The organism is Aeromonas sp. YN13HZO-058, assembly GCF_001921245.1.
Lineage (GTDB): Bacteria > Pseudomonadota > Gammaproteobacteria > Enterobacterales > Aeromonadaceae > Aeromonas > Aeromonas allosaccharophila.
Map to the genome: position 1 here is coordinate 1 of NZ_MQSY01000031.1, position 57,671 is coordinate 57,671.

Genomic DNA, 57,671 nt, shown 5'->3' on the forward strand with positions numbered 1-57,671 from the left:
CATCACCCGTTCAGCGACCGTGGATCTGATCAGTCGTAGCACAGATGAAGAAGAAGTGGTCAGCCAGAGTAGTGTGTTCAGCTTCGATGATGACGGCCCGGTAGCTCTGAATGACAACCCTGTCTGTATCATGCAATCACCATTGCCATTGGTAAATGTAACACTGGTTTTGGATACCTCGGGCAGCATGCAGGGGGAAAAACTGGCCGCACTTAAAGTTGCGGTTGCTAACTTGGTGCAAGCTTACGCAGGGCTTGATGCGCCAATACATGTCAATTTGGTAACCTTCGCAACGGGTTCCTCCAATGTTGGTGACTATAACTTCAACTCGGTTAGTGATAGTGGTTATATCAACCTGATAAATGCAGTTAATGCGCTCACCGCAGACGGATGGACTAATTACGCAGATGCGCTTAACACAGCCAAAGCGCAAATTCTGCTCGATGTTAATGCCGTCGGTGCGGACAAAGACCAACAAAACAAGCTGTATTTTATCTCTGACGGTAATCCTGAACCTGGTCCCGCAAACCAAGTTTCAGCGATAACTGCATGGCAAACATTTATTACAAATGGGAATGTTGATAGTGATAATAATTCCGCCACAAATCCTTTCCAGGCACATGCGATTGGTATCAATGTGGATACAGGTACCTACCTCAATCCGATTTCTAGTAATGGAGCTTATATTCTTGCCTCGCCGGAAAATCTGTCCGCTACCTTGGTTGACCTGGCAAGCGCTGGCGGTGGGGTAACCGGCAATGTATTGGCTAACGATAACCCAGGTGCTGATGGAGTAAGATGTATCGCATCAGTCTCTGTCGGTGCTCAAACCTATACCCTAAATGCTGATGGTTCTGGCATCGAAATTTTGGGCTCGGGGGCGGTAACTTATAGTTTCGACGCGGTGACCAAAGTATTGAGCCTCAATACTGAACTCGGAGTTCTCAGGATAGATCTGCAAGGTACCAATGTGGGGGAATATAGCTTTGTTGCCAAGGCCAATATATCACCAGCGATCTTTGGTGATGATGGTGCAGTGAAGCAGTTGTTTACATACACCTTGGTTGATGGGGATGGTGATAAGGCACCTGCAAACTTGGAGATTTGCATCCGTAGCAACCAGTCTGTTCTGGTGGTTGGACACAATGTCAGTGATGTCGACTCTTCACACGTTGCTCACCATATAGCCAGTCCGTTCGATTCGGTGGCTGGAGGCGTTATTCAGGGTGCTGCGGGTAATGATGTGTTGATTGGGGATGTTGGTGGCTCCACAAGGTTACCTGGTCAAAAAGCCAACATTGTCTATGTGCTGGATAATTCGGGAAGCATGGATAGCAATATTCCTTTTACCAATATTCAGGGCGGGACCACTAATATCAGCCGTCTTGATGCGTTGAAACAATCTGTTATTGCATCTCTCAATAACCTCTATGAATCGGGGGCTAGTGATATCAAAGTGCACTTGGTCAAATTTGGAACAAATGCACCCGTTGGTCGTACGTTCACGCTTACCGCTAATGGTATTGATAAACTTGATCAGTTGAACGATGCGATTGTGTTTGTCAATGCAATCGTTGCTAACGGGGATTATACGAATTATGAGGCCGGCTTGGTGCAGGCCAATAATTGGATTCAGTCGTCAGCCCCTGTTTTGGCTGCGGATGTGAACAAGGTGCTGTTCGTATCTGATGGTGCACCAAATCGAGCATTAAATGATTCCGGTGGTGTCATATCTGTTGATGCACAGACAGCCATAAAACACGTCCTTGGTACAGCGGGAAATAATGATAATGTCAGTGAGGTTGGGCTCATCGAAACGGCTGGTCCAGGTACAGCACAGGCTTTTACCATTGAGTCGGTTGGTATCAAGGTGTCCGATAGTGCTTTAGCACTGTTAACCGACATCGAAGGGGCAGGAGGGCTTGCAGATAACGTCACCACCGCCAATCAGCTGACAGACATTATTGGTAATATTACAGGGGGGTTAATCAATGTCGCAGTTGTCGGTAATGATGTTCTGCGGGGAGGCGATGGGAACGATATCTTCTTTGGCGACAGTATTTATGCTGACAGTATCGACGGAGGTTGGGTAGCCTTTGCCGCAGCGCATCCTGGAGCAACCAACAGTGAACTGAGAGCGTTGATTGCCGCAGGGCATGTCTCTTTTGGTCAGGACGGTTCGGTTGGTGGCAATGACATTCTGGATGGCGGCGCCGGTGATGACATTCTTTACGGACAAAAAGGGGAGGATCTACTGATTGGTGGTATCGGTAACGATACCCTGACAGGGGGAAGCGGCAAGGATACCTTCAAGTGGATGGCTGGCGATGCAGATGGTGGGGTGGATATCATCCAAGACTTTGATTTTACCCCGTTAGACGAGGACAATTCACAGGGAGATGTGCTTGATTTGAGTGAGTTGCTGGTCGGGGCCAGTCCGGATGCGGATTCACTGCAGTCATACCTTAATTTCAGCTATGACGAGGTCCATGGACAGACGGTCCTTACCATCGATACGAATGGTTCAACCAGTGGTGTTGAGGTGCATCAAACCATTCTCTTTGATGGTATTGACCTGACGACCTTGGGTGACAGTAATCTGGAGATCATCCAGAAACTGTTGGAGGATGGCAATTTGAAGGTTGATCCGTAACGCTGTCTCGGGGCCGGGCTTGCCTGGCCCCTGTTTTTTCCTCAAGGGGATGGATAAGATAGCGGCTGTAGAGGAGAGGGGTAATCATGCAGTCATTCAACTGGGTCGACATTGATGGCATCCGTTATAGCTGGGATGGGCAGGGGAACATTACCTGCGCCGGCCAGTTTGGCTATCAGGCCTCGATCGCGGGTGACCGGCTGGATGGGATGGAGATTGAGAATGAGGCCGGTGATGTAGCGGGCTCGCTCTATGTTGACTTTGCTGCGGCCTCTATCACTTATGTGCCTGTCATGGATACCGAGTCTGCCCATAACATGATTCTGGTTGGCCATGAGCAGGGGCAGCAGGAGTATCCGCTGGCCAGTTTTCACTCCCCGTTGTTGCACGATTTGCTGGGACCGTCTGATACCATCGCCTGGTCTGCGATGGAGGAGGCGAGTGGTGGCTCCGATATCGGACAGGCGGTGCAAGGACACGTTCTGTCGTGGGACTCGTTCCATTTCGATGATGAGGTATTGGTCTGTGGCGCGGCACCAGCGCTGGATATGGCAAGCCAGAGCCAGGATCCCGGCAGCATGGTCACCATCAGCCTCGATCTGACCAATCAGATACTGGATCAGATCCCTCCCTTGCACGATATATGAATCCCTTAGCTGCACGGGCATAATGACCTCAATCTTTCCGATTGAGGTTTTTTTCTATGTGGCGTCCCCTTCTTACTCTTTCCGCTCTGGTTGTCAGTGCTCCGCTGCTGGCGATTGAAGTGCCGCAAGCGCCCCATCTGGTGGTGAGCGGTTATGCCGAGCAAAAGACCGAACCCGATATGCTCACTCTCAATGTGGCGGTGACTGCACTGGATAAGCAGGGCCTCAAGGCCAAGCAGCAGGTCGATACCAAGGTCGCAGCCTTTTTCAGCCAACTGGAAGGGCTGGGGATCAAACGCAGCGATGTTGAGGCTGGCAACCTGATGGTCTCTCCGGAATATCAGTATGGTGAGAACAAGAAGCCGGTATTGCTGGGATACCGTGCCCAGCGGCAATTGGCGGTCAAACTCTATCAACTGGATAAATTGAGCCCCTTGATGGATACCGCTCTCAAAGCCGGGCTGGAGTCCGTATCCCAGATTGAATACGGGTTGAAATCGCCGCAAGTCATCAAGGAGCAAGCTCGTCTGAATGCCGTTGAGGACGCCAAAACCAAGGCTGAATCTTTGGCCAAGGCGTTCGGAATGAAGCTTGGCAAGGTGTACAGTGTGGAGTATCGCAACGCTTCGCCCATCACCGCCTACAGCCGCAACTTGAAGGCGGTGCAGGCCATGGGGATGGCTGCCCCCGCGCCGGATATGGCGGATAACAGCTATCAGCAACAGCAGATCACGGTAAGCGATAATATCGAGGCCGTTTTCTTGCTGGAGTGATCCCGTCGTTTAAGCCAGGTCATGAACAACCCCGCCATTTGCTGCGGGGTTTTTATGTCGCATCGATGCAGATGTAAAAAAGCCGACGCTCGTGTTTACTTCATCGGGCGTCGGCTTTTTGTTGCGCGGGGTTTATCAGGCGGTAATGGCGTCAGCCTTGATCGCTTCCGGCGCCGGGTTACGGATGAGGTAATCAAACGCACCCAGTGCGGCGGTGGCGCCGGCTCCCATGGAGATGATGATCTGCTTGAACGGTACCGTGGTGGCATCCCCTGCGGCGTAGACGCCGGGCAGGGAGGTCGCGCCCTTGGTATCGATCTCGATTTCGCCAAAGCGGGTCAGGGCAATCTCGCTCCCTTTGAGGAACTCGGTATTCGGTACCAGGCCGATCTGGACGAAGATGCCAGCTACCGCCAGGTGCTTGATCTCACCGGTGGTGCGATCTTCGTAATCCATGCCGACCACCTTGCTGCCATCACCGATCACTTCGGTAGTGCGGGCGCTCATGATGATGTCGATATTGCCCATGGAACGAGCCTTCTTCTGCAGCACCTCATCGGCACGTAGGGTATCGGCAAACTCCACCACGGTCACATGCTCGACGATGCCAGCCAGGTCGATGGCTGCCTCGATACCGGAGTTACCGCCACCAATCACCGCCACTCGCTTGCCCTTGAAGAAGGGGCCATCACAGTGCGGGCAGTAGGCCACGCCCTTGGTGCGGTACTCGAGTTCTCCCGGTACGTTCAGGTCGCGCCAGCGGGCACCGGTTGCCAAGATCACGGCTCGGCTCTTGAGGGTGGCGCCGGAGGCGAGATCCACATTCACATAGCCATCTTTGCTGATGGCGGCGGCACGCTGCTCGGTGATCACTTCCACACCGTACTGCTTGACGTGTTGCTCCAGGCTGGCGGCCAGCTTGGGGCCTTCGGTGTAGGGCACGGAGATGAAGTTCTCGATGCCGACGGTGTCCATCACCTGACCACCGAAACGCTCGGCAACGATGGCGGTGCGAATGCCTTTACGAGCTGCATAGATGGCGGCGGCGGCGCCAGCCGGGCCACCGCCCACCACCAGCACGTCGTAGGGAGCTTTCTCATTCAGCTCGGCGGCCTTGCGCTCGGCGGCACCGGTGTCGAGTTTGGCGACGATCTCTTCCAGCGAAATGCGGCCCTGGCTGAACGGTTGACCGTTCAGGTAAACATTCGGTACTGCCATGATTTGACGTTCAGCGACCTCTTCCTGGAACAGGGCGCCGTCAATCATGGTGTGAGTGATGCCGGGGTTCAGGGTGGCCATCAGGTTCAGCGCCTGCACCACGTCCGGGCAGTTGTGGCAGGAGAGGGAGATATAGGTCTCGAAGTTGAACTCGCCCTTGAGATTGCGGATCTGCTCCTGCACGGCCGCATCGGCCTTGGAGGGGTGGCCGCCGCTTTGCAGCAGGGCGAGCACCAGAGAGGTAAATTCATGACCCATGGGGATGCCGGCAAAGTGAACGCGCGGGGCTTGGCCCTGCGGCGCGACACTCATGGAAGGCTTGCGCGCGGCAGTGCCAGAGGTCTGGGTGATCTTGGGGGACATCTCGGCGATCTCGCTGGCCAGTGCCAGCAGCTCTGCAGATTTGTCGCTGTCGTTGCCGGACACGCTGATCTCGATGGGATTGACGATGTACTGCAGATAGGTGTTCAGCTGTTGTTTGAGGTTGGTATCCAACATCTTCGAATTCCTTCTTGTGATTGCGGGTCGGCGTGAAATTTGAGCCGGAAAGGTGACCGGCACATTTAACACAGGCCGGAGCGCTAACCGGCGCATTTAACCGGGCCGGAAAGCAGACCGGCCCTGAAGCGGGCCGGTCTTGGAAGCGGGAGGCTTAGATCTTGCCTACCAGATCCAGGGACGGGGCCAGAGTGGCATCGCCTTCTTTCCATTTAGCCGGGCACACTTCACCCGGGTGAGCGGCAACGTACTGAGCGGCTTTGACCTTGCGCAGCAGTTCCAGAGCGTCACGACCGATGCCGCCAGCGTTGATCTCGACGATCTGGATGATGCCCTGCGGGTCAATCACGAAGGTACCGCGGTCAGCCAGACCAGCTTCTTCGATCATCACACCGAAGTTGCGGGTGATGGTACCAGTCGGGTCACCAATCATCGGGTACTGGATCTTCTGGATGGTGTCAGAAGTATCGTGCCACGCTTTGTGGGTGAAGTGGGTGTCGGTAGAGACAGAGTAGATCTCGACGCCCAGCTTCTGGAATTCAGCGTAGTTGTCAGCCAGGTCGCCCAGCTCGGTCGGGCAGACGAAGGTGAAGTCAGCCGGGTAGAAGAACACCACAGACCACTTGCCTTTCAGGTCTGCGTCAGACACCTGAACGAATTTGCCATTGTGGTAGGCGGTAGCATTGAACGGCTTGATTTCAGTGTTGATGTAGGTAGACATGTAATTGCTCCTTGGTGATGTACATATGCCGGTCTGGTGTTGAAGAGTCTTGCCAGACGAGGCGCTTAACTTTCGATGGATTCATCATAGGGGCTTTGGTTAATCGATAAAAGCCGCAATTTTGAATCGCTTAAATCTACTTATTAGATATCTCACTATGGCTGTACCTAACATGAATATCTCTGGCGTACAGAGATAACTCCTTGTCGTGGTTCAATATCTGTGCAGTACATCGCCTTTTCAAGGCATGGCAAGCCGTGTGCAGCCGCGATGAGATAAACGGTGGCGCAAACAGGTGGCGCAGGAGGTTGAGGCCGCTGCTCGCAGCGATGGGGATGTGCTGACAAGGGGGAGCAGAAAACGCGGATAAAAAAATCCCGGCGCTATCGTAACGACAGGGCCGGGTCATCAAACAAGGAATGGCTATATAAACAAATGCTTTACAGCAAAGACTAACTACGGGGTGTGCAAACTTGCAGACATATGAGAGGAAGATAATGGGTGCACAATCCCTCGTCTCCCCCTCGGCAACTATTGCATGAGGGGGATAATAGTGTGACGCAGATCACAAGGCAAGTATTTGGTGTAATTTTTCAATCAAAATGAAAGTGTTTCATGATTTCAGCCTGTTTTGACGTCTGAAAACGCTTTTATTGTAATTTAATTACAATCCTTGCAATCAAAAGTCGGTGGGTGGCTCCTGCTCTTCCATCAGTTCCAGCAAGTTGATGGCCACGGCAATAAAGTCTGACTCGGTGACAATGCCGATCAGCTTGCGTCCTTTGAGTACCGGCAGGCAGCCATATTTGTGCCGCTGCAGGTAGAGTGCCGCCTCCTTGATACCGGCATGGGGATCCACACTCGCTACCTGGCGGGTCATGATCTCGTCGAGTTGCACGCTGTCGGTAAACTCGGCTTCCCGCTCCGGATTGATCAGCAACAGTTTGGATTCGCGGGTGGCCAGGATATCGGTAAGGGTCACCAGCCCCAACAAGTGGTGCTGCTCGTCGACGATGGGAATGTGGCGGATCCGCTCCTGCTGCATCAGGTCCATCGCCTGTTTGACACTGTTTTCCGGACCCAGAGTGAAGGGATGTTCGGTCATGATTTCGGATAGGGTCATCATGGTGGGCCTCCTTGTGTATCTGCTTTCACCCTAGCCCAGCCACCACTGGCAAAACATGATCAGGGTCAATACAGATCATTAAAGAATCATTAACCGGAGGCGTGTCTCAATATTGCTCGCTATCCCTTGTCTCTCTTGGGTTTTTGGTCTTTTGGGTTGCCTTGGAAGATGGGGATAACTAGACTAGCCGCCGATTCCCCCCGAGGTGAAAGATGCAAGTATCCGATTTTCATTTTGATCTGCCAGACGAGCTGATTGCCCGCTATCCGATGGCAGAGCGTACCGCCAGCCGCCTGTTGCAGCTCGATGGTCAAACTGGCGCCCTGCGCCACGGTCAATTTGTCGATGTGCTGGACCAGCTCAACCCCGGTGACCTGCTGGTATTCAACAACACCCGTGTCATTCCGGCGCGCATGTTTGGCCAGAAGGCCAGCGGCGGCAAGCTGGAGGTACTGGTGGAGCGCATTCTGGACCCGCACAGCGTGCTGGCCCATGTCCGTGCCTCCAAGGCGCCCAAACCGGGCACCCGGATGATCATGGATGGTGGCGTGGAGGCAGAGATGCGTGCCCGCCACGACGCGCTGTTCGAGATCCACTTCCTCGACCCGCGTCCGGTGCTGGAGATTTTGGAGGCCATCGGTCACATGCCGCTGCCCCCCTATATCGACCGTCCCGACGAGGATGCCGACAAGGAGCGCTACCAGACCGTTTACAATCAGAAGCCCGGCGCCGTTGCCGCGCCGACCGCCGGTCTGCACTTTGATGAGCCGCTGCTTGAGAAAATTCGGGCCAAAGGGGTTGAAACGGCCTTCGTCACCCTGCATGTAGGGGCGGGGACCTTCCAGCCGGTGCGGGTGGAGAAGATTGAAGATCACCACATGCACTCCGAGTATGCGGAAGTGCCGCAAGAGGTGGTGGATGCCATCGCGGCAACCCGTGCCCGTGGTGGCCGGGTGATTGCGGTGGGGACCACCTCGGTGCGTTCGCTGGAGAGTGCGGCCAAGGTCACCCTGGCGCAGGGCAAACCGCTGGCGCCATTCTTCAGTGACACCGACATCTTCATCTTCCCTGGCTACCAGTTCCAGATTGTCGATGCCATGGTCACCAACTTCCACCTGCCGGAGTCGACCCTGATCATGCTGGTCAGCGCCTTTGCCGGGTACGATCACGTGATGGCGGCCTATCAGGCTGCCGTGGCCGAAAATTACCGTTTCTTCAGCTACGGGGACGCCATGTTCGTCACCCGTCGCCAGGCTGAGGCATAAGCTTCAGCGTATTTACCGGGCCGTGAGCGGCCCTCCTATTGTCAGACTGTTTATCTGACGCAGCCGAGGTAGCAATGAAATTTGAACTGAAAACCACCGACGGCCGTGCCCGTCGCGGTCAACTGGTGTTCGAACGTGGTGTGGTACAGACGCCGGCCTTTATGCCGGTCGGGACGTACGGCACCGTCAAGGGGATGACCCCTGAAGAGGTGCGTGAGTCCGGTGCCCAGATCCTGCTGGGTAACACCTTCCACCTCTGGCTGCGCCCGGGTCAGGAAGTGATGCGCGCTCACGGCGATCTGCACGACTTCATGAACTGGCAGGGTCCGATCCTGACCGACTCCGGTGGTTTCCAGGTATTCAGCCTGGGCGACATTCGCAAGATCACCGAAGCGGGCGTCCACTTCCGTCACCCCATCAATGGCGAGAAGATCTTCCTCGACCCCGAGAAGTCCATGGAGATCCAGTACGATCTGGGCTCCGACATCGTGATGATCTTCGACGAGTGCACGCCTTATCCGGCGACTTACGAAGAAGCGCGCAAGTCGATGGAGATGTCCCTGCGCTGGGGCAAGCGCTCCCGCGACAAGTTTGATGCGCTGGGCAACAAAAACGCCCTGTTCGGCATCATTCAGGGCTCGGTCTACGAAGATCTGCGGGATGTCTCCCTCAACGGCCTGCTGGAGATCGGCTTCGACGGTTATGCGGTCGGCGGTCTGGCGGTGGGTGAGCCCAAAGAGGATATGCACCGCATCCTCGAGCACGTCTGCCCGAAAATTCCGGCCGACAAGCCGCGTTACCTGATGGGTGTTGGCAAGCCGGAAGATCTGGTGGAAGGGGTGCGCCGCGGTATCGACATGTTCGACTGCGTGATGCCGACCCGCAACGCCCGCAATGGTCACCTGTTCACCACCGATGGCGTAGTGAAGATCCGCAACGCCAAGTATCGCAACGACACCAGCACCCTGGATGCCGATTGCGATTGCTACACCTGCAAGAACTACACCCGCAGCTATCTGTATCATCTGGACAAGTGCAACGAGATCCTCGGTGCCCGTCTGAATACGATTCATAACCTGCGTTACTACCAGCGTGTAATGCAAGGTTTGCGGGACGCGATCGAGCAGGGTAAATTAGACGACTTTGTAACAGAGTTTTACCGTCGGCAAGGGAAGCCTGTGCCTCCGCTAGCTGAAAAAGACGTGAAATAACAACGATATATAAGTTTTTTATCAAATCTACATCAAAACAAGAGGTTGTTAAATGAGCATTATCTCCAAGGCGTATGCAGAAGGCGCAGTTCCGGGTGCACAGGGTGGTGGTATGGAAATGATCATCATGCTGGCCGTGTTTGGCCTGATCTTCTACTTCATGATCTATCGTCCCCAGGCCAAACGCGCCAAGGATCACCGCAATCTGATGACCTCCTTGTCCAAGGGTGACGAAGTGCTCACTTCCGGTGGCCTGGTTGGCAAGATTGCCAAAGTGGCTGCCGATAGCGATTACCTGGTGATCGCCCTGAACGACCAGACTCAAGTCACCATCAAGAAAGACTTCGTCTCCGCCGTTCTGCCCAAGGGTTCTATCCAGTCCCTTTAATCTCCCAAGGAGCACAGCGTGTTGAATCGCTATCCGCTGTGGAAATACCTGATGGTGGTCTTCGTGATCGCCATCGGTTTTCTATATGCAGCCCCCAATCTTTACGGCGAAGATCCGGCCTTGCAGGTCTCTGCCAGCCGTGGTGCCGAAGTCAAGCTAGATACCCTTGACCTGGTGAAAGAGACCCTTGAAACGGCCAAGATCCCGGTCAAACATGCTGCATTCGAGCACGGTTTTATCCTGATCCGTTTCAAGAACACCGAAGACCAGCTCAAGGCGCGCGATATTGTTGCCAGCAAGCTGGGCGACAACTTCATTACCGCACTCAACCTGGCACCTTCCACTCCCGCCTGGCTCGAAGCCATCGGTGCGGCGCCTCTGAAGCTGGGTCTTGATCTGCGCGGTGGTGTGCACTTCCTGATGGAAGTGGACATGGCCGAAGCACTGACCAAGCAGCAAGAGCAGATGGTGCAGGATTTCCGCACCGAGCTGCGCAACCAGAAGATCCGTTACTCCGGCGTGCGCCGGACCGGCGATCAGGTGCAGGTGATCTTCCGTGATGAAGCGGATCAGGAACGCGCTGTTTCTCATCTGCGTCGTCAGAACCCTGATTTGACCTTCACCACCGAGCAGAAGGGGGATGAGTTCATCCTGCTGGCCGGTCTGAGCGAAGCCAAAATCAAGGAAGTGAAGAAGTACGCTCTCGAGCAGAACATCACCATCATCCGTAACCGGGTCAACGAACTGGGTGTGGCCGAGCCGCTGGTACAACAGCAAGGTGCCGAGCGCATTGTCGTTGAACTGCCCGGTATTCAGGATACCGCCCGCGCCAAGGAGATCCTGGGTGCCACCGCGACCCTGGAATTCCACATGGTGGATGAGGCGGCTGATATTCAAGCCGCTGCCGATGGTCGTGTCCCGCCCAGCTCCAAGCTCTACAGCGATCGCAACGGTCGTCCTGTAGTGCTGCAAAAGCGGGTGATCCTGACCGGTGACCACATCGTGGGTGCCCAGTCCGGTTTCGACGAGTACAGCCGTCCCCAGGTCAACATCAAGCTTGATGGCCAGGGTGGCAACAAGATGGCCAACTTTACCAAGGACAACGTGGGTAAAGGGATGGCGACCGTCTTCATCGAGTACAAGCCGGTCGGTCAGCCTGGTCCGGATGGCAAGCGCAAGTTCCGCAAGCAGGAGGAGGTGATCAACGTCGCCACCATCCAGTCGCGCCTTGGCAGCCAGTTCCGTATCACCGGTATCGACAACGCCAACGAAGCCCACAACCTGGCGCTGCTGCTGCGTGCCGGTGCCCTGATCGCCCCGATCCAGATCGTGGAAGAGCGCACCATTGGCCCGAGCCTGGGTCAACAGAACATCGACAGCGGTATGGAAGCCATCGGCTGGGCCATGCTGGTGATCGTGCTGTTCATGGGGATCTACTACCGCGCGTTCGGCTGGGTCGCCAACCTGGCGCTCTGTATGAACCTGGTGTTGATTGTCGGCATCATGTCGATGATCCCGGGCGCCACCATGACCCTGCCGGGTATCGCCGGTATCGTGCTGACGCTGGGTATGGCGGTGGATGCCAACGTGCTGATCTACGAGCGTATTCGTGAAGAGATCCGCAACGGTCGCGGTGTTCAGCAAGCCATCCATCTGGGCTTTGATCGGGCATTCTCCACCATCGCCGACTCGAACGTTACCTCGCTGATCACGTGCGTGATCCTGTTCGGTATCGGTACTGGCGCCATCAAGGGCTTTGCCCTGACGCTGGGCATTGGTCTGACCGCCTCCATGTTTACTGCCATCACAGTTTCCCGTGCCATTATCAACCTGGCTTGGGGTGGACGGCGCATCGACAAGCTGCCCATCTGAGGATAGAGAGATGTTTCAGATTCTACATTTTGAAAAACCGATCCCGTTTATGCGCTATGCCAAGCCGGGTGTGGTTTTCTCTTCCGTGCTGATGGTGATTGCCCTGTTCTTCCTGTTTGATCGGGGTCTGAACTGGGGTCTGGACTTTACCGGTGGTACCACCATCGAGGTGGGGTTCCAGCAGTCGGTGAGCCTGGACAAGATCCACGACGCACTGGAAGAGCAGAAGATTGAAGGGGCAACCCTGCAACACTTTGGCTCCAGCCGTGACGTGCTGTTCCGCCTGACCCCGAAAGAGGGGGTCAAGGTAGAACAACAGGGTAACGAAGTGCTGGCGGCGGCCAAGCTGCTTGACGAGGGCGCTGTGCTCAAACGCGTCGAGTTTGTCGGCCCTTCCGTGGGTGATGAACTGGCGACAGACGGTGCGCTGGCCATGCTGGCCTCCATCCTCTGTATCCTGGCCTATGTGGCGGTGCGCTTCGAGTGGCGTCTGGCGCTGGGGGGTATTCTCTCTCTGGTGCACGACGTGGTGATCACCCTGGGCGTGTTCGCCTACTTCCAGTACGAGTTCGACCTGACCGTGCTGGCGGCGTTGATGACCCTGGTGGGTTACTCCCTGAACGATACCATAGTGGTGTTCGACCGCCTGCGGGAGAACTTCCGCAAGGTGCGTAAAGGGGATACCGACTACATTCTCGATCTCTCCATGACCGAGACCCTGAGCCGTACCATCATCACCTCCGGCCTCACCTTTATCGTGGTGCTGGCGCTGCTGCTCAAGGGCGGTGCGCTGATCCACGGCTTTGCCGTGGCCATGGTGATCGGTGTGGCGTTCGGTACCTACTCCTCCATCTATGTGGCGAGTTCGTTTGCCATGTTCCTCGGCGTCAAGCGCGAGCACATGCTGCCGACCCAGGTAGAGAAAGAGGGTGCGGACCAACAGGAAATCCTGCCGTAACAGTGAAGAGCGCCTGATGGCGCTCTTTTCTTATCTCTGCGTGTCGTTTGCTGACGCACATGATTCAAACAACAGGAGTTTGTCATGCATCACAATCCCCGTTTTTTGGCGCTGGTTGACGGGATCCGCTCCCGTGTCACCGAAACCGATGTTCACCAGATCAAGCGCTGGCAGGATGAAGGGCGCACGTTTCAGCTGATCGACGTGCGGGAAGAGAGCGAGTGGGCCAAGGGCCACCTGCCCGGCGCCCGTTATCTTGGCCGTGGGGTGATCGAGCGGGATATCGAGACCCTGTTCCCGGATCCCGAGACCGAGCTCTACCTCTATTGTGGCGGTGGTTTTCGCTCCATTCTGGCAGCGGACAACCTGCAACAGATGGGTTATCGCAAGGTGATCAGCGTAGACGGCGGTTTTCGCGGTTGGCTGGAGGCCGGATACCCTGTCGAATCCTGATTTATTTGAGGTAGAGGGGCACAGCTACATGACAAAGTGGCAGTTGACCTTTACCATATGCGGGGTCAAGCGTAAGCGTCGGAGTGTTCATTGAACGTCAGGAAAGGGATTGGATACCTCCTTGGTATCCTGTTGTTGCTTCCCATGTGGGGTTGCAGCAGTAGCAGTCAGGTTAACACCCCCAAGGTTCCCAAGCCGCAGCCTGCTTCACTGGTTTTGGCGACCCCCCTGCAGGTCTCCTACCAAAGCGAGCTGGCGTTGGCGCGACTCGGGCAGATGCTCAGTGAAATGGAACTGACCACCGAACAGCGGGCAGAGTTGTTCTATGAGCGTGCCGTGGTGTTTGATCGGGTTGGCCTGCGTTCCCTCGCGCGGCTCGATTTCAACCGTGCCCTGCGGGAGAAGCCGGATTTCGCCGAAGCCTACAACTTCATCGGCGTCTATCTGGTACAGCAGCAGAATTACGATGAAGCCTATGATGCGTTCGATTCCGCCCTCGAACTGGCGCCGGACTATGACTATGCCTACCTCAACCGTGGCATCGCCCTCTATTACGGCAACCGTCCCGAGCTGGCCGCGGCCGATATGAAGCGTTTCTACGAGGCGCAGCCGGAAGACCCCTATCGGGTGATCTGGCTCTATCTGGCCGAGCAGAAACTCGACCCGTCGGCGGCCATGAGCCGGATGCGCGAGCGTCTCAACAAGTACGATGACGATGCCTGGAACTGGGATCTGGTGCGCCTTTATATCGGCGAGATCAATGCTTCCCAGCTGATGGGCAACGTGGTGAAAGGGGTGAAGGATAACCGGGAGCTCGCCGAGCGCCTGTGCGAAACCTACTTCTATCTGGGCAAGTTCGAGCTGGGCAAAGGCAACCGCAAGGAAGCCATCAGTTACTTCAAGCTGGCCCTCTCCAACAACGTCTACGACTTTATCGAGCACCGCTATGCGCTGCTGGAACTGGAGTTGATGGCGCGCAAACCCTTGCCGCCAGGCGCCCAGAGCGCCCGCAGCAAGAGTGATCAACCCTCCTGAACCACTGCGTTATCGTTGTAAAAAAGGCCTCGCGATGAGGCCTTTTTGTTGGGCGAATGGCGGGCTTATTCCACCAGACTCATGCCGGGGATCTGGCGCCAGTAGCCGTTGCAGTCGCTCCCCTGCTGCAGAGGCAAAGGGGCCTGCCCTTGCTGATTGGCTTTGAAGCGGGCCAGCATCTCCAGCGTATCCATTCCTTGCGGTGATAGCCTGACTACATCCACCAGACCTGCCATGCCTGCCAGCTCGTTGCCCAGGTTGTAGCAGTAGCCGGACTGGGTCTGGATCCCGTTGAGATTGAACACCCGCAGCCCCTCGCGGCTGTTGGCCAGTCGTCCGGTGGGGTAGTTGATGCAGGCGAGCTCGCAGTTGTCCTTGGGCTTGTCGAGGGAGCGGGCGGTGAAGCAGCGCGCCGAGTAGGCGAGCGGCAGATGGCCGTAGGCAAACACCTCCACCTCGAACTGGTCGCGCAGGGACCCCAGATCCTGATTGAGCTGGATCAGCCAGTCACGGGAGAGTTCCACCGGCATAACCCAGCGCTTCATCCCCTGTTTGAGCAGCATGCGCAGCACATCGGCGTTATAGGCGTTGATGGCGGGGCCGCAGACAAACGGGATTCCTGCCTCCCAAGCGAGTTGCACCGTACCGAGATCGTTGGCTTCGACCAGCAGATCGCCGTTGTCGACCAGCCGCTTCACTTCCTTGAGTTCGGAGGGGGCGGAGATGAGAGCGAGGGTCGAGAGCACTACCTGCTTGCCGGAGCTGGCGACCTGACGGGCCAGCGCAATCCAGTCATCGACTTTGAGTTCGCGTCGCTTGCTGCAGACGGTCTCCCCCAGATAGATGATGTCGGCCTGGCTGTCGGCCGCAGCATGGTAAAAGGCTTCGGTATCGGCTTTGGGCCAGTAGAAAAGCAGAGGCCCGAGAGAAAATTGCATGGATGGACTCCTTATTGCCACTGACGATGATAGGCGCCGAGGGTAGTCTGGCTCCCTTCGGAGACGCGGGCGAGCTGGGCATCCCACTCAGGCTTGACCTGATAGGCCTCGGGATTGGCCTGATAGGCATCTATGGCCGCACGCCAGACCCTAGTCACCTGCTCCACATAGGCGGGGCTGCGTTGGCGCCCTTCAATTTTGACCGACTGGATCCCGGTCTGGAACAGCTCGGGCAACAGGCCAAGGGTATTGAGACTGGTCGGCTCTTCCAGTGCGTGGTAGGTCTGGCCATCCACGTCGAAACGCCCCTTGCAGAGGGTCGGGTAGCCAGCATTTTCACCCGGGCCGTAGCGGTCGATCAGCACCTCGTTGAGCCGTGACTCGAGGCCGCTTGGGGTCTCTTCCCAACGGACGAACTTGGCCGGTGAGCAGGCGCCGACCGTGTTGGGGCTCTCGCCCGTCATGTAGGAGGAGAGATAGCAGCGACCCTCGGCCATGATGCAGAGGCTGCCAAAGGCGAACACCTCGAGGCCAACGTCGGTCTCGCGGGCCAGCTGTTTGACCTGATGCATGGAGAGCACCCGGGGCAGCACCACCCGTTTGACATTGAATTGCTGCTGATAGAAGCGAATGGCGGCGGCATTGGTGGCGCTGGCCTGCACCGAGACATGGAGTTCCATCTCGGGATAGTGGCGGCTGGCATAGTCCAGCACCGCCAGATCGGCGATGATCAGGGCATCGGCGCCGAGGGCCACCCCGCGATCAACCGCCTGTTTCCATCGTGCATCGGCACCGGGATGGGCAAAGGTGTTGATGGCAATATGCAGTTTGCGACCATGTTGATGCACATAATCCACCGCCTTCTCCAGTTTGCTGTCGGTAAAGTTGAGACCGGCAAAGTGGCGGGCATTGGTGTCATCCTTGAAACCGATATAAACGGCATCGGCCCCGTTATCCACGGCGGTTTTCAGTGCCGGCAAACTGCCTGCCGGACAGAGTAATTCCATTGGTACGCTCCGAGAGTGCATATGAAGGGCAAACGAGCCCTGATTGTATGCAGCCATGCACTCCCGCTTTTTGACCTGAGGCAGCTTTGTGTGGCTTTACCCTTCTTGAGGTAACCCTGCACAAGTTTGATTTCCAACAGGATCTTGCCACTCTCCCTGTGTTTGAATGCGCAAAAAAGGGAGTCTATCGTGTTTCAACAACTGCAACGTCGCCTGGTCGAACAGGCTCCGCGCTTCTTGCGCCATCCCCTCAAGCTGGTTCCCTTCAATCTGCAAAAGCAGCTGATGGAGAGTTTGCTGGCCAGGGTCTTCAAAGAGGCCATCGCAGATGGCGATTTCGCGTTTCTGGCAGACAAGTGGCTGAAAGTCGACGTCTCTGATCTGGAGCTCTGTTGGTTTATCAGTGAACAGAACGGTCAGCTGGTGGTGGCGCGCGAGTGTGACAAGGCCGATGTCTGCTTCAGCGGGACAGCCAACGACCTTATTCTGATTGCCGGTCGCAAAGAGGATCCTGATTCGCTCTTCTTCCAGCGCAAACTGAAGATAGAAGGGGATACCGAACTGGGCCTTGAGGTGAAAAACCTGATGGATAGTCTGGATCTCGATGGCTTGCCGAGCCTGATGAAGTATCCCCTGATGGATCTGGCGACGTTTATCGAACGCGCCCGCACCGAGTCAGTGCAAGCTCCGGTGCAGGCGGCGCCGAGCGGGATCCCGTCTTAAGTGGACAATCACCCCGTGGGCATGGCGGCGATAATGGTGCCGTGCCCAGAGGCAACGACAAGCCCACAGACAGGGCACAAAGGCGATGAGGGCGGTAGGGGCGGGCAGTTGTGACATTGCCAGCCCCGCACCCAGCCAGATGAAGGGCTGCGCTTCATACAGCCACTCCGGCTGCAGCCAGCGTTTGCTCGGAAAGATAATCAGGTCGGTGCGCCGGTAACTGGAGCGCATCATCCAGGTCACCGCCCCGGCGATAAACAACAAGGCGCCTGCAAACCAAAGCAGGGGCTGTTCACCCAACATAATGATGGCCATAGCCATCAGCAGGTAGAGGCTGGGCAATCTCTCATAGATAAAGGGAGGAAGCATGGCGTTGTGTCTCCTGTGCCGTTAACCGGATATCCATCAAGTTTAGTTTCCCTCTCTCACTTCCCTCATGCTGGTTTGTTATACAAACAGACGGTTTTGTTCTGAAATTGGACTGACCACGCCCGAGCAGACGATCCAGCCCTAGAGTTTGAGCATAGGAAGAGCATATGGGCACACCACGATTTATACCTGAATTAGCAGTGCGTCAGCTCAATTATTCAGTGGCATAGATCTGAAGTGGTTTAGCGGTTAACTGATACTTTCGGGAGTGGACTGGCTGCATTCGATCCGTTTCGCAGTAGATAGATCAAGCCAGCAATCGCTGTTGATATGGTTCTACAACATACCTCTTTGGTACAGAAGTAAAGAGTCAGCGGTGCTGGATCTCGGCCCACATCCTTATCGCAGGGAGGATGACTGATATGAACAATAAAAAACGCCGATCATCCGATCGGCGTTTGCATTGATGTCGCTAGCTGCGGAAATTAACCCAGATTGGCTGCAACCTTGCTTTGGGCTTGCCCTTTGCGCTTGATGACAAAGCCAATGCCCAGTACCACCAGCCAGGCGGGGATCAGTTCGACCGAGATCCGGAAATCGGGGGTCATATACATGATCACCAGGATGCCAGCCATAAAGGCGAGGCAGAGGTAGTTACCGAAGGGGTACCAGAACGCCTTGAACTTGGGCTGGACACCTTCTGCGACCTTGGCCTTGCGGAACTTGAGGTGCGCCAGGCTGATCATCGCCCAGTTGATCACCAGTGCGGAGACCACCAGCGCCATCAGCAGGCCAAACGCCTTGCCCGGCATCAGGTAGTTGATCAGCACGCAGAGCAGGGTGGCGATGGCCGAGACCGAGAGGGCAACCAGCGGTACGCCGCTCTTGTTGGTCTTGAGCAGGGCTTTCGGGCCGTTGCCCTGTTTGGCCAGACCGAACAGCATCCGGCTGTTGCAGTAGACGCAGCTGTTGTAGACCGACAGCGCTGCTGTCAGCACCACGATGTTGAGCACGGTGGCGACCAGATTGCTGTCCAGTGCGTGGAAGATCATCACGAACGGGCTGCCGCCTTCCACCACTTTACCCCAGGGGTAGAGGGACATCAGGATAGCCAGGGCGCCGATGTAGAAGATGAGGATGCGGTAGATCACCTGATTGGTGGCCTTGGGAATGCTCTTCTCGGGGTTGTCCGCTTCCGCGGCGGTAATGCCTACCAGCTCCAGACCGCCGAAGGAGAACATGATCACCGCCATCGCCATCACCAGACCGCTGATGCCGTTGGGGAAGAAGCCGCCTTGGGCCCACAGGTTGGTGACGCTCGCCTCGGGGCCGCCGGCACCAGAGATGAGCAGATAGCCGCCAAAGCCAATCATGCCGATGATGGCGACCACCTTGATGATGGCGAACCAGAACTCCATTTCGCCAAACGCTTTGACGTTGGAGAGGTTGATGGCGTTGATAAGCACGAAGAAGAAGGCTGCCGACATCCAGGTCGGGATTTCGGGCCACCAGTACTGGACATAAATGCCCACTGCGGTCAGCTCGGCCATGCTCACCAGCACGTAGAGCACCCAGTAGTTCCAGCCGGACGCAAAACCGGCAAACTCGCCCCAGTATTTGTAGGCAAAGTGGCTGAATGAGCCTGCTACCGGCTCTTCCACCACCATTTCACCGAGCTGGCGCATGATCAGGAAGGCGATAAAGCCGCCGATGGCGTAGCCCAGCAGGACCGAGGGGCCCGCCATCTTGATGGTTTGGGCAATGCCCAGAAAGAGGCCGGTGCCGATGGCGCCGCCCAAAGCAATCAACTGAATGTGGCGGTTTTTAAGGCCGCGCTTCAGCTCCTCACCGTCTTGTTTCAAATCCATGGGTCTGTCCTTACGTCTCTGTTGTCTCTTGTCGGTGTTGGGCTCATCCTGAGCAGGCCGCAGTGCGTAGCCAAAACCTGACGAAAGCTGCATTTATTTCGTTACGCCATGCCATTTTCAATTTTTGATGTTGACTGGCAACCGAAGCAGAATAGTGATAATCCGCCATAAATGCACCTGTTTTCCATCTCTAATGGCCGTATTTTGTACCAATGGCAGCTTTTTCATGATCTAAAGAGGCTTGTTGGTAGTTTTTGGTTGATGTTTATGCAATCGAACTCTGTTTTGTTGACATTCCGCCTTATTGGTGGGCTTTTGTGGTGCCAGGCCATAAGTGGATGCAAATGATGCCAAACAAGCGAGAGTGCAGGGAAGAATGCAAGGAAGAGTACAGGGAGTTGGAGCACAGGGAACGCGAAAGCGTGCTGCAACAAGGGGTTGGCCGTGGAGTGTTGGTTGCGCTCTGGTTAGGGATTGCCGCCAGTCCGCTGTTGTTGCTGGTGGCCGCAACCATGTTGCTGGGCTGGCTCTCGCTCGGTGATCAGGGCTTGCTGCACTACTGGCAGCCGCTGTTGCTGGTCGGCGGGGTAACGGGTGCTGTTGCTGGCGGTTGGTTGGCAGAGAGGGTTCGCCTGCGCCACGGCTTGCTGGCCTTCTATGCCCGGTTGATGAACAACCCTGAGCTCAATCGTTAGTTAACTCTGGCTGTTCGCAGAGCAGAGCACAGTAGAGCAGAGCGGAACAAAACAGCGGCTAACGGGCGGCAGGCGCGCAACGGCAGGTTGGAACAGGTTGGCAAGCAGAGGGATAAGCATTTGTGGTGCTTATCCCTTTTTCATCCACGCTTTTCACTGTTATCTATGCAAACCACAACTTACAACAGCTGACTTTTACCGCCGATCTGGGGTTTTTATCTTTTGTTGATGCCAGCAGCTGTAAAGTTGGCTTAACAGAGCTGGCGGCGTAGGCCGGTTGCCTCGAGGACCTTGGCGCTGATCTCCTCCACCGAGTGGGAGCTGGTATCGAGAAAGCGGATCGCCTCTTGGCGAAACAGCCTCTCCACGCAGGACAGCTCCTGCTCGCACTGTTCGATGGAGGAGTAGCGGCTGTTGGCGCGGCGCTGGTTGCGGATCTCCTGCAGTCGCTGCGGCGCTATGGTGAGGCCAAACAGCTTGTGACGGTTGGCCTTGAGGGGGGCGGGCAGCTCCAGCATGCCCATGTCCTGCTCGATAAAGGGGTAGTTGGCGGCGCGAATGCCAAATTGCAGCGCCAGATAGAGGCTGGTGGGGGTCTTGCCGCAGCGGGAGACCCCGATCAGGATGATGTCTGCTTCATCGTACTCTTTGGTGGTGATGCCATCGTCGTTGGCCAGCGCGAAGTTGACCGCCTCGATGCGATCGTCATAGAGCTTGCGGTTCTCCATGCCGTGGGTGCGGTGGAGGCGGGGCTCGGCTTTTACCCCCAGCTCCTGCTCCAGCGGGCTGACGAAGGTGTTGAGAAAGTCGTGGCCGCACGCTTCCGATTTGAGCACCTCTTCCCGTACCAGCGGGTCGACGATGGTGTGAAACAGGATGGGGCGTACCCCGGTCTGGCGGAACTGCTCGTCGATCCGCATCCGTACCTGACGGGCCTTCTCTTGGGTCTCCACAAAGGGGATAGTGATCTGCTCGAAGGCCAGCGGAAACTGGCTCAGTACCGCGTGGCCGAACACTTCGGCGGTGATAGCGGTGCCGTCTGAAACATAAAATACGGTGTGCACGTGGGGCTCCTGTGATACCGGCGGGTGGGGCCGCATGGGGTAAAGGGTGAGAAGTATCTCTCGAAACCATACCAGTTTTGTCAACCGGTCTGCTGTGCCCAAGTTGTGAAGTGGCTTGCAAACCTGAATCGTTATCTTTTTGTGTCGCCATTGTAGAATGTTCCGGTCATTCGACCATCCCCAACGCTTGCTCGGGGATTTTTTTGAAAACCAGTAGAAAACGTTTTCATGGTCGTTGGCAACAAAAGAAACAGACAATAACGCACCTGACTTACCCATAACCTCATCGATTAAATCGGGCGCACGAGGTGCTATGGCATCGGTGCCCACCAACCTGGAGACATCCAAGTGCAACAGTACGTGCTCTGGTACGAACAACTCGGAATGCAGGACGTAGAACGCGTTGGCGGCAAGAACGCATCCCTTGGCGAGATGATCAGCAACCTCTCTGGCGTCGGTGTATCCGTGCCGGGGGGCTTTGCTACCACCGCCTTTGCGTTTAACGAGTTTCTGGAGTCAAGCGGCCTCAACGGCAAGATCCACCATCTGCTCGACAATCTGGACGTAGACGATATCGCCGCCCTCAACCGGGCCGGGCAGCAGATCCGCGACTGGGTGATCGATGCCCCGTTCCAGCCCGAGCTGGAGCTGGCGATCCGGGTTGCTTATGAGAAGTTGAGTGCCGGTGTCGAGGCTTCGTTTGCGGTGCGCTCCTCCGCCACCGCCGAGGATATGCCGGACGCCTCCTTTGCCGGTCAGCAGGAGACCTTCCTCAACGTACGTGGCATCGATGCCGTCATGACGGCGGTCAAGCATGTGTTTGCGTCACTGTTCAACGATCGCGCCATCTCCTATCGGGTGCATCAGGGCTATGACCACAAGGGCGTTGCCCTCTCGGCCGGGGTGCAGCGGATGGTGCGCTCGGATCTCGCCGCCTCCGGCGTGATGTTTACCTTGGATACCGAGTCCGGTTTCAACGACGTGGTCTTTATCACCGGCAGTCAGGGGCTGGGGGAGATGGTGGTGCAGGGGGCCGTCAACCCGGACGAGTTCTATGTGCACAAGCCGACCCTCAAGGGGGGCCGCCCGGCGGTGGTGCGCAAGACGCTTGGCTCCAAGTTAATCAAGATGACCTATTCGGACGATGCCGGTCATGGTCGTCAGGTGAAGATTGTCGATACCGATGAGGCCGAGCGCAGCCGCTTCTGCATCAGCGATGAGGAGGTGATGGCGCTGGCGAAACAGGCCCTCATCATCGAGCAGCACTATGGCCGCCCGATGGATATCGAGTGGGCCAAGGATGGTCAGGATGGTCAGCTCTACATAGTGCAGGCGCGCCCGGAAACCGTGCGCAGCCGGCAGGAGGCCAACACCCTCGAGCGCTTCGCCCTCAAGCAAGCGGGCAAGGTGTTGATCGAGGGGCGCGCCATCGGTCACAAGATTGGTGCAGGCCCGGCGCGGGTCATCTCCTCCATCAGCCAGATGGACGAGGTGCAGCCCGGCGACGTGCTGGTGACCGACATGACTGACCCGGACTGGGAGCCCATCATGAAGCGGGCCTCCGCCATCGTCACCAACCGTGGCGGCCGCACCTGTCACGCCGCCATTATCGCTCGCGAGCTGGGCATTCCGGCGGTGGTCGGCTGTGGCAACGCCACCGATCATATTGAGCCGGGTCAGCGGATCACCGTCTCCTGCGCGGAAGGGGATACCGGTTTTATCTATGACGGCGAGCTGGACTTCGACGTGGCGGTGACCGAGGTGGGCAACATGCCGCGGCTGCCCATCAAGATCATGATGAACGTCGGCAACCCGGACAGGGCCTTCGACTTTGCCCAGTTGCCCAATGCTGGTGTCGGGCTGGCGCGCCTCGAATTTATCATCAACCGGATGATCGGGGTGCACCCCAAGGCGCTGCTGGCGTTTGACCAGCAAACGCCAGAGCTGCAGGCCACCATCGCCAAGATGATCGCCGGTTACGACAGCCCGCGGGAGTTCTACGTGGCCAAGCTGACCGAGGGGATCGCCACTCTGGGCGCTGCGTTCTGGCCGGAGCGGGTGATCGTGCGGATGTCAGACTTCAAGTCCAACGAGTACGCCAATCTGGTGGGTGGCCGTGGCTACGAGCCCCACGAGGAAAACCCGATGATCGGTTTTCGTGGCGCATCCCGCTACATCGCCGACAGCTTCCGCCCCTGTTTTGCCCTCGAGTGCGAGGCGATCAAGCGGGTGCGCGATGTGATGGGGCTGACCAACGTCGAGGTGATGATCCCCTTCGTGCGCACCGTGGGCGAGGCGGAGCAGGTGATCGACATCCTGGCCGAGAACGGTCTGCGCCGCGGCGAGCGGGGGCTCAAGGTGATCATGATGTGCGAGATCCCGAGCAATGCCCTGTTGGCAGACAAGTTCCTCGAGCACGTGGACGGTTTCTCCATCGGTTCCAACGACATGACCCAGCTTACTCTTGGGCTGGATCGGGATTCCGGGCTCATCGCCCATCTGTTCGACGAGCGCAACGAGGCGGTCAAGGCGCTGCTGGCGATGGCGATCCAGGCTGCGCGCAAGGCGGGCAAGTACGTGGGGATCTGCGGCCAAGGCCCATCCGATCACCCGGACTTCGCCGCCTGGCTGGTGGAGCAGGGGATCGACTCGGTGTCGCTCAACCCCGATACCGTGGTCGACACCTGGCTCTATCTGGCGGAGCAGCACAAGGCACGCTAAGTCGGACAGCACTGCCACTCACTTAAATGGCGCCCGCGGGCGCCATTTTTTATGGCCGAAGATGCTACAACAGGCCCGACGTGGCGGCTAAAAATGTCTAAATAGGCGCGCTGGCGCGAGGTTTTACACTCCGTTACATCTGCTCGCTTTGCGTCAGTCCCATAATGGCTCGGTAATCCGGCGGCGCGGCCCCGTTCGGGGAGTACACGCAGTTTCCTGTCAGTATGGAGGTCATGGGTAGGCAGATGTCACAGAGCGTATCAAACCGGGTGATCAAAAACATGCTGGGAGCCTGCCAGCAGCAGGGGGGCGATCCCGAAGCCATCATGAGGGCTGGCGGTCTCACGTCATTCGACATCGCACGGGAGCAGGGCCGGATCCCTGCCCACAGTCACTACCGGATGTTGCAACTGATGCAGCCTTATCTGGCGGGGTTTCACGAGACTATTCTCTCCTACGACATCGGCCAGCTCTACCAGCATTATCCTCCTCTCATCAGCCTGTGTCTGAACCAGCCATCGCCGCGGGCGGCACTCGAGGTGCTGCTGGCCTATCGCCCCATTATCGGTAGTTGTGACGAGTTGCGGGTGCAGCGGGGGGCGCAGGTCAGCCAATACCAGTATGTCAATCAGGGGCCCGCTGGCCTCGGGGCGAGTCAGGCCATCCCCAATTTCATCATTATCTACCGGATCCTGCGGGTCTATCTGGCGGATGTCCGAGTCTCGGTGGGATTTACGGGGCAGCCACCGCATCGCCATCAGTTGCTGGACCAGTTCTTCGGGACTCGCTGCCGATGGGATCAAGGGGAGAATACTCTGACCATCGACAACGCCCAGCTTGACCGTCCCAGCCACTGCTACAACGAACCTCTTGGCCATTTGCAACTGGCCCAGCTGGAGCAGATCTGCGCCGACATCGCCGAACGGACCCCCTTTGCTTATCTGGTGGGGGAACGGATCCGCCACAAGATCCGGAAAGGGGCGCTGGAGAGCGACGAGAGCCTGCTCAAGGAGGTGTGTGCTGCCATGAACGTCAGCCGCTGGACCCTGAATCGCAAATTGCAGGGGGAGGGGAGCAGCTTCTCCACCATCCTCAGAGAGGTGAGGGTGAGTGAGGCTTGCCGCTTGCTGGAAGAGGGGGCTCAACCCCTGCAGGATATCAGCGATCGGGTCGGTTTCTCGTCTCAGAGCGCCTTCAACCGTTTTTTCAAGGCCAACATCAGGATGACGCCGCTGGCCTATCGCAATGCCCGCCAATGAAAACGGGACCGACGCAGGTCCGGTCCCGGGTGAAGGTCGGGATGGGCGCCCTGCGGCGCCTCCCGGCCGAAGGTTACCGACCTAGCGGGTGACGGTGGTGACGCTGGCGGGATCCACTCCGGCCGGTAGTGCCAGTGCCCCCGGTGTGGTGTTGCTCACCACGATCTCCTTGCTCACCGTGAAGCTGACCGGCGAACTGCTGGAGACATCCGACGAGGGGCTGACGTAAGCACTGTAGCTGCCCGGCTCGACGATCCACTGGTTGCTGGCCTCATCAAAACTGGCAAGGGTGCTGGCCGGAATGGTGAAGCTCAGCTGCTCGCTGGCCCCCGGTGCAAGCTGCGCCGTCTTGGCAAAGGCCTTGAGCTCGATGAGCGGTTTCTTCAGTTTGACCTCGGGGGCGGTGACATAGACCTGGGCCGCCTCCTTGCCTGCCACGGCCCCTGTGTTGGTGATGGTGGCGGTCAATACCAGGCTGCCGGCTGCGCCCTCGGCCAGGGTATTGCTGGCGATGGCGGGGCTGGTGTAGCCAAAGCTGGTGTAGGAGAGGCCGAAACCGAACGGGTAGGAGACCGCCTGCTCGAAGGTGCTGTAGTAGCGGTAGCCCACGTAGATCCCCTCGTTGTAGTAGAGATCATCCGGTTCGCCGTCCCCGTTGGTATCCACGCCCGGGAAGGTACCGGCGGAGGGAACGCTGGCGTAGCTTTGCGGAAAGCTCTGAGCCAGCTTGCCGCTCGGGTTGACCGCGCCGGAGAGTACGTCCGCCACCGCATGGCCAGTCTCCTGACCGGCCATATAGGCCAGCAGGATGGCGTCCACCTTGTCGCTCCACTGGGCGGTGTCGATGACGCCGTTGACGTTGAGTACCACCACCACCTTCTTGCCCTTGGCATGGAAGGCGCTGCTCACCGCCTCGATGAGGGCGCGCTCGTCATCACCGAGCAGGTAGTCCCCCTTGCCGCTGCTGCGATCCGCCCCCTCTCCGGCCTGACGACCGATGCTGATGACGGCAGCTTGCTGGGTGGCGGCTGCGTTGGCGATCAGGGCCGCCAGATCGCCGCTCACGGGGGCCTCGGCGCAGGTGTAGTAGCCCTTGGCGCCAAACTGACCCTCGTGATAGACCTTGTTGTTCTCGTAAAAATCGCGGTAGTAACTCTGCAACGCCTCGTTGACCGGGAAGCGTGCGGCCAGCCCCTGGGCGATGGTGGTGGTATTGGTGGCGTTTACATCCCCGCTGCCGGTCCCCCCCTTGTAGGTGTTGATCTGGTTGATGCCAAAACCGGCCAGAGTGCTGGTGGCCGCCAGTGGCAGGGCGGTGGCCTCGTTGCGCAGCAGTACCATGCTCTCAGCGCCGGCCTGACGGGCCAGTTTGGTGTGGGCGGCCAGATCCGGGCTGTTGCTGATGGCCAGCTGGTTGTAGGAGGGGCTCTTCAGCACCTGGGTCAGGATGTGGACGGCCGCTTCGTTCACCTTGGCCTCGTCGAGATCTCCCTGCTCGATGGATTGCTGCAACTGATCCTTGACGTTGCCCGGCTCGATCAAATCCTGCCCTGCCAATACTTGCTTGTAGGCGCTGTTTTCGACATCGCCAGCGAACCAGTCTGACATCACCAGACCGTCGAACTTCCACTCCCCGCGCAGCAGGTCGGTCACCGCATCCCTGCGCTCGTTGACATAGGTGCCGTTGACCTTGTTGTAGGAGGTCATCACCGCCCAGGGCTGGGCCTCATCCACCGCGATCTGGAAGCCGCGCAGATAGATCTCGCGGAAGGTTCTCGGCTCGCCGATGTCGTTGATCTGGTTGCGGTTGGTCTCGGAGTTGTTACCGAAGTAGTGCTTGATGGTGGTGCCCACCCTGTTGCTCTCCACCCCGTTGACCATGGCGGCGCCTATCTTGCCGGTCAGCAGGGGGTCTTCCGAGTAGTACTCGAAGTTGCGCCCGTTGAGCGGGTTGCGCTGGATGTTCATGCCCGGTGCCAGCAGGATATCGATCCCGTACTGGCGCACTTCATCCCCCATGGCTTCGCCGACGGCCTTGACCAGCTTGACGTCCCAGCTGGAGGCGAGTAACGAGCCGATGGGCCAGGCGGTGGCGTAGTAGCTGGCGCTGTCACCGTCGCGGTTGGCGTCGATCCGCACCCCCGCCGGGCCATCGGCCAATTTGAGGGCCGGAATGTCGATGCCGTCCGCGCTGCGCAGCACGCCGTTGATGTAACCCGCCACGCCGGGCACGTCCTGCTTGAGGTTGATGGCGCCGTTGGCGCTGCCGTAACCGGGGCCGGAGAGCAGATCCAGCTTCTCGCTCAGGGTCAGCTTGGCCACAATGGCCTCGGCCTGGCCGCGGTAATAGGCATCGTCCTTGACCAGGGGATCCGAGTCATTCTGGTTGCAACCGACCAGCAGGCCGGCCAGCGCCAGGCTGACGCCCAATGAAACCGCTTTCAATTTTGTGGTGATAGGCATGAAGACGTCCTCGTAACTGTCTGAATAAAAATAAAAAGGAGATATCGACACCTGGCGGAAGAGGCCGCTCGGGCTGGGCCAGCTCTGCTGGCGGCTGACATTGGATATCGCAAGTAAGCCGAACGGGCCCGTGGGCAGGCGTTTGGCTGCAGGCAGGTTAACAAGCCGGACGATGGTTGCCTTGCCCCGGGGGAGCGAGAAATGTGCCGGTGGGAGCAAGGGGGCCGAGTTGTGAGTAAGGTCGCATCGGGAGGCAGCGCCAACCGGGTCGGTACAGAGTTACAGAGGGAAAAAGGGCGGGGGAGATTGAGGAAAAACGGGTGGCCTGATGGTGATTGAAGATGGCCGCGCGCAGCACGCGAGGGGGCCGCTGGCCCCCTCGAAGATCAGCTGAGGTTCTCGGGCAATGGCCCGGGACGGTTCACTTGGGCTGTTTGAGTGCCCCGGCGAGTTCGATCTGCACATTCACCCCTTCGCTCTGGAGCTGGGTGGCGATGGCGTTGAGATCGGTGCCCGGTTTGGCCTCCAGCAGGGCGATACCACCGCTGCTCTGCTTGAAGATCAGGGCGTGGCGAGTCGCCAGTGTTCTGGCTGTGGCATCGTCAGCTTCCACCAGCAAGGTACCGCTGACGGTGAGCTCGGGGCTCGCGGCCCCTTGCATCAACACGTCGCCGCGGCGCAGGGCCTGCTGCGGGGCCTTGCCATCAAGACTGCGGGCGACCCGCTTCTTGCTGCCGTTGTCGGGAATGAGGTAGGTCTGGCCGTTCACCTCTATGGTGCTGTACTGCTTGCCATCCATGGTGACGGACTCCTCGGCGCAGAGCTGCCCCGAGAGGGGGGCCAGCAGGGTTGCCAGAAGCAAGGTAACAGGTTTGTTCATGGTAATACTCCTAGCGTGTTAGCTGCGGTTGGCATCGTGACCCAGGACCCGCAGGGACCATGAGATCAACTTGCCCGGTTGACGGTTGTTGCGCTCGGTCAGGGTAGTGCGCTCTCCGGTTTCGCGATTGAGCAGAGATACCTGGCGGCTACCGTTGGCAACGTCGGTTACCTCCAGTCGCCAGTCGCCCTCGGCCGCTTCACCGTAGAACTTGTGGGAGAGCAGGCGCATGTCACGCAGCCCTTTGGTGCGCACATATCCCAGTTTTTGCTGATCAAGGGATTGGCCGACCAGGCTGTTGAACGGGTTCAGCAGGATGCTGCGGGTGCCAGCGGGGGAGACCAGTTCGATCAGCAGATCGGGCAGGCGCTGGTGATCCAGACTCACCATCACCTGAACCGCTTCCACCGTCAATGGTGTGGCGATTCGGGTCGCAGAGCTGGTCGGGCTGTTGCCTGCATCCGCAATGGCGGCGGTACTGCCGGTTACATTGATCTTTTGCCAGGGCAACTGCACCAGGGGCGGCAGGGGCTGGTGATTGGCTGCCAGCTCAAGGGCCTTGTTGACGTCGATCAGGCCAAAGCCGTAAGTCGGGCTGAACCACATGCCTGCGGCATTGCGCTCCCACCCTTCCAGCCCTTTCACATCGCGTACCTTGCCGGCGCTGCTGGTGTAGCTGACCATCACAGGTTTATGTGTGGCATCGACCCGGGTCGCGCTGCGCGCCAGCAGATCCCGCAGGTCCCGTACCGGTAAGTCCGGGTAGGCGGACATCAGCAGCGCCATGGCGCCGGAGGTGCTGGGGGTGGCGGAGGAGGTGCCGTTCATCACGCCGTTGTAGTCGCAGCTGGCATCCAGTTGTTGGTTGCCGTGCAGCCGGTTGGTGCTGGGATCATTGGTGCGGTTGTAGCCCATGTCGCAGCCGGGCAGATCCGTGGTGACCATCGCCGGTGAGTCAGTGCCATATTCGCCACCGGTGGCGCTCAGGAAGACGTTGCTGCCGACGCTGGAGTAGGAAGATCTGGTCCCGTTGGCGTTGAGGGCGCTCACCACCAGGTTCCAGAAGTTGCTGTTGGAGGGATCGAGGTTGCTATTTTCAAACGGCAATTTGGGACCATTGCCGGTGCGGTTAAGCACATAGCCGCCCGCCGCTATCTTGTTGAAGCCGTTGCCGGCGGCCTTGATATAGGCCGCGCCCTGCGCCTTGAGGGTCTGCTGTTCAAACAGGCGATCGAGCTGGGATTGATCCAGATCGTTGGCAGAGCGGGGATCCACCACACTCATGCCGTAGCTCTGGTTGAACACCCGGTTGTCGCGGCTGGCATCGCTGTCACCAAGGGCGTAGAGCCAATCCTTCTGTAGTTGCTGGCTGTTGTCATCCAGCAGGTTGAAGCCCTGCAGCTGGGCTCGCGGGGCGATCCCCTTGGTGCCGATGGCATTGTCTACCGCCGCAATAATGCCGGAGACCGAGGTGCCATGGGCCGTATCCGGATCGGTTGGGGTCGGATCATCGCTGCCGGTCACCACGTTTTTCGAACCCGGACGCACGTTGTCCGCCAGATCCGGGTGGGCGATGGCCAGACCATCATCCACAACGGCCACATTGACACCCTGACCCAGCACGCCGGTGCGATGAGCCCACCAGAGGTTGAGATCATTGCCCGCTACGCCGCCACGGGCGCTGAATCCATCCTGCCCGCTGTTGAGCAGATACCACTGCTGATCCTGCAGGGGATTGGCACCTGGCAGACAGCGCTCGGTGCTGCTGCGTCCGATATCCACGCCGCTCTCCTTGCCGGTGAGCGGCGCACAACCTTCATTTGCCTGAACGAGCGCACTGGGCAGGGTCGACAGCAGTGCTGTGATCGCCAGTGCTAACGATGTTTGCTTCATTATTTTTAAACTCCATCTTGGATCGCACCATCCTGGGTGCGACGGAAATCTATACACGGGCGATGGAGATTCAAAAAGAGCCTTTTCCAAAAAGCGTAACGAGGTTCAAAGAAATCCGATCCGGTTTATGGTAGGTATTCCAATGACACTGGTTATGTGTTCTATTGAGAATGGTTCTCACCGCTCATTACTGATCTTTTTATCTGTAATTCACTCTCTCGTGACTCTCCTTCGCCGAAGCCATACCGATTCGGGGCAATCCCGAAGGGGGCGTCGTGCGCTCTTGAAAGTGAACGACATGGTGGTGTGTGCCAATGTGAGTGCTGGTATGCGTTCGGGTGAGACTGCAAGGGGGATGAGGTGGGGGTGGTCAGCGGTTTATTGCTTGGCGGCGGTGGATGGCTCTGTTATGGTAATTTAAATGGCCGTTTGGATGGCTAGATTGCTGTGGTATAAAGGGCGTTGCCTCTGAGGGCAAGCCCACCGCAGTCCCATATTTTGATGCGTACCTGACAGGGAGTCCCTATGCCGTTTCGTTCCTTCTTACCTTCTTCTTGCACTGCTTCCTTGCGCGCCGCTGCTGGCGCCAGCACCTTTATTGCCGCGATGGTGGTAGGGAGCCTCTCTTTTTCTGCGGTTGCCGCCGATGCCCCCTTGCCGACCAAGCAGGAGATCGTGATTGGCACCACGGTGGGGGATTTTGCCGACATGGTGACCGACTCCATCAAGCCGCAACTGGAGGCCAAGGGGTACAAGGTCAAGCTGGTGGAGTTTACCGACTATGTGACCCCCAATATTGCTCTGGCCGATGGATCACTGGATGTGAACTGTTTCCAGCACAAACCTTATCTGGAGAGTTTTGCCAAAGATCGCGGCTTGTCGCTGGCGCCCATTACCCAGGTGCCAACCGGCCCGATGGGACTCTACTCCGGCAAACTGGCGGCACTCGACAAGGTGCAAGAGGGGAGCACGGTGGCTATCCCCAACGATCCCACCAATCAGGCGCGGGCGCTGTTGATGCTGCAGGATCTCGGTTGGCTCACCCTCAAGGAGGGGATAAACCCGCTCAAGGCGAGCGAATTTGATGTGGTGAACAATCCACACAATCTCAAGCTGGTATTGCTGGAAGCCGCGCAGCTGCCCCGCTCGCGGGAGGATGTGGACTTCTCGGTGATCAACGGTAACTTTGCCGCTTCCAGCGGTATCCCGTTCAGTGAAGGACTGTTTCTGGAGCGCAGCTACGATTTCATCAACTGGGTGGTGGTGAAAAGTGCAGATGCGGAACAGCCGTTTGCCAGGGATGTGGCGGCGGCTTACAACTCGGCGGCGTTCAAGGCCTATGCGGCCAAGCGTTTCGTCGGCTACAAGTACCCGCAAGAGTGGGGTGGCTAACAGTCGCGACAGTGGCCCCGCGATACAACGAAAAACGCCCCGAATGTGGGGCGTTTCTTATGGTATCAAGGCATCAGTGCAGGTTTCATTGGTTGCGATAGAAGCGGTTCAGCTCGTTCATCACCTGGATCATGGCGCCCATATCGGGGGTACCGTGCTTGATGGGGCGATAGCTGTTGCGCTCCAGCAGTTCGAAGTCACCCTGCTTGTTGAAGTGGGTGATGGTGTCGCCCTGATAGATGGCAAAATCGTTCTGATCCCCCGCCAGCAGCCAGTTACGGGGCGTGGTATCGAACAGATTGCGACCAATGCTGTAATCGCGTGCCGGATTGCGTACTCCCAGCATCCCTTGCATCAGGGTCGGAGCCAGATCGAGATGGCTGCTCGGCTGTTCCAGTACCAGGCTGTCGCGACCCGGCCAGGCAATCACCATGGGCACTTGTACCTGATAGGGGGAGTAGTTGCTGCCCGCACCCCAGCTGTTGCTGCGGGTGTCGTTGAACTCCTGACCGTGGTTGGCGGTGATGACGACGACGGTATTGCTGTCTATCCCCTGCGACTGCAAGCTGGTCAGCATCTGCTCAAGCAGCTGGTCGGTATAGAAGACCGAGTTCTTGTAGCGGTTCTCCAGCTTTTGCAGGTTCTCCGCCCGATAGGCGGTCGCCGGGTTGAAGTTGGCGAGCTCTGGCTGGAATGGCCCCTTCATGGTCGCGGGCAACTGGTAGTCACCTGGGCTGGAGAGATAGACCAGCGAGAACCAGGGACGCTCGGGAGAGCGCTTCTCCAGCCATTGCTGCCAGTCGGTCAGCAGCTTGCCGTCGTCACTCTGCTCGGAGACAAACACCTGTTTGCGCAGACCGGCGAGGATGCTCTTGCGATACTTCTGGGCATCTTCCATCGCACCGAACAGCCCGAACTGGTAATCCTGGCGCAGCATCTCGTCGAACAGCACCGGCGGACGCTTGTCACTGCTGATGTCCTTGTAGTAGTGGCCGGGCAAGCCGTAGAAGAGGCTGAACATCCCCATCAGATCGTCGTTGCCGCCACTCATGTGGTTGCGGAACGTCAGGTGCTGATCCGCATAGCGCTGCAGATTGGGCATGTTGATGTTGTTGAGCATGTCAAAGCGCAGCGAGTCGACCACCACAATCAGCAGATTGCTGTGGGTCAGCGGCGCATTGACGTTGAGCGGGCGCAGCGGATAGTGCATCCGATTTTCCGCTTCGTCACTCTGGGAGGCCGCCTGCTTCTCATACTGATCCAGATCCAGCCAACCATGTTTTGCCAGGAAGGTGCGGGCCGTCATGGGGTAGGAGAGGGGGAAGTTGGCTCTCTGCATGGTGATGGGCTGATAGAGGGTCGCATCCGCCCAGCTGTTGACCACGTGGGTCAGAATAAAGCAGACCAGCAGGGCCAGCCCCACCTGATTGCCGTATTGGCGGCGCTTGCGCTTGTTGATCTTGCGCCAGACATAGGCCGACAGCAGCAGTTGCAGCAGGAAGATGGTCGGCACGGCGACGAAGATAATGCTCCAGATCGAGCCCTCTTCGGTCTGTGCCTGATCCAGCAGCAACTGCCATACCTGACTGTTGAGGTGAAACTTGAACAGCCGGAATACCTGGGTGTCGATCAGCAGCAGCACCAGCGCCAGGGTGGCGATGATGGCCGAGATGAATCGCAGCGGTTTCTCTTTGGGCAGCACGAAGCTGAGCGGAAAGACCGTCAACAGGTAGGTGACGAAGCTCAGGAACGAGAAGTGGCCAATCCAGCTTACAACGAGATAGATCACGCCAAGCGTGGTCGATGGCCAGCCGATGGCACCCAGATAGCGGGTGGCGATAAGCATGGCCAGGATAATGTTGAAGAAGGAGAACCAATGCCCCCAGGTGATCAGGCGAGAGACATTATCACGATAGGGGTTACCGGTTTCGACCATAGTGATCCATCTGCGTTGAGAAACGTCAAATCAACAGAGTCGCAGGACTCAGTGTGCGTCGTGGCGATTATCGACCGATGCGGTCAGGGCCTGGACAAACTTTTCAGTGATGCCCTGGCGCTGGGCCGGTGCCATACCGTTGATGATATTGGTGGTCAGATTGCCAAGCACCATAAGGCTGAGATCCACCGGCGCTTTATGCTTTTCCAGCGCGGTGATCAGGTCGTTCATCAGGGCGTCAAATTGCTCGTTATTGTACTTTGATACGATAGGCATAATCTTCAGTTCATCTCAGTTCAAAGCGCCTTATAATACTTCACCCTTTCGGCTAACACTATGGCTTTGTGACATGAGTCTCGATATCGACAAGATCATTCTTCACTCCTTGCGCCAGGGCGGCGATGGTCAACCCCACGCCGATACCCGCAGCCAGACCCTGCCTCCCGACGAGGCGGTACAGGGGCTGATGGCGGAACTGCATCGGATCTACAACGGCAAGGGCGGCAAGGGCTTTGGCTTCTTTGCCGACCCTGAAACGGCCGTCGCCGAGCTGGCGGAGGGGGAAGAGGCCCCCAAGCAGCCCTCACCCGCGTTTCGTATCGCCCTCGAACAACTGCTCAGTGAGCAGACCGAATTCGTTCCCTTCTCGGTCAATGTGACCCAGATGCTGGTCAAACAGCTGGTGGAGCACGCCCTCGATGAGCAAGGGGTGCTGCTGTTTGCCAAATACAACTATGTCGGGATCGATTATCTGCTGATTGCCCTGCTGGAGGGCAAGGAGAGCGTCACCGTCAGCGAAGCGCTGGAATTGCGTCATATCCAGTATCTGGATATCGGCAAACTCAATCTGGTGGCCCGCATTGATTTGACCGAATGGAAAACCCAACCGGATTCGCGCCGCTATATCACCTTCAGCAAGGGACGCATCGGTCGCAAACTGGGCGACTTCTTTATGGATCTGCTGGGTGCCCGTGAGGGCATGGATGCCAAGGTGCAAAATAAAGGCTTGCTGCAGGCGGTCGAAGATTATTGCGACAGTCGCCAGCTCGAACCGACCGAGCGCAACGATTACAAAAAGCAGGTCTTCAAATATTGCACCGAACAGGCGAGTGCCGGTGAAGAGATCGAAATCAAGGAGCTGTCTGCAGAACTCTCCGCAAAAGATGCCGGCGACGGTGACCTCGATTTTTACAGTTTTATCGGTCAGGAATATGAGCTGGAAGATCGCTTCCCGGCGGATCGCTCTACCCTGCGCGGCCTGACCAAGTTTGTCGGCTCCGGTGGTGGTCTGACCCTGAGCTTCGAGCAGAAACTGTTGAACAGCCGCATTTTTTACGATCCCCAGACCGACACCCTGACCATCAAGGGCGTGCCGCCCAATCTCAAGGATCAGCTGCTGCGTCAGTCGTAGTGGGATAAGTAGTGTGATCAAGTCGTCATTTCTGGCAAAAAGAGACTCCGCCCCGGCGGGGTCTCTTTTTTTATTGCGCCGCGGCATGCCTCGAAACCGCTGCGGTACTTTGTTAACAAATCAAACAAAATAAATCACCTGAAAGGGTTTTCATTGAGGTGAAAACCCTTTCATTCGTGAAATTTTATTTCATTTTGGTAATTAATATTCTGCCGTTGTCCGTAATTAAGCCGATAAATGGCCTTAACCCCCTGAAATAAGAAAATGTTTTCAAAACTTTCTGGAAGGAAATACGTAATTGCATTTCAAAAATGCGAGTTGCGTCATGTGAGCCGTTTGCCGCTTGGGATAATATTCATCTCGCACACAATGCTCTTACAGCGCGGAACTAATACAAGGAAAGGCTCATGAAAAAGAAATTGCTGTCATCCCTGATCGGCCTGGCCACTCTTGGCGTCGCTTGCTCTGCTACTGCTGCCATCGATGAAGGCCAGCTGACCATCTGGATCAACGGTGACAAGGGATACAACGGTCTGGCTGAAGTGGGTAAGAAGTTTGAAGCAGAAACCGGCATCAAGGTTACTGTGGCTCACCCGGATCAGGTTGAAGTGAAATTCCAGCAAGCCGCCGCCACTGGCAACGGCCCTGACATCTTCTTCTGGGCTCACGACCGTTACGGTGAGTGGGTCAAAGCCGGTTTGCTGGTTCCGGTAACGCCTAACGCTGCCACCAAAGGCAAATTTGAACAGCTGGCATGGGATGCCATGACTGTTGATGGCAAAACCTATGGCTACCCGGTTGCCATGGAAGCGGTCAGCCTGATCTATAACAAAGACTTGCTGCCCGAGCCGCCGAAAACCTTCGAAGAGATCGCCAAGATTGACGAGACTCTGAAGAAAAACGGCAAGCGCGCCATCATGTGGGCTTATGACACCCCGTACTTCAGCTATCCGCTGGTGGCTGCCAACGGTGGTTACGCCTTCAAGAAAACCGCTACCGGTTATGACGTTAAAGATACCGGCGTGAACAACGCAGGTGCCAAGATGGGCGTGGGCTACATCTCCGAGATGATCAAGTCCGGTCACCTGGAGAAAGGCATCGACTACGGTGTGATGGACGCCAAGTTCAACAAGGGCGAAGTGGCCATGATGATCAACGGTCCCTGGGCCTGGAGCAACCTGGACAAGAGCGGCATCAAGTATGGCGTAGCGCCGCTGCCGACCCTGAACGGCAAGCCGGCCAAAGCTTTCGTTGGCGTGCTGGGTGCCACCATCAACGCCGCCAGCCCGAACAAGGATCTGGCCATCGAGTTCCTAGAAAACTACCTGCTGACCGATGCCGGTCTGGCGCCGGTTAACGCCGACAAGCCGCTGGGTGCCGTTGCGCTGAAATCCTTCCAGAAGACCCTGGAATCCGATCCGCACATCAAGGCCACCATGCTGAACGCCCAGGCTGGCGAGCCGATGCCATCCGTTCCCGAGATGAGCCGTTTCTGGTCTTCCTTCGAAACTGCCCTCAAGAACGTGACCTCCGGTCGTCAGGGTGTTGACGAAGCACTGGATACCGCTGCCAAGCGTATCGTTCAGTAAGCACGCACTACCCGGGAGGCCGCAATGGCCTCCCACTCTCTCAAATCTCTCTTGGCGTTATAAAGGTTAATTGGCATGGAAGTAGTACCTTCTGTTGAGTCCTATGCCGGTCCGAAGGATAAGCACACCTGGCTTAAGTGGACCATAGCGGCCCTGGTCGCCATCCTCAACGGCTACGCAGCCGTGATGATGTACGCCAGTGGCGAGTGGGTATTCGCGCTGCTGGATCTGGTGGTGGTTTCCGTCGGTCTGTATGTCTTCATGAACAAGAAGACCTATGCCCATCGCTACATCTTTCCGGGTGTTGCGGGCATGGTTGTGTTTATCATCTTCCCTCTTGCCTACACCATTGGCATTGCCTTCACCAACTATTCGGGGTCCAACTTGCTCTCCGTGGAGCAGGCGCGGGACTACCACCTGAAGAAAACCTACAAGGTGGCGGGCGGTGAATTCGATTTTACCCTGCTGGGTGGCGACAATGGCCAGTTCCAGCTGCTGCTGACACAGGATGATCAATCCTTTATCAGCCAACCTGTTTCCCTGATGAACAACAAGGCTCGTGAGCTGGCGTCCCGCGAGGGCCGGGTGCAGAGCACCCAGCAAGTGGTCGAGCTGCAGCCCTTCACTGGCGAAGCCGCCAGCAAGGCCGCGCCGATCCGCGCCATTGTTGAGCATCGTACTCACCTGAGTGACCTCGATCTGGTGCTGCCGGATGGCGGTACCCACCTGACCCTGAGCAGCCTGCGCAAGTTTGCCGCCCAGAAGCAGCAGTACACCCGTCTGATGGATGGCGCCGTGCTCAAGTCCGGCGTGGTGATCAAAGACAGCAACCTGCTGCGTGATACCCAGAATGGCCAGCTGATGCTGCCAAACGGTGACACCGGCTTCTATCAGTACATCGACGAACAGGGTCAGTTTGTCGGCAAGGGCGTTGCCCCCGGCTTCGTGGTCAGCGTGGGCTGGAAGAACTTCGCGCGCATCGTCACCGATCCGGGCATCCAGTCACCCTTCCTGCAGATCTTTATCTGGACCGTGATCTTCTCCAGCTGTTCCGTTGCCTTCACCCTGGCTATCGGCATGGTGCTGGCCTGTCTGGTGCAGTGGGAGTCGCTCAAGGGGCGCGGTTTCTATCGGGTCATGCTGATCCTGCCCTATGCGATCCCGGCGTTTATCTCCATCCTGGTGTTCAAGGGGTTGTTCAACCAGAACTTCGGTGAGATCAACATGTTCCTGGAAGCGGCGTTTGGTATCAAGCCGGACTGGTATACCAACCCCTTCCTGGCCAAGGTAATGATCCTGATCGTCAACACCTGGCTCGGCTACCCCTACATGATGATCCTCTGCATGGGCCTGCTTAAAGCGATTCCGGAAGATCTCTATGAAGCGTCCGCCATGGACGGTGCCGGTCCGGTACAGAACTTCTTCAAGATCACCGTGCCGCTGTTGATGAAGCCGCTGACACCGCTGTTGATTGCCTCATTCGCCTTCAACTTCAACAACTTCGTGCTTATCCAGTTGTTGACCAACGGTGCGCCCGACATCATCGGCGCCAGCACCCCGGCCGGTACCACCGACTTGCTGGTGAGCTACACCTACCGGATTGCGTTCCAGGGATCGGGTGGTCAGGACTACGGTCTGGCCAGTGCCATCGCCACAGCTATCTTCCTCATCGTAGGTGCGCTGGCGCTGCTCAACCTGAAATTGTCCAAAGCCGACAAGCAGCTGTAAGGAGGCTTCAACATGGCAATCGTACAACCCAAATCAGTCAAATACCGGGTGTGGGCAACCCACCTGGTCATGTGGGGCTTCCTGGCGCTGATCATCTTCCCGTTGATCATGGTTATCGCCATCTCGTTCCGTAACGGTAACTTCGCGGTAGGGGAGATCATCCCCTCCAATCCGACCCTGGATCACTGGAAGCTGGCGCTGGGTATGTCCATCACCAACGCCGACGGCAGCATCACGCCGCCGCCGTTCCCGGTGCTGACCTGGTTGTGGAACTCCATCAAGATCGCCGGCATCACTGCCCTGATGATCGTGACGCTCTCCACCACCTGTGCCTACGCCTTTGCCCGCCTGCGTTTTCGTGGCAAGTCCACCATCCTGCAGGGCATGCTGATTTTCCAGATGTTCCCGGCGGTGCTGGCGCTGGTGGCCATCTACGCGCTCTTTAACAAGATTGGTGACTACATCCCCTGGCTGGGTCTCAACACCCACGGTGGCCTGATCCTGGCGTACATGGGCGGTATTGCCCTGCACGTCTGGACCATCAAGGGCTACTTCGAGACCATCGACTCCTCGCTGGAGGAGGCGGCGGCCATCGACGGTGCGACCCCGTGGCAGGCATTCCGTCTGATCCTGTTGCCTCTGTCGGTGCCCATCCTGGCAGTAGTGTTTATTCTGGCCTTTATCGGTTCCATTACCGAGGTGCCCATGGCCTCCATCCTGTTGCAGGATGTGAACAATCTGACCCTGGCGGTCGGGGCCCAGCAGTACCTCTATCCGCAGAACTATCTGTGGGGTGATTTCGCGGCGGCCGCAGTGCTCTCCGGTTTCCCCATCACAGTGGTGTTCCTGCTTGCACAGCGCTGGTTAGTCGGTGGCCTCACCGCCGGTGGCGTGAAAGGTTAAGTTTATGGCCGGGGGAGCAGACTCCCCCCGCTATCACGATTTGCAAAGATTCAAGAGCGGAGCTCGTCATGGCTGAAGTAGTACTCAACAACGTTCGCAAAAATTACGATCCGGCTGTTCACAAGGACACCCTGCGCAACATCAACCTCTCCATCAAGGAAGGGGAGTTCATAGTCTTCGTCGGCCCGTCCGGCTGCGGTAAATCGACCCTGCTGCGGATGATCGCGGGTCTGGAAGACATCACCAGCGGTGAGCTGACCATCGGCGGTCGTTACATGAATGACGTGCCGCCAGTCGAGCGCAACGTCGGCATGGTGTTCCAGTCCTACGCCCTCTATCCCCACATGAACATCTACGAGAACATGGCCTTTGGCTTGAAGCTCAAGAAGATGGATAAAGAGAACATCCACAAGCGGGTGATGCGCGCCGCCGAGATCCTGGGTCTCGAGCCGCTGCTGGACCGCAAGCCCAAGGCGCTCTCCGGCGGTCAGCGTCAGCGGGTTGCCATCGGTCGCTCCATCGTGCAGCAGCCGCAGGTGTTCCTGTTTGACGAACCGCTCTCCAACCTGGATGCCGCGCTGCGGGTCAAGATGCGGATCGAGATCGCCAAGCTGCACAAAGAGCTCAACTCCACCATCATCTACGTGACCCACGATCAGGTGGAAGCCATGACCCTGGCCGACAAGATAGTGGTACTGAGCCCGCTCAAGGGCGAGGCGGCCACCAACCTGGAGCAGTTCGGTTCACCGCTGGATCTCTACCACAACCCGGACAACAAGTTCGTGGCAGGCTTCATCGGCTCTCCCAAGATGAACTTCCTGGCGGGCGAGTTGCTGGAGATTGGCGAGCAGGAGTGCGTGGTCAAGCTGACCTCCGGCGATACCGTGCGTGCCCGGGTCGATGCCCGCAGTGGCGCGGTGGGTGACAAGGTGGAGCTGGGTATTCGCCCCGAGCACCTGATGCCGCTGGATCACCCCCATGCACACAGCAAGGTGAGCGGGATCGTGCAGGTGGCCGAGCACCTGGGCGCCGAGTCCTTCGTCTATATGGATGTGGATGGTCACGACTTTACCGTCAAGGCCACCTCGGATGTGGATGTGGCGACCGGTCAGACCTACAGCGTGGGGATCCCGGCCGAGGCCTGCTACCTGTTCGATGCCAAGGAGCAGGCGTTCCCCCGTACCGCCAAATACATCCGTACCTGATTTTTTGTTGTGCTGGTTTTCCTTATTATTCAATGCCTTTTTGCCGGTCGTCAGACCGGCTTTTTATTGCCTGTAATTCTGCCATGGGAGAATTCAGACTAGGTGACAGGGCTCAGGCTTCGAGGTCGGCGGTAATATCGGGTACAAAGGTCTGGCTGGTCAGCGGTGGGCGCTCATACCCTTCGGTCTTGATGGGGGGGAGCTTGATGGGCTCGTAGTGGATCGCCTCGTAAGGCACCTTGCCCAGCAGATGAGCGATGCAGTTGAGGCGGGCACGGCGTTTGTCATCTGCTTCCACCACGAACCAGGGGCAATCCTCGGTGTCGGTGTAGGTGAACATGTCATCCTTGGCGCGGGAGTATTCGACCCAGCGGGAGCGGGATTGCAAGTCCATCGGGCTGAACTTCCAGCGCTTGATGGGGGTGTTGATCCGCTCTTTAAAGCGCTTCTCCTGCTCCTCATCGCTGACCGAAAACCAGTATTTGATCACCGTGATGCCGGAGCGGATCAGCATCCGCTCGAACTCGGGGCAGGCGCGCAGAAACTCGCGATATTCTGCGTCACTGCAAAATCCCATCACCCGCTCAACCCCGGCCCGGTTGTACCAGGAGCGGTCAAACAGCACCATCTCACCGGCGGCAGGCAGGTGGGCTACATAACGCTGAAAGTACCACTGGGAGCGCTCCCGATCCGAGGGGGCGGGCAGCGCCGTGACCCGGCATACCCGCGGGTTGAGCGGCTCGGTGATCGCCTTGATGACGCCCCCCTTACCGGCGGCATCCCGACCCTCGAACAGCACCACCACCTTCAGCCCTTCCTGCTTGACCCACTCCTGCAGCTTGACCAGCTCCTCTTGCAGATGGGCGAGATGGTGCTCGTAGCACTTCTTGTCCAACCGCGGCCGCTTCTTGATCTTCTCCTTCGCCATGCACTTCTCCTTTTGGCATCCTTTCATGAGTGACTTCTTTGAGTCACTTCCAGCTTGCACCAGGGAGGCGTCCCCTGCCAAGGGTGACGTGATACACTGCCCCCCCATCGCTGGCAACAGGAGATAACATGAAGCATTTTATGGAGATAGCGGGCCGCCGGATGGCCTATCTGGACGAAGGGCAGGGCCCGGTGCTGCTGTTTGGCCACAGCTATCTGTGGGACAGCGCCATGTGGGCGCCGCAAATCGCCGCGCTCAAGGGCAGCTATCGCTGCATCGTCCCCGAGCTGTGGGGCCACGGTGATTCCGACCTGCTCCCCGACGGTGGCTGCACCCTGGCGACGCTGGCGCGCGATCATCTGGCATTGCTCGATGCCCTCGGCATTGAGGAGTGCGTGCTGGTGGGTCTCTCCATCGGCGGCATGTGGGGTGTGGAGCTGGCGCACATGGCGCCAAACCGTATCAAGGGTCTGGTGTTGATGGACAGCTTTGTCGGCCTCGAGCCGCAGATCACCTGCGAACGCTACCTTGGCATGCTCGCTGCGATCGAGCAGCTTGGTTCCATTCCTGCGCCCATCATCGAACAAGTGGCGCCTATCTTCTTTGCCAACCAGCCCGATGCCGACTTGCTGGCGGATTTCAAGGCGCGACTGGCCGCCTGGCCAAGCGACAAAATTGCCGCCATGGTGGCGGTGGGGCGCTGCTTTGTGACCCGAGAAGATCGCATCGAGTGGCTGGAAGAGGTGACTGTGCCTGCGCTGGTGATGACCGGCTGCGAGGACAAGGCCCGTCCGGTGCTGGAGGGCTATCTGATGGCCGAGGTACTGGGTTGCCCGTTCAAGGAGATCCCGGCGGCCGGTCACATCTCTTCCATGGAGAACCCCGCATCCGTCAATCAGGCGCTCGGTGAGTTTCTGGCTGCGCTGTAAGCCAGACGCAAGTTATAAACAAGGGAGCCATTGGCTCCCTTGTTGCGTTTGATGATTGGGCCGAAACCTATCGATGCGCCTGTCAGCTGACATTGCGTTACCAGATATAACCCAGCGCAAAGCCTGCATAGAGCTCGCCATCGTGCTGGACGATGGGACTGTTTTTGATGTCCCGATCATACCATTCGTAGTTCATGGCAAACATGCCAATCCAGTTGGGGCTGAAGCGGTAGCTGGTGATGAGCGCCGCCATCGGGGAGAGGGTGGTACCGGTATCCCAGGAGGGCCGCTGGGCGGTCGCCTCACTCTCGGAGATGCCGCCGAAGTAGTAGTTGGCCATCTTGTCGCTGCGCAGCATCAGCCCCATGCCGGGCATGATCAGCAGGTTGTCGCGCAGGATGGGGAAATCGGCCCACAGCAGCAGCTCCTGTCCCTTGCTGCGGCCAGTGACATCACTGTTGGCGCGGATGGTCAGCAGGGCGTAAGGGGTGACGATGTTGCCGCCAATTCCGCCCTCCAGCTGCCACTCACGCTGCTCCATGCCGCTGAAGGCGGGCGAGTCTTCGGGGTCCAGATTGCCAAAACGCACCCGGCCATAGCCGTAGAGGGCGACGTTCTCATCCTTGTGGAAGTAGTAGCGGGCCCGATCGCCCAGAAACATCAAGTCGTCGCCGAAGTAGATAAAGCCGGGGATGGCGTAGAGGGCGTTGTCCTGCGCTTCGTAGCGGGCCTGCCCCCCGATCAGGGTAGCGCCCACCACCAGCCCCTGTGGCACCGGGCTGGTGGGGCTGTCACTGGCCAGCATATCGACCGAGCCGAGATCGATCTCGGCCTGTGCCGGGGTCACGGTGGCAAGCAGCAGGGCCATCAGCCCGCCAAGGGTGGTGCGACGTGAAAGGGTCATAAGCGCTCTCTGGGAGTCAGTGGCTGAAGGCGTGGCCGCAGTGGCCGGTTATTTGACGGCATGGGCATTGTCTTCCCGTTTGGGCCAGGCATTGATCACCGCCTTGACCAGGGTGGCGAGGGGAATGGCGAAGAAGACCCCCCAGAATCCCCACAAGCCGCCAAACACCAGCACGGCGATGATAATGGCCACCGGATGAAGGTTGACCGCTTCCGAGAAGAGCACCGGCACCAGCAGGTTGCCATCGAGGGCCTGAATGACCAGATAGGCCACCATCAGCCAGGCGAACTCCGGGGTGAGCCCCCACTGGAACAATGCCACCATGGCTACCGGCACGGTCACCACAGCGGCACCGATATAGGGGATCAGCACCGAGAAGCCGACCGCCACCGCCAGCAGCACCGAGTAGCGCAGCCCCATCAGGGCAAAGGGAACATAGGTGGCGATACCGACGATCAGGATCTCGATCACCTTGCCGCGGATGTAGTTGATGATCTGGTTGTTCATCTCGACCCACACCCGGTTGACCAGGGTGCGGTTGCGCGGCAGGAAACGGCGCAGGCTGCCCATCAGTACCCGCTTGTCCTTGAGCATGAAGAAGACCATCAACGGCACCAGAATGAGGTAGATCATGATGGCAACCACGTTGACCAGCGAGCTGAGGGAGGCGCTCACCAGATGCTCGCCGCCACTGAGAATGCGCTGGCGAATATTGTCGATGACGGTCTCCACCAGACTGACATCAATCAGCTCGGGGTATTTGTCCGGCAGGGTGCGCACATAATCCTGGGCGTGAGTCAGCATAGCGGGCGCCTCTTTGGCCAGATTGATCCCCTGACTCACCAGCGTCGGGATAAGACCCAGCAAGGAGGCCACCGCCACTGCAATAAAGAGGATCAGAATGACGCTGGTGGCCAAGGTGCGCGACAGCCCCGCTTTTTGCAGCCGGGCCACCGGCCACTCCAGCAGATAGGCCATTACCAGCGCCACCAACAGCGGGGCCAGCAGATCGCCAAACAGCCAGATGATGGTGAAGCAGAACACCAGCAACAGGAAAAGGGTAACGGCATCGGGATCGGAAAAACGGGTCTGATACCAGCGCTTCAATACTTCTAACATGACTGCATCCTTACATCACTGGGGCTCAAGATGGCTGTTTCGCCCCGACAACCAACTGCAAAGAGAGGGTATTGTCCGGTTGTTGCTGCATCTCGACATGGTGGCCCTGACGCTGCAGATAGGCCGGAATATCCTGCCGGGAGCCCGCATCGGCCAGCCGGATGGTGACGGTTTGACCGCTTTTGGCCTCCCGCAACCAGAGCTTGAGCCGGATCAGCGGCTCGGGGCAACGCCAGGGGGTCAGGTCGAGAACTTCCATGGGGACTCCATCAGGCAGGTGGCCGCTATTATGGCCGTGATAAGAGCGTGAAACAACGCTTGTAGCCCTTGATGGGCAAGGGTATTCTGCCGAGGCCCTTTCTGATGGAGATAGAGATAACGTGGCACGCTTTTCCCCCCTGATGGCATCGCTTCCCCTGCTGGCTTCCCTGATGGGCGCCACGTTTCATGCCGAGGCCAATAATCAGCTTCCCGACATCGGTACAGCCGGGGTGGCGGCCCTGCCCATCGAGCAGGAGGTACGTTACGGCAATGCCTTTATGCGCTTTGCCCGCGCGGGCCTGCCGATCATCGATGATCCGGTGCTGAGCCAGTACATCGACGATCTGGGTCAGCGACTGCTGACCAACGCAGATGGGGTGCGTTTCCCGTTTACCTTCTTCCTGATCAATGATCCCACCATCAACGCGGCCGCCTTCCTCGGCGGGCGGGTCAAGGTGCACACCGGCCTGTTCCTCTACGCCGACAGCGAGAGCGAGCTGGCCTCGGTGCTGGCTCACGAAATCACTCACGTGACCCAGCGCCATATCGCCCGTTACATGGAGGCGCAGGCGAGCAGCTCGGCAGTGACCCTGGCCGGTCTGGTGGGCTCCATTGCGCTGGCGGTGATCAACCCGACAGCCGGTATCGCTGCGCTGCAGACTACGCTGGGCCTCTCCATGCAGTCTGCCATCAACTACACCCGCGACAACGAATATGAAGCGGATCGCATCGGCATGAAGACTCTTTATGATGCCGGTTTCGACCCCATGGGGATGGCCAACTTCTTCCAGAAACTGGCCGCCGAGTATCGTTACGCCAGCAAGCCGCCGGAAATGCTGCTGACTCACCCGCTGCCGGAGACCCGCATCAGCGAGGCCCGTGCCCGTGCAGGCAGTTATGGCCGCCGCGACTTGCCGCCCAGCCTCGACTTCTGGCTGGCCAAGGTGCGTATTCAGGTGCGTTTTGGCACCGATACCCCACAGGGGTTGCTGAGCTACTTCGATACCCGGATCCAGAAGGGGGATTACCCGCTCAAGGATGCGGCCATCTATGGCAAAGCGTTGGCGTTGATCCAGCTCAAGCGTACCGACGAGGCTGACACCCTGATGCAGGAGCTGGCGGCCCGTCATCCGGAAGATCTCTTTATCGTCGATGCCCAGACCGACATCGATCTGGCCAAGGGGCGCAGCGCCCAGGCCATCGCGCGCCTCGAGAAGTTCCGCAGCCGGATGCCGGATAACGAAGTGGTGGTGGTCAACCTCGGCAACGCCTACCTCGAGAGCGGCAACTACAAGAAGTCCATCGCCATCCTCGACCCCTATGCCCGCGAGCATGAAGAGAACAATCTGGCCTGGAACCTGCTGGCCGATGCCTATCGCAAGGCGGGCCTGATGACCGAACTGCATATGGCGCGGGCCGAGATGCTCTCGCTGCGCGGGGATTATCAGGCGGCCATCGACGAGCTGATCGTGGCGCGCGGCACCACCAGCGACCGGATGACCCTGGCTCGTCTGGAGGCGCGTATCACCGAGCTGGAGCGAGCCAAGAAGGATCTCGACAGCCTCAAGGGCTAACGACAGCTGGCATTTACCAATCCAACAAGGGCGCACCACGGTGCGCCCTTGTTGTTTATGGCGGTGACGTTGATGTGGGTAACGGTGATAGCACGGCTCGTTAGTGACTCATGCGGCTGATGGTCGTCTTGAGCATTTCGATGTTCGACGGGTCCAGTTCACCGATCAGCGTTTGCTTGAGTTTGCCATCACTGTCGAGCAGATAGCTGGTGGGCAGGGCGCCCGGACGAGGGAAGGGGAGCTTGGCATCCTCATTGGCAATCAGCAGCGGCACCTTGATCTCATATCGGGTTGCCAGTTGCCCCAGCTCTGCCGGGGTCATCGGGTCGTAGTTGATCGCTACCACGGCGATCTCGTCCTCCGCTGCCAGCGCGTTGAGGTGCGGCATCTCCCGCAGGCAGGGGGCACACCAGGGGGCAAAGTAGTTGACCAGGAGCGGCTTGCCGACAAAGTGGCGCAAGCTTACCGGCTGCCCTTTGGCATCGGTAAATTCGGGGGCGGGTGTGCAGGCGCCCAGCAGGCCAGCCACAATCAGCCAACAAATTCGTTTCAATTCCTTTCCACTGCCGCTTACCCTGACCATCACTTTCCCCTACAATAGCGCCGTTTCTAGTCCCATCTTGCGATTAATCAGGGAGTTACCATGAGCGAGACCCAAATCTACCACAATCCGCGCTGCTCCAAGAGTCGCGAAACCCTGGCCCTGCTGGAACAGCACGGGATCGCCCCTGATGTGGTGCTCTATCTGGAGCAGGCCCCGAGCGAAGATGAGATCCGCAACCTGCTCTCTCTGCTCGGTTTTAGCGATCCGCGCCAGCTGATGCGCACCAAGGAGGATCTCTACAAAGAGCTGGGATTGGCCGATGTCAGCGGTGATGCCCTCATTCGCGCCATGCACCAGTATCCCAAGCTGATCGAGCGTCCCATCGTCATCAAAAATGGTCAGGCCCGTATTGGTCGCCCGCCTGAGCAGGTGCTGGGGATCCTCAAGTGAGCACCCGCTTCGCTCGCCTGCTGACCCTGGTCGGCTTCTTCGGCCTGCTGGGCTGGGTCATCCTCTGGCATCTGTGGCTGTCACCCCACCCGGATCTCAATCCCTGGTTGTTGCCGGTGATCTGGACGGTGCCGCTGCTCTTCCCGCTCAAGGGGATAGTGCAGGGCAACCCCTACACCCACGCCTGGGGCAACTTCGTGTTGATGCCCTATTTCCTGCACGCCCTTACTCTGATCACCACGGATGAGGGGGAGCGGTGGCTGGCGGTGGTGGAGCTGCTGTTCACCACCCTCGCCTTTGTCGGCACTATCTATTACGCCAGGCTGCGTGGCCGGGAACTGGGCTTAAGCATTCGCAAGAAGAAAGATGAAGCCAACTGATGACAAACGCCCCGCAAGGGGCGTTTTTTTGTGGGGAAACAGGCCTATTCAGGGGGATCACTGTGCCCCTTGCGCTGCCCGATATTGGGCCAGCTGCTGCTCGCTAAAATCCATCAGCTGGGGATAGAAGCGCAGAAATCCCGCCTCGCATGTTTGCCACTGCGACTCATCGAGGGTCAGCAGTGCCTCTCCCAGTTGTACTGGGCGGCGCAGTCGGCGACCGATGCCGTTAAGCGCTTGCCCCAGCCCCTCCCTGTGGCGGTAGGCGGCGATCCAGTTCTGCTCGGCCATCCGCTTGAGGGGGAGCGGCAGTCCATCCGGCAGATGCGGGTGATCCGCCAATAGTTGGCGGTAGCTCTGCGATAAAAAGTCGGGCAGGGGCTCGGTGCTGAACTGCCCCCAGTGCTGGCTCAGCCAGTGGTCGTAGATCATATCCACCACAATCCCGCCAAAGCGGCGCCAGGGGGCCTCGAAGCTGGCGACGGCCGCCTTGTGCTCGGGATGGCTGTCGGTGAAGGCGTCGATCTTGCGGTGCAGCCAGATCCCCTCATCGAAGTGGGCCGCAAGAGCGGTGGGCAGCGGCCCCTTGATAAAATCCCCCAGCAGGTTGCCAGTGAGGGAGCTTCGGGTGTGGGCCGCCAGATGGAGATGGGCCAGAAAATTCATGGAAAAGTCGCTTCGCAGAGGGACAGTGCCGCTGAGCCTAGCGGATCCGCTTCCCCTTGCCTATGGCTGCCATGACATCGTGATCGGCAGGAAGGGCTTTCACCGGACCGCCAATAGTGGGTAAATTGGGTTTTGCCTCGCGACATTTCACCGGATTGAGAGAAGGAGTAGCCATGATGTTGACCCTGATCGAGGGGGCCGAGATCTTCAGCCCCACCCACCTTGGCCAGCAGGATCTGCTGGTGGCCGATGGCCGTATCGCCTGGATAGGCAAGGGGTTGACGGTGCCTGCAAACTGGCCGTTGAATCGGGTCGATGGTCGTGGCAGTTATCTGGTGCCCGGGCTGGTGGATCCGCTGGCCCATATCACCGGCGGTGGTGGTGAGGGGGGCTTTGCCTTTCGCACCCCTGAACTGGCGGCGAGCGAGGCGCTCAAGGCCGGTGTCACCACCCTGGTGGCGGCGCTCGGTACCGACAGCCTGACCCGCACTCCCGCGCAGGTGCTCGGCAAGGTGCGAGAGTTTCGCGCCGCCGGGGTGAGCGCCTTTATGTATACCGGCTCCTACCATCTGCCGGTGAAGACTCTGACCGGCACGGTGGAGTCGGACATCATCCTCATTCCCGAGGTATTGGGGGTGGGGGAGGTGGCCATCAGTGATCACAGATCCAGTGCGCCGACCCACCACGAGCTCGCCAGGCTTGCCAGCGAGGCGCGAGTGGCCGGGTTGCTTGCGGGCAAGAGCGGGGTCAGCTTCTTCCATATCGGGGATGGCAAGGGGGCATTGGCGCCCCTGCGGGCGCTGCGCGATGAGACCGATATCCCGCTGCGCCAGCTCTATCCCACTCACTGCAACCGCAATCCCTGGCTGTTTGCCGAGGCCATCGAGTGGGGCAAGGCGGGAGGCTGGGTCGACCTCACTACCTCGAGCTTTCCTGATCTGCTGGAGGATGGCGAGCGGCTTGCCGCCGATGGGCTGGCCGAGCTGCTGGCCGTCGGTGTGCCTGCCGAACGCATCACCTTTAGCTCGGATGCCAATGCCAGCCTGCCGCGCTTTGATGGTGAAGGGCGGCTTATCGAGATGCGTTGCGGCCAGATTGCCAGCCTGTGGCAGCAGTGCGTGCGTGCGACCCGGCTCGGTGTGTCGCTGGAGAGAACATTGGCCGCGGTGACGATCAATCCGGCGCAGGCGCTGGGGCTCGGCAGCAAGGGGCGTATCGGGGTCGGGCAGGATGCGGATCTGCTGCTGATTCATGCCCGGACGTTCGCTATCGAGCGGGTGATGAGTGGCGGCCAGTGGCGCGGATAAGTCATAGATAAAGCAGGCGTGCGGTATACCCGGATAACACAAGCCCGATAGTCGTGTCGGGCTTTTTCGTGCTGGCTGCGTGCAAATGCAGTTAGATCGCCAGAAATCCGAGGATCAGGATGGGGCCGAGCAGGCTCAGGATAAAGCCGGAGACGATGGCCACCGGTACCACCTGAATGCCGCCTGATTTCTGGATGACTGGCAGGGTGAAGTCCAGCGCCGTGGCGCCGCCGTAACCGATGGCGGCCGAGGGGTGGCGACGCATCAGCACCGGAATGATCAGGATGGCGATAAGCTCGCGGCCCAGATCGTTGATAAAGGCAGCCGAGCCCAGCACCGGCCCCAGTTTGTCGGCCACCAGAATGCCCGACAGGGAGTACCAGCCGAAGCTGGAGCTGAGGGCCAGGCCGTGGGTCAGGGGCATGCCGAGCAGCTGGGCCGCCAGCAGGCTGCCAATCCAGCTGCTGATGATGACGGTGAAGGCGATCTTCATCCCCCAGGGATTGAGCAGGATCTGCCGCAGCCGCATGCCGGAGTTGCGCATCTGCACCCCGATGAGAAACAGCAGCAGCATCAGCGCCCACTCGCTCCACTTGTCGATGGGCAGGGCGCGCAGATCCACCAGCAGCCCGAGCAGCACACCGCCGAGCACCACAAAGCAGAGCTGCAGCGACTCCCACAACAGATGCAGCTTGCTCGGCATCCTGGCATCGTTTGCCTCGTGGGTCGGCGGCGTGCGCTTGTCGAGCCACCAGAGGGCCAGCAGGTTACAGACCGTGATCGCCGCCAGCATCACCCCGGCGACCTTGAAGATCACCGCCAGATTGCTGCCCAAGTTCTCCACATAGGCAAGCCCGAGCCCCATCAGAAACAGGATGAGGTAGACCATCTTGCCCAGACTCTGGTTGACCAGCTTGATCAGTCGGGCAGAGGAGAGGGGAACCAGATAGCCGATTGCCAGTGGCAACAGGATCAGCAACACGTTGAGCAACATCGAGGCCTCGATCACAAAAACTGATAAAAATACCACCTTATCATTACTTATTGGCTCTGTGTCACATATCTCTCGCTTTCATGGCCGAAAACAGCCCTTTTTTGAGGGTGTTGTTACTTTTTCGCCACAACTTGGCTGTTTGTTAAGGTTCTGTGCGAGCCCGAGTGAACCAATGAAATCAAGTTGATCCGATCGGGGGGCTGATCTTTCGCTCTGCAAGGGGGTGCATAAAGCGATTTTGGAGCCGGTTTGGCACACATCACGCTTTTCTCTTGCCACTGATATGATTGGGGTATAAAAAGGCGGTATCTGAATAGCCATTGAAACGGCTGTTTATGCAAACAAAGTGCTGAAAAATACGCAAAGAGCGAATAAAAATAGAGCGAATCCCCTGAAGACCCTCGTTCTGTATTGTTTTTTCACTATCTGGGTGATATTTTCGCTGAAGGTTGCCATCGGTTAACTTTTTGTTAAATGAACGATGGTTGAGTCACGCCCCCTGCGGCGTCTAGGGACAGACAAGGTTGTAATGGATGAGCGACGTTGCCGCACTGGAAGTACGTGATCTGCACAAATATTTTGGCACCCACGAAGTGCTCAAGGGCATCGACATGACCGCCCACAAGGGGGATGTTATCTCCCTTATCGGCTCCTCCGGCTCGGGGAAGTCGACCTTTCTTCGCTGTATCAATCTGCTCGAAACCCCCTCATCCGGCACTGTCTCGCTCCATGGCGAGCTGATTGCCATGAAAACCAACCGGGCCGGTGAGCGGCAGCCACAAGATATGCGTCAGGTGGAGCGGATCCGCAGTCGGCTGGCCATGGTGTTTCAAAGTTTCAACCTCTGGTCACACATGACCATCATGCAGAACATCATCGAAGTGCCGATCCAGGTGCTCAAGGTGCCCCGTGCCGAGGCGATCGCCAGAGCCGAGCATCTGCTCAACCGGGTCGGGCTGTGGGAGCGGCGCGACTACTATCCCGGCCATCTTTCCGGTGGTCAGCAGCAGCGAGCCGCCATTGCTCGTGCGCTGGCGGTGGAGCCCGAGGTGATGCTGTTTGACGAACCCACCTCGGCGCTGGATCCCGAGCTGGTGGGGGAAGTGCTCGGCCTGATGCGCGAGCTGGCCGAAGAGGGGCGCACCATGCTGGTGGTGACCCACGAGATGTCGTTTGCCCGGGATGTATCGAACAAGGTGATGTTTCTGCATCAGGGGCGGGTGGAAGAGGAGGGCAACCCCAAGGAGATTTTCGCCCATCCCAAATCCGAGCGGTTCAAGCAATTCATCTCCTCCATCTACTGATGGCGGAATGTCGAGTTACCCAATCAACTGTTTTATCAAGGAGAGATACATGAACAAGCTGATGCTGGCGACTGCCGTAGTCACTGCCCTCGCGTCCGGTAGCCTGATGGCCAAGGAGTGGAAAGAGGTACGGATCGGGGTTGAGGGTGCCTATCCCCCCTTCTCCTGGACCGAGCCCAGTGGCGAGGTGAAAGGTTTTGATATCGACATCGCTAATGCCCTGTGCGAAGAGATGAAGGTGAAGTGCACCCTGGTCAAGCAGGACTGGGATGGCATCATTCCGGCGCTGCTGTCGCGCAAGTTTGACGCCATCATCGCCACCATGGACATCACCGAAGAGCGCAAGAAGAAGGTGGACTTCACCCAGAAGTACCAGCACATTCCGGCCCGCTTCGCCGCCAAGAAGGGCACTGACGTCAAGCTCGACAAGGCTTTCATGGATGGTAAAACCGTGGCGGTGCAACGTGCGACCTCCATGGATACCTACATCACCGACAACTTCCCGAACGCCACCATCAAGCGTTACGGCACGGCTGATGAAGCCTATCTCGATCTGAAATCCGGTCGCGTCGACTATGTGATGGCCGACTCTGCCGCCATCACCGACGGTCTGCTGAAGAAGGAAGGGGGCGATGCCTACGAGTTCGTCGGTCCGAAACTGACCGATCCCAAGTGGTTTGGCGAGGGTGCCGGTATTGCGGTGCGCAAGGCTGACAAGGATCTGAAAGAGAAATTCAACGCCGCCATTCTGGCGCTGCGCGCCAATGGCAAGTACAAGGAAATCAACGACAAGTACTTCGAGTTCGACGTGTACGGCGAATAAAACCAGAGGACGTTTACGGCGAGTAAAAGCAGTTCCCTCTCCCTTTGGGAGAGGGCAGGGTGAGGGGACTTGTGACGTGTTGCTCAACGACAAGTAACAGGCCGATTGGCTCACCTCGCCAGTAGTCCCGGGGCCCATGTTCTCTGTGTGGAGCAATGGGCCCTATTAATTGCAATGGAGCTGCCCATGTTTGATTTGAAAGGATACGAAGCCTCGCTGTTGGAGGGCGCCTGGGTCACCCTGGAAGTGGCGCTGGCCTCCCTGCTGCTGGCATTGCTGCTGGGGATGCTGGGGGCGCTGGCCAAACTCTCTCCCTACAAGTGGGCCCGGGCCATCGCGACTTGCTACACCACCATCATTCGCGGTATTCCCGACTTGGTGCTGATGATGCTGCTCTTTTTTGGCGGCCAGGTGCTGATCAACGGTATCTGCAGCTGGGTCAACGAGGCTTACAACAGCTTTTTACTTGAAGGCAATCCCAATCAGGAGTGGGTCTCCCTGCTCCCGGACTATATCGATATCAGCCCCTTTGTGGCCGGTGTCGCGACCATCGGCTTTATCTTCGGCGCCTACATGACCGAGACCTTTCGCGGCGCCATTCTGGCGGTGGACAAGGGCGAGCTGGAGGCCGCACGCGCCTTTGGCATGCGGGCAACCCAGGTGTTTGTCCGGATCCTCTTCCCCCAGATGATGCGCCACGCCCTGCCGGGGTTTGGCAACAACTGGCTGGTGCTGCTGAAAACCACCGCGCTGGTCTCCATCATCGGCCTTGATGACATGGTGCGCAAAGCCTCGCTGGCGGCGGGGTCGACCCAGCAACCCTTCACCTTCTACATGGCGGTGGCGCTGATCTTCCTGATCTTCACCGCAGTCTCCACCTCGGCGCTCAAGTGGGCCGAGCGTCACTATGCCATAAAGACGAGGTAAGCCATGGATTTCTCAATCATTCTCAAAGAGTGGCCGACCTACTGGGAGGGGCTCTATACCACAGTCTGGCTGGTGGCCCTCTCTCTGCTCCTCGGTCTGATGCTGGCGGTGCCCATGGGCATCCTGCGCAACAGCCGCAACTGGCTGATCAAGGGGCCGATCTGGGCCTATATCTACTTCTTTCGCGGCACCCCGCTGCTGGTGCAGCTCTTTATCATCTACTACGGCGCCGCCCAGTGGGAGTGGCTGAAAAACAGTGCCGCCTGGTCGCTCTTCTCCGAGGCCTGGTTCTGTGCCCTGCTGGCCTTCACCCTCAATACCGCCGCCTATACCGCCGAGATCGTGCGCGGGGCGGTACACAACATGCCGCGCGGCCAGATTGAGGCAGCCAACGCCTTTGGCATGACCCGCTGGCAGACTCTGACCCGGATCATTTTGCCCAACTCGTTTCGTCGGGCACTGCCTGCCTACAGCAACGAGGTGATCTTCATGCTGCAGGGCTCGGCGGTGGCGGGCATCATCACCATCGTCGATCTGACCGGCGCGGCGCGGATCATCAACTCCCGCTACTACAGTCCGTTCGAGGCATTTTTGACCGCCGGGCTGCTCTATATGTTGCTCACCTTTGTCATCGTCTGGCTGTTCAAGAAGTGGGAAGCGCGCTGGCATGCCCACCTGCGCCCGCGCAATGTGTAAGGGTTGAGCTGCCAAGATGAGCGAAAATGGCCCCGCCTGTTGCTGGCAGGGCCATTTTTTATCTTCATCCTCTGCCCGCCCGGTTTGCCAAATGGTGGTCGAGCAGGGAGAATGCAGCACTCCCGAGCGCACTCAGCCGTTGGCTGCGTGCCTTATCCCCCAGTTCCCGAGGTTTTATGTACCGGATTTTGTTTGAGCATCCCGCTTTTCTGGTTATCGACAAGCAGCCCGGTATCGGCATGCACGACGAGAAGGGCGACGGTGAGTCGGTCAATCCGGGGCTGGTCAATCGCGTGAAGGCCGATACCGGGCTCACCCTCTATCCGGTGCACCGGCTCGACAAGATGACCTCCGGGCTGGTGCTGCTGGCCCGCACCACGGATGCGAACCGCGAATTGAGCATGGCCTTTGCTGCCCGCGAGGTGAGCAAGCAGTATCTGGCGCTCTCCGATCGCAAACCGAAGAAGAAGCAGGGCTGGGTGAAAGGGGATATGCAAAAGGGGCGCGGCGGCAGCTGGATGCTGGCGCGCACTTTGGAAAACCCCGCCATCAGCTGGTTTGATTCGGTCTCGGTGCGCGAGGGGCTGCGGCTCTATCGCATCAAGCCCCAGACCGGCAAGACCCACCAGATCCGGGTTGCCCTCAAAAGCATCGGTGCCCCCATTCTCGGGGATGAACGCTATGGCGGCACGCCAGCCGAGCGCGGTTATCTGCACGCCTGGCGACTGAGTTTTACGCTGGCGGGCGAGCCGTTCGATTTTGTCTGCCCGCCCACACAGGGGGCCGAGTTTGTCACTCCTGAGCTGACAGCCGCGAGCGCCACCCTTGCGCCCTGATGTTTATGCGCCGAGAGCCTGACGCCATGATCCATTCAGCAAAAGAGCGTGATGCATCCAATGCCTCTGACGGGAGCACGCCGCGCTGGATCCTGGCCGACTTTGACGACACTCTGGCCCCCGGCGACAGCCACGCCGGTCTGCTGCGCTATATCCTGCGCCGCCGGATCTGGCCGCTGCTGTTGTTGCCGGTGATTGCGCTGGGTGGAGTGGTCTATCTTGTTCCCAGCCAGCGGCGGCGCGGTATCTCCCTTATCTGGTGGGCCATCACCCTGGGGCTCTCCCCCTTGGAGTGGCGCAAGCTGGTGCGCGCCTATTGCCGCACCAGGCCGGGACTGTTTCGTCAGGCTCGCGATCTGCTGCAACACGAGGGGGGGCGCTGCTGGGTGATCTCCGCCAGCCCTTGCGCGCTGGTGCGAGCCCAGCTCCATCAGCAACTGCCCGGCCAGTTGCCCCACCGGATCATTGGCTCGCAGATGCATTACTGTTTTGGCGGCCTGATGCCGCGCTTCTATTGCCACGGCCAGCACAAGCTGCTGCCGGAGATCTGCACCCTCGATGTCGAGCTGGCGCTTAGCGACAGCCTGCACGATCTGCCGCTGCTGGGGTTGGGGAAAGAGGCGTGGTTGATCAATCCGACGCCCACGCGACTACAAAAAGCCCGGGCCCGCTTGCCCCATCTGATAGTCAAAAACTGGCAACTGTAATGCAAAGCTGACAGCCATGCGGGTCGTCACACTTTGATCCGCAGGGCTGCGGCTTGAATGTCACAATCCATTTACATCTTTTGCTACCAGCTGCGAAAAACTATCTGCATCTCGCCTCTTCTCTTCCTGCTACGCCCTGCTTCTAATGAAACAAGTTGTTAACACTTGCTGCGCCACTGGGTGCTGCAATCCGTTTTAACCTAATCAAGAGCAAGGAGCGCCCGATGAATGCCACCTCTTCCGCCACTCACACCATCAATCCGTTAGGCACAGATGGCTTCGAGTTCGTCGAGTACACGGCCCCCGATGCCAAAGGGATTGCCGCCCTCAAGAGCCTGTTTGTCTCGCTGGGGTTTGCCGAGATCGCCAGGCACAAACACAAGCAGTGCTGGCTCTACCGGCAGGGGGATATCAACTTCGTGGTCAATGCCGAACCTCACTCCCAGGCGGAGCAGTTCGCCAGCCTGCACGGGCCGAGCGTCTGCGGCATGGCGTTTCGGGTGAGCGATGCAGGCAAGGCCCAGCAGTTCGCCATCGCCAAGGGGGCCAAGCCCTTTATCGGCAAGATTGGCCCCATGGAGCTCAATATTCCTGCCATCTACGGTATCGGCGAGAGCACCCTCTCTTTCGTCGATCGCTATGGTGACAAGGGCTCCATCTATGACGTGGATTTTGTCTTCTACCCCGACTGGCAGGCCCGGATGGCGGAAGTGGATGCCGGTCTTATCGAGATCGATCACCTGACCCACAACGTCCATCGCGGCAATATGGATGTCTGGTCCAATTTCTATGAGCGGATCGGCAACTTCCGTGAAATTCGCTACTTCGATATCGAGGGCAAGCTGACCGGGTTGCATTCGCGCGCCATGACTGCCCCCTGCGGCAAGATCCGCATCCCCATCAACGAGTCGGCGGATGACAAGTCGCAGATTGAGGAGTACCTGCGCCAGTACAAGGGGGAGGGGATCCAGCACATCGCCATGGCCTCCAGCGATATCTACCAGACCATCCGTACCCTGCGCAGCCGCGGCACCGGCTTTATGCCGACGCCGGATACCTACTACGAGAAGGTGAACGGTCGGGTCGAGGGACACCAGGAGGATCTGGCGGCCCTCAAAGAGCTGCGCATCCTCATCGACGGCTCCCCCACCAAGGATGGCATCCTGCTGCAGATCTTCACCGATACCGTGATTGGCCCGGTCTTCTTCGAGATCATCCAGCGCAAGGGCAACGAAGGGTTTGGCGAGGGAAATTTCAAGGCGCTGTTTGAATCGATCGAGCTGGACCAGATCCGCCGCGGCGTGCTGGATGGTGGCGAAGATGACAAGGGTGCAGGCAAAGAGGGCGCGAGCGATGCGTAACTGGATTAACTTTCCCCATCGGGAGGGAACCCACTCCCGACAGGCCCATGCCGATCTGCCCGAACAGGCCATCTATGAGCGCGAGCTGGGGCGCAGCGG

Annotated in this window: 53 protein-coding genes (1 of these 53 running past the window's edge); 33 read left to right on the top strand and 20 right to left on the bottom strand. The window is 58.3% G+C overall.

The window, feature by feature from the left end:
• The 3 genes from BSP75_RS06985 to BSP75_RS06995 form a co-directional block, all read left to right on the top strand.
• A partial coding sequence (locus BSP75_RS06985) for a VWA domain-containing protein (protein ID WP_148140640.1) occupies positions 1-2,653 on the top strand: 2,653 nt, incomplete at its 5' end.
• Positions 2,654-2,739: 86 nt separating this feature from the next.
• The gene (locus tag BSP75_RS06990; protein WP_075112698.1) at positions 2,740-3,300 is read left to right on the top strand and encodes a hypothetical protein; all 561 of its coding nucleotides are present in this window, start codon (positions 2,740-2,742) and stop codon (positions 3,298-3,300) included.
• Between the two features lie 56 nt (positions 3,301-3,356).
• A complete protein-coding gene (locus BSP75_RS06995; protein WP_058053769.1) occupies positions 3,357-4,073 on the top strand; it encodes an SIMPL domain-containing protein in 717 nt (238 codons plus the stop codon).
• Positions 4,074-4,208: 135 nt separating this feature from the next.
• Here BSP75_RS06995 and ahpF read toward each other — a convergent pair whose 3' ends face one another.
• The 3 genes from ahpF to BSP75_RS07010 form a co-directional block, all read right to left on the bottom strand.
• Positions 4,209-5,789 (bottom strand): alkyl hydroperoxide reductase subunit F, encoded by a 1,581-nt coding sequence (ahpF, locus tag BSP75_RS07000; RefSeq protein WP_075112699.1) that lies wholly within the window; start codon positions 5,787-5,789, stop codon positions 4,209-4,211.
• Positions 5,790-5,943: 154 nt separating this feature from the next.
• Positions 5,944-6,510 (bottom strand): alkyl hydroperoxide reductase subunit C, encoded by a 567-nt coding sequence (gene ahpC / locus BSP75_RS07005; protein ID WP_011705621.1) that lies wholly within the window; start codon positions 6,508-6,510, stop codon positions 5,944-5,946.
• A 679-nt stretch (positions 6,511-7,189) separates the two neighbouring features.
• A complete protein-coding gene (locus BSP75_RS07010) occupies positions 7,190-7,636 on the bottom strand; it encodes a CBS domain-containing protein (RefSeq protein ID WP_042656350.1) in 447 nt (148 codons plus the stop codon).
• Between the two features lie 212 nt (positions 7,637-7,848).
• On the opposite strand from BSP75_RS07010, the gene queA reads away from it, so the two are divergent.
• The 7 genes from queA to nlpI all read left to right on the top strand — a co-directional run bounded on the left by queA (position 7,849) and on the right by nlpI (position 14,818).
• Entirely contained in the window at positions 7,849-8,901 is a 1,053-nt protein-coding gene (gene queA / locus BSP75_RS07015) for a tRNA preQ1(34) S-adenosylmethionine ribosyltransferase-isomerase QueA (protein ID WP_075112700.1), read from the top strand.
• Positions 8,902-8,975: 74 nt separating this feature from the next.
• On the top strand, positions 8,976-10,112 hold the full coding sequence (gene tgt / locus BSP75_RS07020; RefSeq protein WP_042063376.1) for a tRNA guanosine(34) transglycosylase Tgt: 1,137 nt from the start codon (positions 8,976-8,978) through the stop codon (positions 10,110-10,112).
• 52 nt (positions 10,113-10,164) lie between these two features.
• On the top strand, positions 10,165-10,500 hold the full coding sequence (yajC, locus tag BSP75_RS07025) for a preprotein translocase subunit YajC (protein ID WP_042063375.1): 336 nt from the start codon (positions 10,165-10,167) through the stop codon (positions 10,498-10,500).
• 18 nt (positions 10,501-10,518) lie between these two features.
• The gene (gene secD, locus BSP75_RS07030) at positions 10,519-12,372 is read left to right on the top strand and encodes a protein translocase subunit SecD (RefSeq protein WP_075112701.1); all 1,854 of its coding nucleotides are present in this window, start codon (positions 10,519-10,521) and stop codon (positions 12,370-12,372) included.
• 10 nt (positions 12,373-12,382) lie between these two features.
• A complete protein-coding gene (secF, locus tag BSP75_RS07035) occupies positions 12,383-13,330 on the top strand; it encodes a protein translocase subunit SecF (RefSeq protein ID WP_042656348.1) in 948 nt (315 codons plus the stop codon).
• 84 nt (positions 13,331-13,414) lie between these two features.
• Positions 13,415-13,783: a rhodanese-like domain-containing protein gene (locus tag BSP75_RS07040; RefSeq protein WP_075112702.1), complete on the top strand. Its 369-nt coding sequence runs from the start codon at positions 13,415-13,417 to the stop codon at positions 13,781-13,783.
• 90 nt (positions 13,784-13,873) lie between these two features.
• Positions 13,874-14,818 (top strand): lipoprotein NlpI, encoded by a 945-nt coding sequence (nlpI, locus tag BSP75_RS07045; RefSeq protein ID WP_287867858.1) that lies wholly within the window; start codon positions 13,874-13,876, stop codon positions 14,816-14,818.
• Between the two features lie 65 nt (positions 14,819-14,883).
• On the opposite strand, the gene BSP75_RS07050 is transcribed toward nlpI, so the two are convergent.
• Together BSP75_RS07050 and BSP75_RS07055 are read right to left on the bottom strand one after the other, a co-directional pair.
• Positions 14,884-15,756 carry a U32 family peptidase gene (locus BSP75_RS07050; RefSeq protein WP_075112704.1) on the bottom strand — a complete coding sequence of 291 codons (873 nt, stop codon included), beginning with the start codon at positions 15,754-15,756 and terminating at the stop codon, positions 14,884-14,886.
• Positions 15,757-15,767: 11 nt separating this feature from the next.
• Positions 15,768-16,763: a peptidase U32 family protein gene (locus tag BSP75_RS07055; RefSeq protein WP_075112705.1), complete on the bottom strand. Its 996-nt coding sequence runs from the start codon at positions 16,761-16,763 to the stop codon at positions 15,768-15,770.
• 189 nt (positions 16,764-16,952) lie between these two features.
• Here BSP75_RS07055 and BSP75_RS07060 point away from each other — a divergent pair, with 189 nt between their 5' ends.
• Entirely contained in the window at positions 16,953-17,486 is a 534-nt protein-coding gene (locus tag BSP75_RS07060) for an SCP2 sterol-binding domain-containing protein (protein ID WP_075112706.1), read from the top strand.
• Here the strand turns inward: BSP75_RS07060 and BSP75_RS07065 are convergent.
• Together BSP75_RS07065 and BSP75_RS07070 are read right to left on the bottom strand one after the other, a co-directional pair.
• The gene (locus BSP75_RS07065; protein WP_075112707.1) at positions 17,439-17,855 is read right to left on the bottom strand and encodes a hypothetical protein; all 417 of its coding nucleotides are present in this window, start codon (positions 17,853-17,855) and stop codon (positions 17,439-17,441) included. The genes BSP75_RS07060 and BSP75_RS07065 overlap by 48 nt on opposite strands.
• Before the next feature lie 485 nt (positions 17,856-18,340).
• Positions 18,341-19,723 carry an amino acid permease gene (locus BSP75_RS07070; protein WP_005333893.1) on the bottom strand — a complete coding sequence of 461 codons (1,383 nt, stop codon included), beginning with the start codon at positions 19,721-19,723 and terminating at the stop codon, positions 18,341-18,343.
• A 398-nt stretch (positions 19,724-20,121) separates the two neighbouring features.
• On the opposite strand from BSP75_RS07070, the gene BSP75_RS07075 reads away from it, so the two are divergent.
• The gene (locus BSP75_RS07075) at positions 20,122-20,418 is read left to right on the top strand and encodes a hypothetical protein (RefSeq protein ID WP_231554846.1); all 297 of its coding nucleotides are present in this window, start codon (positions 20,122-20,124) and stop codon (positions 20,416-20,418) included.
• 251 nt (positions 20,419-20,669) lie between these two features.
• Here the strand turns inward: BSP75_RS07075 and BSP75_RS07080 are convergent, their stop codons facing one another.
• A complete protein-coding gene (locus tag BSP75_RS07080; RefSeq protein ID WP_083617093.1) occupies positions 20,670-21,482 on the bottom strand; it encodes a pyruvate, water dikinase regulatory protein in 813 nt (270 codons plus the stop codon).
• Between the two features lie 348 nt (positions 21,483-21,830).
• Here BSP75_RS07080 and ppsA point away from each other — a divergent pair, with 348 nt between their 5' ends.
• Together ppsA and BSP75_RS07090 are read left to right on the top strand one after the other, a co-directional pair.
• A complete protein-coding gene (gene ppsA / locus BSP75_RS07085) occupies positions 21,831-24,203 on the top strand; it encodes a phosphoenolpyruvate synthase (RefSeq protein WP_075112709.1) in 2,373 nt (790 codons plus the stop codon).
• 281 nt (positions 24,204-24,484) lie between these two features.
• Positions 24,485-25,462 (top strand): AraC family transcriptional regulator, encoded by a 978-nt coding sequence (locus BSP75_RS07090; protein WP_075112739.1) that lies wholly within the window; start codon positions 24,485-24,487, stop codon positions 25,460-25,462.
• 81 nt (positions 25,463-25,543) lie between these two features.
• Here BSP75_RS07090 and BSP75_RS07095 read toward each other — a convergent pair whose 3' ends face one another.
• From BSP75_RS07095 to BSP75_RS07105, 3 genes are all read right to left on the bottom strand, one after another.
• Entirely contained in the window at positions 25,544-27,925 is a 2,382-nt protein-coding gene (locus tag BSP75_RS07095; RefSeq protein WP_075112710.1) for a glycoside hydrolase family 3 C-terminal domain-containing protein, read from the bottom strand.
• Between the two features lie 421 nt (positions 27,926-28,346).
• Positions 28,347-28,805, bottom strand: coding sequence for a hypothetical protein (locus tag BSP75_RS07100; protein WP_075112711.1), 459 nt, complete (start codon positions 28,803-28,805; stop codon positions 28,347-28,349).
• Positions 28,806-28,823: 18 nt separating this feature from the next.
• On the bottom strand, positions 28,824-30,698 hold the full coding sequence (locus tag BSP75_RS07105) for a S8 family serine peptidase (protein ID WP_075112712.1): 1,875 nt from the start codon (positions 30,696-30,698) through the stop codon (positions 28,824-28,826).
• 606 nt (positions 30,699-31,304) lie between these two features.
• Between BSP75_RS07105 and BSP75_RS07110 the strand changes: the two genes are divergently transcribed.
• Positions 31,305-32,090: a MetQ/NlpA family ABC transporter substrate-binding protein gene (locus BSP75_RS07110; protein WP_075112740.1), complete on the top strand. Its 786-nt coding sequence runs from the start codon at positions 31,305-31,307 to the stop codon at positions 32,088-32,090.
• An 85-nt stretch (positions 32,091-32,175) separates the two neighbouring features.
• On the opposite strand, the gene BSP75_RS07115 is transcribed toward BSP75_RS07110, so the two are convergent.
• On the bottom strand, positions 32,176-34,026 hold the full coding sequence (locus BSP75_RS07115; protein WP_075112713.1) for a DUF3413 domain-containing protein: 1,851 nt from the start codon (positions 34,024-34,026) through the stop codon (positions 32,176-32,178).
• Between the two features lie 48 nt (positions 34,027-34,074).
• Positions 34,075-34,302, bottom strand: coding sequence for a YejL family protein (locus tag BSP75_RS07120; RefSeq protein ID WP_075112714.1), 228 nt, complete (start codon positions 34,300-34,302; stop codon positions 34,075-34,077).
• Positions 34,303-34,375: 73 nt separating this feature from the next.
• On the opposite strand from BSP75_RS07120, the gene yejK reads away from it, so the two are divergent.
• The 5 genes from yejK (at position 34,376) to ugpC (ending at position 40,862) form a co-directional block, all read left to right on the top strand.
• Positions 34,376-35,437, top strand: a complete 1,062-nt coding sequence (gene yejK / locus BSP75_RS07125; RefSeq protein ID WP_075112715.1) for a nucleoid-associated protein YejK — start codon at positions 34,376-34,378, stop codon at positions 35,435-35,437.
• Between the two features lie 407 nt (positions 35,438-35,844).
• Positions 35,845-37,026 carry a maltose/maltodextrin ABC transporter substrate-binding protein MalE gene (gene malE, locus BSP75_RS07130; RefSeq protein ID WP_005333871.1) on the top strand — a complete coding sequence of 394 codons (1,182 nt, stop codon included), beginning with the start codon at positions 35,845-35,847 and terminating at the stop codon, positions 37,024-37,026.
• Positions 37,027-37,101: 75 nt separating this feature from the next.
• On the top strand, positions 37,102-38,754 hold the full coding sequence (gene malF, locus BSP75_RS07135; protein WP_075112716.1) for a maltose ABC transporter permease MalF: 1,653 nt from the start codon (positions 37,102-37,104) through the stop codon (positions 38,752-38,754).
• A 12-nt stretch (positions 38,755-38,766) separates the two neighbouring features.
• Positions 38,767-39,657: a maltose ABC transporter permease MalG gene (gene malG / locus BSP75_RS07140; RefSeq protein ID WP_005333868.1), complete on the top strand. Its 891-nt coding sequence runs from the start codon at positions 38,767-38,769 to the stop codon at positions 39,655-39,657.
• A 68-nt stretch (positions 39,658-39,725) separates the two neighbouring features.
• Complete coding sequence (gene ugpC / locus BSP75_RS07145; RefSeq protein WP_042658642.1) at positions 39,726-40,862, top strand: sn-glycerol-3-phosphate ABC transporter ATP-binding protein UgpC; 1,137 nt, start codon at positions 39,726-39,728, stop codon at positions 40,860-40,862.
• A 112-nt stretch (positions 40,863-40,974) separates the two neighbouring features.
• Here ugpC and ppk2 read toward each other — a convergent pair whose 3' ends face one another.
• Positions 40,975-41,790 (bottom strand): polyphosphate kinase 2, encoded by an 816-nt coding sequence (ppk2, locus tag BSP75_RS07150; protein ID WP_075112717.1) that lies wholly within the window; start codon positions 41,788-41,790, stop codon positions 40,975-40,977.
• 128 nt (positions 41,791-41,918) lie between these two features.
• Here ppk2 and BSP75_RS07155 point away from each other — a divergent pair, with 128 nt between their 5' ends.
• A complete protein-coding gene (locus tag BSP75_RS07155; protein ID WP_075112718.1) occupies positions 41,919-42,719 on the top strand; it encodes an alpha/beta fold hydrolase in 801 nt (266 codons plus the stop codon).
• Positions 42,720-42,816: 97 nt separating this feature from the next.
• On the opposite strand, the gene BSP75_RS07160 is transcribed toward BSP75_RS07155, so the two are convergent.
• The 3 genes from BSP75_RS07160 to BSP75_RS07170 are packed head-to-tail and all read right to left on the bottom strand — an operon-like array spanning position 42,817 to position 45,001.
• Positions 42,817-43,623, bottom strand: a complete 807-nt coding sequence (locus BSP75_RS07160; RefSeq protein WP_075112719.1) for a MipA/OmpV family protein — start codon at positions 43,621-43,623, stop codon at positions 42,817-42,819.
• A gap of 48 nt (positions 43,624-43,671) precedes the next feature.
• Positions 43,672-44,742, bottom strand: a complete 1,071-nt coding sequence (locus BSP75_RS07165; RefSeq protein ID WP_042059293.1) for an AI-2E family transporter — start codon at positions 44,740-44,742, stop codon at positions 43,672-43,674.
• A gap of 25 nt (positions 44,743-44,767) precedes the next feature.
• Positions 44,768-45,001 carry a sulfurtransferase TusA family protein gene (locus BSP75_RS07170; protein WP_075112720.1) on the bottom strand — a complete coding sequence of 78 codons (234 nt, stop codon included), beginning with the start codon at positions 44,999-45,001 and terminating at the stop codon, positions 44,768-44,770.
• 121 nt (positions 45,002-45,122) lie between these two features.
• Here BSP75_RS07170 and BSP75_RS07175 point away from each other — a divergent pair, with 121 nt between their 5' ends.
• Positions 45,123-46,577 (top strand): M48 family metalloprotease, encoded by a 1,455-nt coding sequence (locus tag BSP75_RS07175; RefSeq protein WP_362858733.1) that lies wholly within the window; start codon positions 45,123-45,125, stop codon positions 46,575-46,577.
• 100 nt (positions 46,578-46,677) lie between these two features.
• Here BSP75_RS07175 and BSP75_RS07180 read toward each other — a convergent pair whose 3' ends face one another.
• Positions 46,678-47,160 carry a TlpA disulfide reductase family protein gene (locus tag BSP75_RS07180; protein WP_075112722.1) on the bottom strand — a complete coding sequence of 161 codons (483 nt, stop codon included), beginning with the start codon at positions 47,158-47,160 and terminating at the stop codon, positions 46,678-46,680.
• A gap of 60 nt (positions 47,161-47,220) precedes the next feature.
• On the opposite strand from BSP75_RS07180, the gene arsC reads away from it, so the two are divergent.
• Both arsC and BSP75_RS07190 read left to right on the top strand, forming a co-directional pair.
• Positions 47,221-47,571: an arsenate reductase (glutaredoxin) gene (gene arsC / locus BSP75_RS07185; RefSeq protein ID WP_075112723.1), complete on the top strand. Its 351-nt coding sequence runs from the start codon at positions 47,221-47,223 to the stop codon at positions 47,569-47,571.
• Positions 47,568-47,951, top strand: coding sequence for a DUF2069 domain-containing protein (locus BSP75_RS07190; protein ID WP_075112724.1), 384 nt, complete (start codon positions 47,568-47,570; stop codon positions 47,949-47,951). The genes arsC and BSP75_RS07190 overlap by 4 nt, the downstream gene beginning before the upstream one ends.
• A 57-nt stretch (positions 47,952-48,008) precedes the next feature.
• On the opposite strand, the gene BSP75_RS07195 is transcribed toward BSP75_RS07190, so the two are convergent.
• Positions 48,009-48,617 (bottom strand): ACP phosphodiesterase, encoded by a 609-nt coding sequence (locus tag BSP75_RS07195; RefSeq protein ID WP_075112725.1) that lies wholly within the window; start codon positions 48,615-48,617, stop codon positions 48,009-48,011.
• A gap of 176 nt (positions 48,618-48,793) precedes the next feature.
• Here BSP75_RS07195 and iadA point away from each other — a divergent pair, with 176 nt between their 5' ends.
• Positions 48,794-49,924, top strand: a complete 1,131-nt coding sequence (gene iadA, locus BSP75_RS07200; RefSeq protein ID WP_075112741.1) for a beta-aspartyl-peptidase — start codon at positions 48,794-48,796, stop codon at positions 49,922-49,924.
• 91 nt (positions 49,925-50,015) lie between these two features.
• Here iadA and BSP75_RS07205 read toward each other — a convergent pair whose 3' ends face one another.
• On the bottom strand, positions 50,016-50,918 hold the full coding sequence (locus BSP75_RS07205) for a lysine exporter LysO family protein (protein WP_075112742.1): 903 nt from the start codon (positions 50,916-50,918) through the stop codon (positions 50,016-50,018).
• A 533-nt stretch (positions 50,919-51,451) separates the two neighbouring features.
• Between BSP75_RS07205 and BSP75_RS07210 the strand changes: the two genes are divergently transcribed.
• The 8 genes from BSP75_RS07210 to BSP75_RS07245 form a co-directional block, all read left to right on the top strand.
• Complete coding sequence (locus tag BSP75_RS07210; protein ID WP_033138423.1) at positions 51,452-52,222, top strand: ABC transporter ATP-binding protein; 771 nt, start codon at positions 51,452-51,454, stop codon at positions 52,220-52,222.
• A gap of 49 nt (positions 52,223-52,271) precedes the next feature.
• Positions 52,272-53,045, top strand: coding sequence for an ABC transporter substrate-binding protein (locus BSP75_RS07215; protein ID WP_058053808.1), 774 nt, complete (start codon positions 52,272-52,274; stop codon positions 53,043-53,045).
• 186 nt (positions 53,046-53,231) lie between these two features.
• Positions 53,232-53,972 (top strand): ABC transporter permease, encoded by a 741-nt coding sequence (locus BSP75_RS07220; RefSeq protein ID WP_075112726.1) that lies wholly within the window; start codon positions 53,232-53,234, stop codon positions 53,970-53,972.
• 3 nt (positions 53,973-53,975) lie between these two features.
• Positions 53,976-54,668 carry an ABC transporter permease gene (locus BSP75_RS07225; RefSeq protein ID WP_058053806.1) on the top strand — a complete coding sequence of 231 codons (693 nt, stop codon included), beginning with the start codon at positions 53,976-53,978 and terminating at the stop codon, positions 54,666-54,668.
• A gap of 176 nt (positions 54,669-54,844) precedes the next feature.
• Complete coding sequence (locus tag BSP75_RS07230) at positions 54,845-55,504, top strand: TIGR01621 family pseudouridine synthase (RefSeq protein WP_075112727.1); 660 nt, start codon at positions 54,845-54,847, stop codon at positions 55,502-55,504.
• Between the two features lie 26 nt (positions 55,505-55,530).
• On the top strand, positions 55,531-56,211 hold the full coding sequence (locus BSP75_RS07235) for an HAD family hydrolase (RefSeq protein WP_075112743.1): 681 nt from the start codon (positions 55,531-55,533) through the stop codon (positions 56,209-56,211).
• A 224-nt stretch (positions 56,212-56,435) separates the two neighbouring features.
• Positions 56,436-57,572, top strand: coding sequence for a 4-hydroxyphenylpyruvate dioxygenase (hppD, locus tag BSP75_RS07240; protein ID WP_075112728.1), 1,137 nt, complete (start codon positions 56,436-56,438; stop codon positions 57,570-57,572).
• Positions 57,565-57,671, top strand: the start of a protein-coding gene (locus BSP75_RS07245) for a homogentisate 1,2-dioxygenase (RefSeq protein WP_075112729.1). The gene runs 1,045 nt beyond the window's last position; the window shows 107 of its 1,152 coding nt (coding positions 1-107); its start codon is at positions 57,565-57,567; its stop codon lies off the right edge, out of view. Before hppD ends, BSP75_RS07245 begins: the two co-directional genes overlap by 8 nt.

Coding starts and splice junctions, on each gene's coding strand:
- BSP75_RS06990 (WP_075112698.1), top strand. CDS start 2,740: ATGCAGTCATTCAACTGGGTCGACATTGATGGCATCCGTTATAGCTGG.
- BSP75_RS06995 (WP_058053769.1), top strand. CDS start 3,357: ATGTGGCGTCCCCTTCTTACTCTTTCCGCTCTGGTTGTCAGTGCTCCG.
- ahpF (WP_075112699.1), bottom strand. CDS start 5,789: ATGTTGGATACCAACCTCAAACAACAGCTGAACACCTATCTGCAGTAC.
- ahpC (WP_011705621.1), bottom strand. CDS start 6,510: ATGTCTACCTACATCAACACTGAAATCAAGCCGTTCAATGCTACCGCC.
- BSP75_RS07010 (WP_042656350.1), bottom strand. CDS start 7,636: ATGATGACCCTATCCGAAATCATGACCGAACATCCCTTCACTCTGGGT.
- queA (WP_075112700.1), top strand. CDS start 7,849: ATGCAAGTATCCGATTTTCATTTTGATCTGCCAGACGAGCTGATTGCC.
- tgt (WP_042063376.1), top strand. CDS start 8,976: ATGAAATTTGAACTGAAAACCACCGACGGCCGTGCCCGTCGCGGTCAA.
- yajC (WP_042063375.1), top strand. CDS start 10,165: ATGAGCATTATCTCCAAGGCGTATGCAGAAGGCGCAGTTCCGGGTGCA.
- secF (WP_042656348.1), top strand. CDS start 12,383: ATGTTTCAGATTCTACATTTTGAAAAACCGATCCCGTTTATGCGCTAT.
- BSP75_RS07040 (WP_075112702.1), top strand. CDS start 13,415: ATGCATCACAATCCCCGTTTTTTGGCGCTGGTTGACGGGATCCGCTCC.
- BSP75_RS07050 (WP_075112704.1), bottom strand. CDS start 15,756: ATGCAATTTTCTCTCGGGCCTCTGCTTTTCTACTGGCCCAAAGCCGAT.
- BSP75_RS07055 (WP_075112705.1), bottom strand. CDS start 16,763: ATGGAATTACTCTGTCCGGCAGGCAGTTTGCCGGCACTGAAAACCGCC.
- BSP75_RS07065 (WP_075112707.1), bottom strand. CDS start 17,855: ATGCTTCCTCCCTTTATCTATGAGAGATTGCCCAGCCTCTACCTGCTG.
- BSP75_RS07070 (WP_005333893.1), bottom strand. CDS start 19,723: ATGGATTTGAAACAAGACGGTGAGGAGCTGAAGCGCGGCCTTAAAAAC.
- BSP75_RS07090 (WP_075112739.1), top strand. CDS start 24,485: ATGCTGGGAGCCTGCCAGCAGCAGGGGGGCGATCCCGAAGCCATCATG.
- BSP75_RS07095 (WP_075112710.1), bottom strand. CDS start 27,925: ATGCCTATCACCACAAAATTGAAAGCGGTTTCATTGGGCGTCAGCCTG.
- BSP75_RS07100 (WP_075112711.1), bottom strand. CDS start 28,805: ATGAACAAACCTGTTACCTTGCTTCTGGCAACCCTGCTGGCCCCCCTC.
- BSP75_RS07105 (WP_075112712.1), bottom strand. CDS start 30,698: ATGAAGCAAACATCGTTAGCACTGGCGATCACAGCACTGCTGTCGACC.
- BSP75_RS07110 (WP_075112740.1), top strand. CDS start 31,305: ATGGTGGTAGGGAGCCTCTCTTTTTCTGCGGTTGCCGCCGATGCCCCC.
- BSP75_RS07115 (WP_075112713.1), bottom strand. CDS start 34,026: ATGGTCGAAACCGGTAACCCCTATCGTGATAATGTCTCTCGCCTGATC.
- BSP75_RS07120 (WP_075112714.1), bottom strand. CDS start 34,302: ATGCCTATCGTATCAAAGTACAATAACGAGCAATTTGACGCCCTGATG.
- yejK (WP_075112715.1), top strand. CDS start 34,376: ATGAGTCTCGATATCGACAAGATCATTCTTCACTCCTTGCGCCAGGGC.
- malE (WP_005333871.1), top strand. CDS start 35,845: ATGAAAAAGAAATTGCTGTCATCCCTGATCGGCCTGGCCACTCTTGGC.
- malF (WP_075112716.1), top strand. CDS start 37,102: ATGGAAGTAGTACCTTCTGTTGAGTCCTATGCCGGTCCGAAGGATAAG.
- malG (WP_005333868.1), top strand. CDS start 38,767: ATGGCAATCGTACAACCCAAATCAGTCAAATACCGGGTGTGGGCAACC.
- ugpC (WP_042658642.1), top strand. CDS start 39,726: ATGGCTGAAGTAGTACTCAACAACGTTCGCAAAAATTACGATCCGGCT.
- ppk2 (WP_075112717.1), bottom strand. CDS start 41,790: ATGGCGAAGGAGAAGATCAAGAAGCGGCCGCGGTTGGACAAGAAGTGC.
- BSP75_RS07155 (WP_075112718.1), top strand. CDS start 41,919: ATGAAGCATTTTATGGAGATAGCGGGCCGCCGGATGGCCTATCTGGAC.
- BSP75_RS07160 (WP_075112719.1), bottom strand. CDS start 43,623: ATGACCCTTTCACGTCGCACCACCCTTGGCGGGCTGATGGCCCTGCTG.
- BSP75_RS07165 (WP_042059293.1), bottom strand. CDS start 44,742: ATGTTAGAAGTATTGAAGCGCTGGTATCAGACCCGTTTTTCCGATCCC.
- BSP75_RS07170 (WP_075112720.1), bottom strand. CDS start 45,001: ATGGAAGTTCTCGACCTGACCCCCTGGCGTTGCCCCGAGCCGCTGATC.
- BSP75_RS07180 (WP_075112722.1), bottom strand. CDS start 47,160: ATGGTCAGGGTAAGCGGCAGTGGAAAGGAATTGAAACGAATTTGTTGG.
- arsC (WP_075112723.1), top strand. CDS start 47,221: ATGAGCGAGACCCAAATCTACCACAATCCGCGCTGCTCCAAGAGTCGC.
- BSP75_RS07195 (WP_075112725.1), bottom strand. CDS start 48,617: ATGAATTTTCTGGCCCATCTCCATCTGGCGGCCCACACCCGAAGCTCC.
- iadA (WP_075112741.1), top strand. CDS start 48,794: ATGTTGACCCTGATCGAGGGGGCCGAGATCTTCAGCCCCACCCACCTT.
- BSP75_RS07205 (WP_075112742.1), bottom strand. CDS start 50,918: ATGTTGCTCAACGTGTTGCTGATCCTGTTGCCACTGGCAATCGGCTAT.
- BSP75_RS07210 (WP_033138423.1), top strand. CDS start 51,452: ATGAGCGACGTTGCCGCACTGGAAGTACGTGATCTGCACAAATATTTT.
- BSP75_RS07215 (WP_058053808.1), top strand. CDS start 52,272: ATGAACAAGCTGATGCTGGCGACTGCCGTAGTCACTGCCCTCGCGTCC.
- BSP75_RS07220 (WP_075112726.1), top strand. CDS start 53,232: ATGTTTGATTTGAAAGGATACGAAGCCTCGCTGTTGGAGGGCGCCTGG.
- BSP75_RS07225 (WP_058053806.1), top strand. CDS start 53,976: ATGGATTTCTCAATCATTCTCAAAGAGTGGCCGACCTACTGGGAGGGG.
- BSP75_RS07230 (WP_075112727.1), top strand. CDS start 54,845: ATGTACCGGATTTTGTTTGAGCATCCCGCTTTTCTGGTTATCGACAAG.
- BSP75_RS07235 (WP_075112743.1), top strand. CDS start 55,531: ATGATCCATTCAGCAAAAGAGCGTGATGCATCCAATGCCTCTGACGGG.
- hppD (WP_075112728.1), top strand. CDS start 56,436: ATGAATGCCACCTCTTCCGCCACTCACACCATCAATCCGTTAGGCACA.